Annotated in this window: 50 protein-coding genes, 1 tRNA gene and 1 other RNA gene (1 of these 52 running past the window's edge); 33 read left to right on the top strand and 19 right to left on the bottom strand. The window is 57.5% G+C overall.

Going from position 1 to position 57,495, the window contains the following annotated elements; genetic code table 11:
* The 4 genes in view from B3M52_RS13490 to B3M52_RS13475 are tightly spaced (at most 53 nt apart) and all read left to right on the top strand, a layout consistent with a single transcriptional unit that may run on beyond the window.
* Positions 1–1,132 carry the 3' portion of an ATP-grasp domain-containing protein gene (locus B3M52_RS13490; protein WP_007153140.1) on the top strand. It extends 101 nt beyond the left edge of the window, so the window shows 1,132 of its 1,233 coding nt (coding positions 102–1,233); the start codon falls outside the window, past its left edge; it ends in the stop codon at positions 1,130–1,132.
* 53 nt (positions 1,133–1,185) lie between these two features.
* Entirely contained in the window at positions 1,186–3,210 is a 2,025-nt protein-coding gene (locus tag B3M52_RS13485; protein ID WP_075194306.1) for a hypothetical protein, read from the top strand.
* A gap of 28 nt (positions 3,211–3,238) precedes the next feature.
* On the top strand, positions 3,239–4,909 hold the full coding sequence (locus tag B3M52_RS13480) for an acetolactate synthase large subunit (RefSeq protein WP_075194484.1): 1,671 nt from the start codon (positions 3,239–3,241) through the stop codon (positions 4,907–4,909).
* A 50-nt stretch (positions 4,910–4,959) separates the two neighbouring features.
* Positions 4,960–5,829 carry a hypothetical protein gene (locus B3M52_RS13475; protein ID WP_075194307.1) on the top strand — a complete coding sequence of 290 codons (870 nt, stop codon included), beginning with the start codon at positions 4,960–4,962 and terminating at the stop codon, positions 5,827–5,829.
* A gap of 132 nt (positions 5,830–5,961) precedes the next feature.
* On the opposite strand, the gene B3M52_RS13470 is transcribed toward B3M52_RS13475, so the two are convergent.
* On the bottom strand, positions 5,962–6,558 hold the full coding sequence (locus B3M52_RS13470) for an exopolysaccharide biosynthesis protein (protein WP_075194308.1): 597 nt from the start codon (positions 6,556–6,558) through the stop codon (positions 5,962–5,964).
* Positions 6,559–6,739: 181 nt separating this feature from the next.
* Here B3M52_RS13470 and B3M52_RS13465 point away from each other — a divergent pair, with 181 nt between their 5' ends.
* A complete protein-coding gene (locus B3M52_RS13465) occupies positions 6,740–7,249 on the top strand; it encodes an MgtC/SapB family protein (RefSeq protein WP_036212145.1) in 510 nt (169 codons plus the stop codon).
* Between the two features lie 24 nt (positions 7,250–7,273).
* Here B3M52_RS13465 and ssrA read toward each other — a convergent pair.
* The 3 genes from ssrA to smpB form a co-directional block, all read right to left on the bottom strand.
* Positions 7,274–7,638, bottom strand: a transfer-messenger RNA (tmRNA) gene (gene ssrA / locus B3M52_RS13460).
* 85 nt (positions 7,639–7,723) lie between these two features.
* Positions 7,724–9,142 (bottom strand): wax ester/triacylglycerol synthase family O-acyltransferase, encoded by a 1,419-nt coding sequence (locus tag B3M52_RS13455; protein WP_075194309.1) that lies wholly within the window; start codon positions 9,140–9,142, stop codon positions 7,724–7,726.
* Between the two features lie 163 nt (positions 9,143–9,305).
* Positions 9,306–9,785 (bottom strand): SsrA-binding protein SmpB, encoded by a 480-nt coding sequence (gene smpB / locus B3M52_RS13450; RefSeq protein ID WP_007153125.1) that lies wholly within the window; start codon positions 9,783–9,785, stop codon positions 9,306–9,308.
* A gap of 179 nt (positions 9,786–9,964) precedes the next feature.
* Here smpB and B3M52_RS13445 point away from each other — a divergent pair, with 179 nt between their 5' ends.
* The 3 genes from B3M52_RS13445 (at position 9,965) to B3M52_RS13435 (ending at position 12,387) form a co-directional block, all read left to right on the top strand.
* A complete protein-coding gene (locus B3M52_RS13445; RefSeq protein WP_075194310.1) occupies positions 9,965–11,581 on the top strand; it encodes a sodium-dependent transporter in 1,617 nt (538 codons plus the stop codon).
* 81 nt (positions 11,582–11,662) lie between these two features.
* The gene (locus B3M52_RS13440) at positions 11,663–12,103 is read left to right on the top strand and encodes a type II toxin-antitoxin system RatA family toxin (RefSeq protein WP_036212167.1); all 441 of its coding nucleotides are present in this window, start codon (positions 11,663–11,665) and stop codon (positions 12,101–12,103) included.
* Between the two features lie 2 nt (positions 12,104–12,105).
* Positions 12,106–12,387: an RnfH family protein gene (locus B3M52_RS13435; protein WP_036212170.1), complete on the top strand. Its 282-nt coding sequence runs from the start codon at positions 12,106–12,108 to the stop codon at positions 12,385–12,387.
* Between the two features lie 14 nt (positions 12,388–12,401).
* Here B3M52_RS13435 and B3M52_RS13430 read toward each other — a convergent pair whose 3' ends face one another.
* Positions 12,402–12,728: an outer membrane protein assembly factor BamE gene (locus B3M52_RS13430; protein ID WP_007153121.1), complete on the bottom strand. Its 327-nt coding sequence runs from the start codon at positions 12,726–12,728 to the stop codon at positions 12,402–12,404.
* 122 nt (positions 12,729–12,850) lie between these two features.
* Here B3M52_RS13430 and fur point away from each other — a divergent pair, with 122 nt between their 5' ends.
* Positions 12,851–13,261, top strand: a complete 411-nt coding sequence (fur, locus tag B3M52_RS13425) for a ferric iron uptake transcriptional regulator (RefSeq protein WP_007153120.1) — start codon at positions 12,851–12,853, stop codon at positions 13,259–13,261.
* A 105-nt stretch (positions 13,262–13,366) separates the two neighbouring features.
* On the opposite strand, the gene recN is transcribed toward fur, so the two are convergent.
* Complete coding sequence (recN, locus tag B3M52_RS13420) at positions 13,367–15,046, bottom strand: DNA repair protein RecN (RefSeq protein ID WP_041333796.1); 1,680 nt, start codon at positions 15,044–15,046, stop codon at positions 13,367–13,369.
* A gap of 246 nt (positions 15,047–15,292) precedes the next feature.
* Here recN and grpE point away from each other — a divergent pair, with 246 nt between their 5' ends.
* From grpE to greA, 7 genes are all read left to right on the top strand, one after another.
* Entirely contained in the window at positions 15,293–15,898 is a 606-nt protein-coding gene (grpE, locus tag B3M52_RS13415) for a nucleotide exchange factor GrpE (RefSeq protein ID WP_036212177.1), read from the top strand.
* A gap of 110 nt (positions 15,899–16,008) precedes the next feature.
* Positions 16,009–17,934: a molecular chaperone DnaK gene (dnaK, locus tag B3M52_RS13410; protein ID WP_036212180.1), complete on the top strand. Its 1,926-nt coding sequence runs from the start codon at positions 16,009–16,011 to the stop codon at positions 17,932–17,934.
* Positions 17,935–18,012: 78 nt separating this feature from the next.
* The gene (gene dnaJ, locus B3M52_RS13405; protein ID WP_041333797.1) at positions 18,013–19,143 is read left to right on the top strand and encodes a molecular chaperone DnaJ; all 1,131 of its coding nucleotides are present in this window, start codon (positions 18,013–18,015) and stop codon (positions 19,141–19,143) included.
* 11 nt (positions 19,144–19,154) lie between these two features.
* Entirely contained in the window at positions 19,155–19,955 is an 801-nt protein-coding gene (gene dapB / locus B3M52_RS13400; protein ID WP_075194311.1) for a 4-hydroxy-tetrahydrodipicolinate reductase, read from the top strand.
* 201 nt (positions 19,956–20,156) lie between these two features.
* Complete coding sequence (carA, locus tag B3M52_RS13395; protein WP_083637121.1) at positions 20,157–21,281, top strand: glutamine-hydrolyzing carbamoyl-phosphate synthase small subunit; 1,125 nt, start codon at positions 20,157–20,159, stop codon at positions 21,279–21,281.
* A complete protein-coding gene (gene carB / locus B3M52_RS13390) occupies positions 21,281–24,496 on the top strand; it encodes a carbamoyl-phosphate synthase large subunit (protein WP_075194313.1) in 3,216 nt (1,071 codons plus the stop codon). Before carA ends, carB begins: the two co-directional genes overlap by 1 nt.
* Before the next feature lie 4 nt (positions 24,497–24,500).
* Entirely contained in the window at positions 24,501–24,980 is a 480-nt protein-coding gene (gene greA / locus B3M52_RS13385) for a transcription elongation factor GreA (protein WP_075194314.1), read from the top strand.
* A 90-nt stretch (positions 24,981–25,070) separates the two neighbouring features.
* On the opposite strand, the gene yhbY is transcribed toward greA, so the two are convergent.
* Positions 25,071–25,382 carry a ribosome assembly RNA-binding protein YhbY gene (yhbY, locus tag B3M52_RS13380; RefSeq protein WP_007153111.1) on the bottom strand — a complete coding sequence of 104 codons (312 nt, stop codon included), beginning with the start codon at positions 25,380–25,382 and terminating at the stop codon, positions 25,071–25,073.
* 164 nt (positions 25,383–25,546) lie between these two features.
* Between yhbY and rlmE the strand changes: the two genes are divergently transcribed.
* The 14 genes from rlmE (at position 25,547) to pnp (ending at position 40,967) form a co-directional block, all read left to right on the top strand.
* Positions 25,547–26,167: a 23S rRNA (uridine(2552)-2'-O)-methyltransferase RlmE gene (rlmE, locus tag B3M52_RS13375; RefSeq protein WP_075194315.1), complete on the top strand. Its 621-nt coding sequence runs from the start codon at positions 25,547–25,549 to the stop codon at positions 26,165–26,167.
* 153 nt (positions 26,168–26,320) lie between these two features.
* Positions 26,321–28,264, top strand: coding sequence for an ATP-dependent zinc metalloprotease FtsH (ftsH, locus tag B3M52_RS13370; RefSeq protein WP_218618561.1), 1,944 nt, complete (start codon positions 26,321–26,323; stop codon positions 28,262–28,264).
* Between the two features lie 93 nt (positions 28,265–28,357).
* Positions 28,358–29,191, top strand: coding sequence for a dihydropteroate synthase (gene folP, locus B3M52_RS13365; protein WP_036212198.1), 834 nt, complete (start codon positions 28,358–28,360; stop codon positions 29,189–29,191).
* On the top strand, positions 29,188–30,531 hold the full coding sequence (gene glmM / locus B3M52_RS13360; protein ID WP_075194316.1) for a phosphoglucosamine mutase: 1,344 nt from the start codon (positions 29,188–29,190) through the stop codon (positions 30,529–30,531). Before folP ends, glmM begins: the two co-directional genes overlap by 4 nt.
* Positions 30,532–30,606: 75 nt before the next feature.
* Positions 30,607–31,365: a triose-phosphate isomerase gene (gene tpiA / locus B3M52_RS13355; RefSeq protein WP_075194317.1), complete on the top strand. Its 759-nt coding sequence runs from the start codon at positions 30,607–30,609 to the stop codon at positions 31,363–31,365.
* A gap of 49 nt (positions 31,366–31,414) precedes the next feature.
* On the top strand, positions 31,415–31,795 hold the full coding sequence (secG, locus tag B3M52_RS13350; RefSeq protein WP_036212204.1) for a preprotein translocase subunit SecG: 381 nt from the start codon (positions 31,415–31,417) through the stop codon (positions 31,793–31,795).
* Positions 31,796–31,802: 7 nt separating this feature from the next.
* A tRNA-Leu gene (locus B3M52_RS13345) sits at positions 31,803–31,887 on the top strand.
* Positions 31,888–32,217: 330 nt separating this feature from the next.
* Positions 32,218–32,679 (top strand): ribosome maturation factor RimP, encoded by a 462-nt coding sequence (gene rimP / locus B3M52_RS13340; protein ID WP_036212208.1) that lies wholly within the window; start codon positions 32,218–32,220, stop codon positions 32,677–32,679.
* Positions 32,680–32,721: 42 nt separating this feature from the next.
* Positions 32,722–34,215 (top strand): transcription termination factor NusA, encoded by a 1,494-nt coding sequence (nusA, locus tag B3M52_RS13335; protein ID WP_036212210.1) that lies wholly within the window; start codon positions 32,722–32,724, stop codon positions 34,213–34,215.
* Positions 34,216–34,232: 17 nt separating this feature from the next.
* Positions 34,233–36,794: a translation initiation factor IF-2 gene (gene infB, locus B3M52_RS13330; protein WP_075194318.1), complete on the top strand. Its 2,562-nt coding sequence runs from the start codon at positions 34,233–34,235 to the stop codon at positions 36,792–36,794.
* A gap of 25 nt (positions 36,795–36,819) precedes the next feature.
* A complete protein-coding gene (gene rbfA, locus B3M52_RS13325; RefSeq protein WP_036207858.1) occupies positions 36,820–37,257 on the top strand; it encodes a 30S ribosome-binding factor RbfA in 438 nt (145 codons plus the stop codon).
* Positions 37,254–38,174: a tRNA pseudouridine(55) synthase TruB gene (truB, locus tag B3M52_RS13320; protein ID WP_075194319.1), complete on the top strand. Its 921-nt coding sequence runs from the start codon at positions 37,254–37,256 to the stop codon at positions 38,172–38,174. The genes rbfA and truB overlap by 4 nt, the downstream gene beginning before the upstream one ends.
* 91 nt (positions 38,175–38,265) lie before the next feature.
* Positions 38,266–38,535, top strand: a complete 270-nt coding sequence (rpsO, locus tag B3M52_RS13315) for a 30S ribosomal protein S15 (RefSeq protein WP_007153099.1) — start codon at positions 38,266–38,268, stop codon at positions 38,533–38,535.
* 308 nt (positions 38,536–38,843) lie between these two features.
* Complete coding sequence (gene pnp, locus B3M52_RS13310) at positions 38,844–40,967, top strand: polyribonucleotide nucleotidyltransferase (protein ID WP_075194320.1); 2,124 nt, start codon at positions 38,844–38,846, stop codon at positions 40,965–40,967.
* A 199-nt stretch (positions 40,968–41,166) separates the two neighbouring features.
* On the opposite strand, the gene B3M52_RS13305 is transcribed toward pnp, so the two are convergent.
* The 3 genes from B3M52_RS13305 to B3M52_RS13295 form a co-directional block, all read right to left on the bottom strand.
* Positions 41,167–42,036: an alpha/beta hydrolase gene (locus tag B3M52_RS13305; RefSeq protein ID WP_075194321.1), complete on the bottom strand. Its 870-nt coding sequence runs from the start codon at positions 42,034–42,036 to the stop codon at positions 41,167–41,169.
* Complete coding sequence (locus tag B3M52_RS13300; RefSeq protein ID WP_075194322.1) at positions 42,006–43,871, bottom strand: DUF4105 domain-containing protein; 1,866 nt, start codon at positions 43,869–43,871, stop codon at positions 42,006–42,008. The genes B3M52_RS13305 and B3M52_RS13300 overlap by 31 nt, the downstream gene beginning before the upstream one ends.
* Positions 43,872–43,969: 98 nt before the next feature.
* Positions 43,970–44,434: a DUF3015 domain-containing protein gene (locus B3M52_RS13295; protein ID WP_007153094.1), complete on the bottom strand. Its 465-nt coding sequence runs from the start codon at positions 44,432–44,434 to the stop codon at positions 43,970–43,972.
* 327 nt (positions 44,435–44,761) lie between these two features.
* On the opposite strand from B3M52_RS13295, the gene B3M52_RS13290 reads away from it, so the two are divergent.
* Positions 44,762–45,202 (top strand): hypothetical protein, encoded by a 441-nt coding sequence (locus tag B3M52_RS13290; protein ID WP_036208584.1) that lies wholly within the window; start codon positions 44,762–44,764, stop codon positions 45,200–45,202.
* Positions 45,203–45,305: 103 nt separating this feature from the next.
* On the opposite strand, the gene B3M52_RS13285 is transcribed toward B3M52_RS13290, so the two are convergent.
* From B3M52_RS13285 to B3M52_RS13260, 6 genes are all read right to left on the bottom strand, one after another.
* Entirely contained in the window at positions 45,306–46,007 is a 702-nt protein-coding gene (locus tag B3M52_RS13285; RefSeq protein ID WP_007153092.1) for an ABC transporter ATP-binding protein, read from the bottom strand.
* Positions 46,008–46,016: 9 nt separating this feature from the next.
* Positions 46,017–46,772: a high-affinity branched-chain amino acid ABC transporter ATP-binding protein LivG gene (gene livG / locus B3M52_RS13280; RefSeq protein WP_036208587.1), complete on the bottom strand. Its 756-nt coding sequence runs from the start codon at positions 46,770–46,772 to the stop codon at positions 46,017–46,019.
* A 6-nt stretch (positions 46,773–46,778) separates the two neighbouring features.
* The gene (locus B3M52_RS13275) at positions 46,779–48,050 is read right to left on the bottom strand and encodes a high-affinity branched-chain amino acid ABC transporter permease LivM (protein ID WP_075194323.1); all 1,272 of its coding nucleotides are present in this window, start codon (positions 48,048–48,050) and stop codon (positions 46,779–46,781) included.
* Positions 48,050–48,973, bottom strand: a complete 924-nt coding sequence (livH, locus tag B3M52_RS13270) for a high-affinity branched-chain amino acid ABC transporter permease LivH (RefSeq protein WP_036208593.1) — start codon at positions 48,971–48,973, stop codon at positions 48,050–48,052. Before livH ends, B3M52_RS13275 begins: the two co-directional genes overlap by 1 nt.
* A 161-nt stretch (positions 48,974–49,134) precedes the next feature.
* Complete coding sequence (locus tag B3M52_RS13265) at positions 49,135–50,247, bottom strand: branched-chain amino acid ABC transporter substrate-binding protein (protein WP_036208596.1); 1,113 nt, start codon at positions 50,245–50,247, stop codon at positions 49,135–49,137.
* A gap of 164 nt (positions 50,248–50,411) precedes the next feature.
* Positions 50,412–51,257: a TPR end-of-group domain-containing protein gene (locus B3M52_RS13260; RefSeq protein WP_265091857.1), complete on the bottom strand. Its 846-nt coding sequence runs from the start codon at positions 51,255–51,257 to the stop codon at positions 50,412–50,414.
* 311 nt (positions 51,258–51,568) lie between these two features.
* Here B3M52_RS13260 and B3M52_RS13255 point away from each other — a divergent pair, with 311 nt between their 5' ends.
* The gene (locus tag B3M52_RS13255) at positions 51,569–52,069 is read left to right on the top strand and encodes a MarR family winged helix-turn-helix transcriptional regulator (protein ID WP_036208599.1); all 501 of its coding nucleotides are present in this window, start codon (positions 51,569–51,571) and stop codon (positions 52,067–52,069) included.
* A gap of 23 nt (positions 52,070–52,092) precedes the next feature.
* Here the strand turns inward: B3M52_RS13255 and B3M52_RS13250 are convergent, their stop codons facing one another.
* The 3 genes from B3M52_RS13250 to lon all read right to left on the bottom strand — a co-directional run bounded on the left by B3M52_RS13250 (position 52,093) and on the right by lon (position 56,337).
* Positions 52,093–52,374, bottom strand: a complete 282-nt coding sequence (locus B3M52_RS13250; protein WP_052479669.1) for a c-type cytochrome — start codon at positions 52,372–52,374, stop codon at positions 52,093–52,095.
* Between the two features lie 104 nt (positions 52,375–52,478).
* Entirely contained in the window at positions 52,479–53,744 is a 1,266-nt protein-coding gene (locus B3M52_RS13245; protein WP_036208602.1) for a PQQ-dependent sugar dehydrogenase, read from the bottom strand.
* A 142-nt stretch (positions 53,745–53,886) separates the two neighbouring features.
* Positions 53,887–56,337, bottom strand: a complete 2,451-nt coding sequence (gene lon, locus B3M52_RS13240; RefSeq protein ID WP_286749674.1) for an endopeptidase La — start codon at positions 56,335–56,337, stop codon at positions 53,887–53,889.
* Positions 56,338–56,549: 212 nt separating this feature from the next.
* On the opposite strand from lon, the gene trxA reads away from it, so the two are divergent.
* Positions 56,550–57,419: a thioredoxin gene (gene trxA / locus B3M52_RS13235; protein ID WP_041333808.1), complete on the top strand. Its 870-nt coding sequence runs from the start codon at positions 56,550–56,552 to the stop codon at positions 57,417–57,419.
* Positions 57,420–57,495 lie beyond the last annotated feature (76 nt).

The raw sequence follows: 57,495 nt of genomic DNA, 5'->3' as shown, positions 1-57,495 counted from the left end.
GGTGGTTGCGCCGGATTGGGCGGAGGCTTACTGCAAGGAACATGATATTCCCTATGTACCTTGGAACTTCGAGCGCCTGAACGACCGGTCAGTTGAGATTGCTCAGACACTCAAAGAGATGGGCGTTAATGTGGCTATCCCATTGTTTGAGGAAACCGTGGAATGGGCCGGCGCTATCAACTCGGTTCTGATGGATCAGCCAAAGCTGTTCGGCCAGTCCATGTTGTTACGGGACAAGGCCCTGATGAAGCGCCGCGCGCAGCTGGGCGGCATTCGCGTTGGGATCTTCGAGGAAGCCCATGACCGAGACGACGTTATCCGTTTCCTCAAGCGCGTCAACCAGACCCTCTTGAAGTTGGACGGTGACCCCAACGATCCGATTCACCTCAAAGCATTCGACAAAGCCGGTTGTCTGGGCCACCGGGTGATTCGTACCCCGGACGAAGTGGACACCATTCCCGAGGAAGAATTCCCGGTGCTGATGGAATCCCATCTGGACGGTTGGGAATTTGCCGTCGAAGCCTGGATTCACAACGGCAAAATCGCATTCCTGAACATCTCGGAGTATGTGACCCTGGGTTACTCGGTGTTTGTGCCGGCCACGCCGGACCTGGAGAAGTACCGGGAACAGATCACCCGCGAGATCGAAAAGCTGATCAAAACGTTCGATATCGAGTTCGGGTTTATTCACCCAGAGTACTTCGTGACCAGCGACAGTACCATGTACTTCGGAGAGGTGGCGTATCGGCCGCCAGGCTTCAAGGTGTTCGAGCTGCTTGAGCGTGCCTACGGCTTTAACGCCTATCAGGCACTGATCATGACCTTTGACCCGAAAACCACGGCAGAAGAGGTAAAGGCGTTCTTCCCCAAAGAGGTGGTGGATGCCAAGGGCTATGCCGGCTGTTTCGGCGTTTATCCGCGCCGCCGGGTGGTCAGCCAATTGGAAATGCCGGAAGAGACCGAGAACCACGATTACTTCGAGTCCCACGAGCTCACGCCGCCGTTGGAAGAAACAGTTACCAAGCGTACTGCCTTTGGCACACATTGGGGCCTGGTTTACTTCTTCGGTGAAGACCCTTATGTAATGCGGGATTTACTGAAACATCAGGAAGAACTGGATTTCTATGTATAATTCCGTAAGGAATTAACAACAATGGGTCTGATTCAGACTCTGAGGAACACAGTTTGAGCAACTCCGACGCTGGAAACCCGGCACCTGTCGTCAATTTCGATAAGCTGGTTCAGCGACTGGACGATGCCATCGCGGCTCTCGATGAGAGCCGCGATTTTGCCAAACTTGGCAAGTTACCCCGGTTGTTCGACATCGTGCGACGGGTGCTTCTGCAGCCGGAGGGCTGCCTTGCAATTGAACAGCGAGCCGAACGGCTTGAGAAAGCCGGCGTGTTCCTGGGAACAGACTGGGCAGACCCCTCCATTCTATTGCCATCGTTGACCACCTTTTCCTTGCAAAGCCCACAGGCCGATACGGTCATCATCGAAGGGCTCAGCGAACTGCGTTTGCTGGCGGTCGCGCGCGGTGAATACCTGCATGAGTCGATGTCGGCGGAACAGGCGCATCACTACCTGACCCAGGTATTGGCCATCAACCTGAACATGCTGTTTGGTGAAGCAGGCGAAGCCGAGCGGGAGCAGGGCAAGCTGGCACTGGTCAGCCGCGCGGTGGTACAGCATGTTGCCACCCAGATCGGCTATGAGCATGTCATCGATCAACTGATTGAAGAGATCTGGCGCATATTGCAGCAACGACCGATCCAGGTCAGCAGCGTACGGCAGATGATTACCCAGATTGCACTGTGCCGCATTGATCCCAATGTGGATCTCGGTGGTGCGGGTCAGGGTGCGGAGCGTCTGATTTCGAGCCTTTACGGGCCAACACAGGCGTGCCGCGAAGATCCTGGCATTCCTGTTTACCAGGAACGGCTGCAGTCCATGGACGCCGTGGCCCTGCAAAGTGAGGCGACCGGTTTTGCCCGTTCCATGCACGACACCGGATTGGTGTCGCCGTATCACGCCACGTTTGTCCGCCACATCCTGGAGAGTCAGGATGCGCTATTGACTGAAGCCCTGGGCCTGTCCAGTACCGGCCGCGATTGCCTGCTCTGCTACAAGGATCTGGTGCATGAGTTGATCAATGAAGGCGTCTATCCGGAAACAGCCCAAGGTCTTTATGGCCTTGCGTTGATGCTGGAGCGAGGCATTCTCTATCAACCGCCACTTGCACCCGCGCTGTGGCGCCAGGCCAGGCTCTCCATCTGCCCGCACGCCCGGGAGCGTATCCGATTGGCATATGGTTACCAGCCACAGCCGAAGGCATGGCTGTTGCAGGGTGTGCTCAACATGCTGGGCCAGCCCCTTGGCGTGGGGCAGGGAAACAACCCTACCTGCCAATCTGCACGGGCGCTGTCCATGTGGGCCTACAACGATCCGGACTATCTGTTGCAGATGGTGGCCTGGGCCGCCCGCGACAACGAAATCATCATGCATTTCGAGGGTCGCCCGGTATCTTCCTCCGGCAGCCAGGGTGGCGTGGCCTCCGAAGTAACGCTCGACCTGGATCCGGTTTCGCTGGTGGTAGTACCGCACCTTGACCGGATTTATGCGGAAATGGGGCGCCTGTGTACGGACCGCCAGGGCGACCCCCACCAGTGGGTTAACCCCGAGTTCCATGGTTGGTCCGCCGGCCGTGGATTCCGCATAAACGTGGATGTTGCAACCGGTCACCTGGAAGACCTGGACACCTTCCTGCGACATTTCTATGCCAGCTACCACCCTTACTATAATGGCAACCAGCCGCTGATCCATCCGCAACCGGCTGGCGTAGCGGTTACCGACAGTGCCGCAAGATTCATCGGCTGGCACGCGATTACCATCCTCCGTGTGACTCTGGACCCGGAAGAGGTCATGCGGGTGTATTTCTTCAACCCCAACAACGACAGTGGTCAGAATTGGGGCGACGATGTGGTGGTCAGTACCTCCAGGAAAGGGGAGCGGTTCGGTGAGGCATCCTTGCCCTTTGAACAGTTCGCCTCGCGGCTGTACATTTTTCACTTCGACCCCCTTGAACGCGGTGAACCCGCAGACGTGGGCGAGGAGGAATTGGAGCGGGTGATCAGCCGCGTTCACCGCAGTTGGGGCCGAGACCGGTTGCCGGCTGAGGCATTGCAGGCCGAACCTCCGCAGGAAAAGTAGACCCAACCAAGCCAGAACGGGAGAGATGATGACCGCTGAGGCCACTACCCGCCGCAACGGCGCCGAGCTGTTTGTTCGTGCCCTGGAAAACGAAGGTGTTCGGTACATCTTCGCGGTACCGGGTGAAGAAAACCTGGATCTCCTTGAGGCCCTGCGCGAATCCAGCATTGAGCTGGTGCTCAATCGTCACGAGCAGGCAGCCGGCTTTATGGCCGCGACCTACGGGCGCCTGACAGGCCGTGTGGGCGTTTGCCTGTCGACCCTCGGCCCTGGGGCCACCAACCTGGTAACCGCCGCTGCCTATGCCCAGCTCGGCGGCATGCCAATGATGATGATTTCCGGGCAGAAGCCCATTAAATCGTCCAAACAGGGGCTGTTCCAGATCCTGGATGTGGTGGACCTGATGCGGCCACTTACCAAGTACACCCGCCAGATCAGCAACGCCAACACCATCCCCGCCAAGGTGAGAGAAGCCTTCCGGTTGGCTTCGGAAGAGCGCCCCGGTGCGGTTCATCTCGAATTACCGGAAGACATCGCCTCCGAGGTGGCAGAGAGCGATACCCATATCTTCCAGCCCAGTGATGCCCGTCGGCCCACTGCCAGTACCAAGAGCCTGGACACTGCCTGTGACATGATCAGCAAAGCCAGGTATCCGCTGATCATGATTGGCGCCGGTGCTAATCGCAAACGGGTTTCCCAGGCCCTGATCCACCTGGTGAACGTGACTGGCATTCCCTTCTTCACCACCCAGATGGGCAAGGGCGTGGTGGATGAGCGCCACCCCCGTTACCTGGGTAATGCGGCGCTCTCGGCCGGCGATTTTGTGCACTGCGCCATTGATCACGCTGACCTGGTGATCAACGTCGGGCACGATGTGGTTGAGAAACCGCCGTTTTTCATGCATCCCGGCGGCAAACAGGTTATCCATGTGAACTTCAGCGCTGCTGACGTGGACCCGGTTTACTTCCCCCAGCACGAGGTGGTGGGCGACATTGCCAACAGCGTGGAGTACCTGGCCGAGAAATGCGGCCAGTGCTCTTCACACGACTTCAGCCGGTTTATGGAAGTGAAAGCTTCCGTGGACAGCCATATGGCCGACAAGGCGGACGATGGCCGTTTCCCGGTTATTCCCCAGCGAATCGTCAACGACGTACGCCAGGTCATGCCCGACGACGGCATCATCGCGCTGGACAATGGCATGTACAAACTCTGGTTTGCCCGCAATTATCCGGCCTACGATAACAACACTGTGCTGCTCGACAATGCCCTGGCTTCCATGGGCGCCGGCCTGCCCAGTGCCATGATGGCGGCCATGCTCTATCCACACCTCAAGGTGATGGCGGTGTGCGGCGACGGTGGCTTCATGATGAATAGCCAGGAGCTGGAAACCGCTGTGCGGCTGAAGCTGAACCTGGTGATACTGATCATCAACGACAATGCCTACGGCATGATCAAATGGAAGCAGGCCCAGGAAGGCTTTCAGAACTTCGGGCTGGATTACAACAACCCGGACTTCGTCAAATACGCCGATGCCTATGGTGCCACTGGCCATAGAATCACCCGTACCGAAGACCTGCGGCCGACGCTGAAAAACGCACTGACCTCGGGGGGTGTGCACCTGATCGATGTGCCCGTGGACTACAGCGAAAACCGCCGTGTGTTTGATGAAGAATTGGTAAATCTGACCTGTAACCTCTAATGCCTGTAGTATTATTCGCCCAGTATTGAACATTGATTGAGGATGGGCGAATGAGTTACTCGTGGTTCAGAGTGGTGGCACTAGCGCTGGCGGCCGTGGTGGTCGCTGGATGCAGCAAGCCGGAAACGCCCCAGGAAGTGGCCGCTGAATTCTGGCAGGCCCTGTCCGAGAAAGACGCGGATACCGTTGCCGATCTATCGACGCTTGCCGCCCCCTCTGCCTTCGATGGCTACGCCCGGGACTGGTCTGGCACCGTGCCTGATTTCGGTCGGGTGGTCATCGACGATCGCGAAGCTACGATCGTAACCCGCCTGCCCGCTGAGAACGGCGTCCCCGGCGAGCGCCGGGAAGTGAATACCTACCTTGTGGAACAGAGTGGCGACTGGCTGGTGGATTACGACCGCACCGGCGAGGCGATCATGAATCCGTCTCCGTTTGCAGGTTTGATCGGAGAAATGAACCGGCTGGGCGAGCGCTTGACGGCCAGTTTCGGACAGTCCTCCGACGATCTCTCTCGCCAGATGGACGCCATTGCCCGCGAATTCGAGGCGTATTCCGATCAGGCCCAGCGCCGGGCAGAGCAGGCCATGGAAGAGTACGGCCAAGCCCTGCATGGGCTGATGGAAGAGTTGGAGGAATCCATCGAAGAGGCGTTGGAAGACAACCAGCGGGCGCCTGAGAGAGATCGAAGTGTCTTACAGCGAACCGCGGCGGACCTCAATCGAAGCAGCGACAGGCTGGATGAGCCGGATTTCGACGCCTTTGCCGACAGTTCTCGTGCGTTAGCTGAGGCGGGAGCGCGTATCTCGCGCCTGAGTGACGATACCTTCAAAAGCTACAAGCGCACGTGGGACGCCAAACTGGACGAAATCACTGAGCGTACCCGCGTATTTTTTGAAGAGCTTCATGGGCGTGGGTGATAACCCGGCGTCATAGAACTGTCATATTGATCTGGTGTACTGAAGATGTGTTAGTCCCTGAAAGCGACTAAAGGAGCTCCTGCTCCACTGCATCTTTGGGCCAACGGACGGCTCCTTTTTACGCCTCTAGTATTACCCCGCCAGCCCGGTAACCACAAACCAGCCGGTCACCAGCGTGAGCGACGTTGCTACAATTGCCAACAACCCGTCCCTCGCTACGATTGCCAGCCCGAAGGCCGTCAACGCAGCGCCGCCACCATTGGCGCTGAAGGGCACCACCTCCATCGCCGGCATGGCCAGAGCCACCAGCATGCAGATAATGGCCATCACATAGAGCCCTGGCCCGTCCGCCAGAAACACCAGGCGCGGCCCTGTCCAACGATCCAGAAAACGAGCCGGTTTTTGCAGCCAGTCCAGTCCCTTCAAGAGCTTGTCCTGGGGCACGGAACGCTGGGAAATCCAGGACGGCATCCAGATGGTGCGTCTGTGGAACAACAGTTGCCCCAGCGTCAGCAGAACCACCAGCCCCAGAATGGTTGGAACGCCGGGAATGTCACCGATCAACGGCGCCAGGGTGATCAGCCCTGCTACGAGCACCACGGGCCCGAACGAACGTTCCCCCACGCCATTCATGATATCGTTCACCGACACTCGCCCGGCTCCGGCCGCCGACTCGCGAATCTGCTCCAGCAGTTGTTGCATGTTGGTAGGATCGCCATTATTGCGCATAGATAGGGCTCTTCCTCGAATCAGGGTAACGTCTGCCAAATCCGGCCTTTAAAACCTACCATTCTCGATAATCGGAAAACAGCGATTGCGACCGAACCGCAGCGGAAATGATTGAAGCCTTTGCAGACCAGGACTAATCTCGATCCAGCGATAACAAAAACTTCAGAACCCGGAAATCCCCATGGCAGACTTGCTCAACGTTGACTGGATGCTCACCCTCAACCACCTGCTGTTGATGGCCATTGCCTACCTGCTGGCGTTCCCCATCGGTTTCGACCGGGAAGAGCAGGGGCCCAGGATCGGCCTGAGAACCTTCCCGCTGGTGGCCGTGGTTTCATGTGGCTTCATGCTTGTTGGTCGAGCCGTCATCGACTCCCCGGGCGAACAGGGCCGCGTACTGCAAGGCATTGTCACCGGCATCGGTTTCATTGGCGGCGGCGCCATCCTCAAGGACGACAGCCGCGTAATCGGCACCGCCACCGCCGCGAGTATCTGGAACTGTGGCGCGATCGGTGTGGCTGTTGCGTACCACCACCTTGAGATTGCCATAGCCCTGAGTGCCCTGAACTTCTTCACGCTGCGCTACATGGGAAGGCTGGTGCGGTCGGTGACCGGTGAGCCTGTGGTTGAAGATGGGCAGACAACCAAGCCTGTGGAAGTTCGGGAGTCTGATAACGAAAAAAGCCCCTGAAATCAGGGGCTTTTTTCGGTTGGTTGGTGGAGACGGCGGGAATTGAACCCGCGTCCGCCAGTACTCAGCCTTGAGGTCTACATGTTTAGCGTCTCTCTATTGATTTAAGTTCAAGCGACCCGAGAGCCAGGGTGCAAGAACCGAGTTCTTTAGATCTTAGCCGTTAGCCAGTGAACTCTGGAAAACGGAGCATCCCGTAAGCGATGACGTCCTGAGATGTTGCTTCCGGGCTACGGGCGACCCGGTCAGGACGACTAGCAGCTTACGCTGCTAGTGCGTAGTTTTCGTCGTTTGCGACTATTGCGTTGCAGCTTTGGATTAACGAGATTGGCTGCCATCTCGACATGCACCCAAGGGTTCGCCACCGGCGTCGAAGCCATGTCGTCCCCTTACCGACAGTATATGTGGCTGCTTCCGCCAACTTCAAGGTTTTCCTGGTTTTGTTTTGTGGTGTCGGGTGGTCAGTTGTACCTATCAACTGGCGGCCCGGGCGGTGTTCTGTTCGCTGTTGTGCAGCGCGGCGTCCAGGAGTTCGGCAAAGCTGTCGCGGAAATGCCCCATCACACTGGCCGGGTCGGCCTTGATGTTCTTGTCGATGGTGATGCCGAATTGCACCGTGCCGGCGTAGCTGAATATGCTCAAACCGATGCCGATATTGCCGCTTTGGGGCACCCAGAACATGGGCTGGGTGAGCTTTGCTCCCGCCAAATATACAGGTTCTTTTGGGCCCGGCACGTTAGTGAGTACCGCAGAGGCCTTATTGCTGAGCATGGAGAGCGCCCGCCGCTCAAGGACATCCGGGCCGCGCCCGAACAGGTCCAGCAGGCTGTAGGTTACCTGAGCCTGATAGGAGCGTTTGAGGCGGTTCATGTTTTCCTGAACCTGGCGGAACCGCATGATCGGATCGGTCTCCTCCACGGGCAGGGTGACCAGCACTAGCCCGAACTGGTTGCCCAGGGTTTCGATCGGCTGTCGCATCGGGCGCAGGTTAAACGGTACGGCAACGCGAACACCGCATTCCGGCGTGGCCTCGCCGGTGGCTAAAAAATGCCGTTGCAACGCGCCGGCGGCGGCACACAGCAGCACATCGTTGGCGGTGCCGCGCAGGGCTCTGGCGCACACCTTCACTTCGGCGAGACTCAGCGGGTCGGCCCAGGCGACATGCTTGCGACCGCTCAGGGGTATTTTCAGGCAGGTGTCTGGTTCCGCCGGGGAGAGGCCCAGCTTGAGCAGGTCGACGGCGATGTTGCCCGCGGTAGTGGCCAGTTTGAACGGGTAGCCCGGCTCGTTGCGGATGGACTTCAGAAACAGGCCTGCCTGGTCGATGGCGGTTTGTCCATTATGCAAAGCCCGGCTGGCGAGCTGTCGTAGACCTTGAGGTGCATGGGTCTTGGATTGGCTGGATGTCGATACCCGGCTGAGTCTCGGTTCCGGCGAGTTGTCGGTCAGCGAAAGCAGCACACGCACCAGTGAAATGCCGTCAGCAATGCAGTGATGGATGCGAACCAGCAGGGCACAGCCACCCTGATAGTTCTCGATATAGTGGATTTGCCAGAGCGGGCGCCGGAAATCCAGCGAGGTGCTGGTCAGGTCGCTGGTCAGTGTTTGCAGCTCCTGTTTGCCTCCATCGCCGGGAAGGGCAAGAACGTGAATATGGTTGTCGATATGAAAGAGTGGGTCGTCCTGCCAGTACGTGCGGTCGCCTTCGGTGACGACGCGCTGTCGAAAGCGCCGGAAGGTGAGAAAGCGTTCGTCGAGCGTTCGCTTGAGGCGCTTGAGGGCAATGGGCTGATCAAACACCAGCACCGCTGAAATCATCATGGGGTTCTCGGGGCATTCCATGCGTAGCCACGAGCGATCTACTGCAGACATGGGTGTTTGTCGGCGTGTCATCACTTGCTCCCTTTGGTTCCCGTCTGTCCCTGGGTGGCCGCTGTCCGTATGCGGATTGGGGTAAGGGATCGAGTATAGGCTGATCAGAGAGGGGCTAAAAGAGGATGCAGATGCGACATAAAATGCGGGGAGAAGTCGCCGGGCCTGGGGCCCGGCCAGCGGATCAGACGTTGGTTTCGCGGAGGATGCGTTGTTTCTGGCGGTTCCAGTCCCGTTCTTTCTCGGTGGCACGCTTGTCGAAGAGCTTCTTGCCTTTCACCAGGGCAATTTCGCATTTCACCTTGTTCTTCTTCCAGTACATGGCCAGCGGAATGCAGGTATGGCCTGCCTGGTTAACCTTGCCGACGATCTTGGCAATTTCCTTGGCGTGCAGCAGCAGTTTGCGGGTCCGGGTCGGGTCCGCGATAACGTGGGTTGAGGCGGCGGTGAGCGGGATGATGTGGGATCCCAGCAGCCAGGCCTCTCCGTCCTTAAGCAGCACGTAGGCATCGGTGAGCTGCGCCTTGCCGGCACGGATGGATTTTACTTCCCATCCGAGCAGGGCCAGGCCCGCCTCAAAGCGTTCCTCGATGTGGTACTCATGTTTTGCCTTTTTGTTCAAGGCAATGGTGGCGCTCGGTGCGCCGGGTTTCTTCTTGCTCATGAATCGTTGATCCGGAGTCGGACAGAAAATTTACCGTGCGTAATCGTGCCGGAAAAGCGCGCATTGTAGCCCAGTAGTACCAGACTGGTCACGAAATCGGCGCGATTGACTGAGTCGATGGTCGTATGGGTTGTGATTCCTCCGCTACAATGTGCGCTGAGATGTCGTCAGGGAATGGAATGCCTACTCCATACGAAACACCAATCGGGTCGTGGACCCGGCCAACCACTTTTTTCTGGGCCGCGACCGGGGCAACCTTTGGCCTCGCGAACGTGTGGCAGTTTCCCTACCTGGCCGGCCAGCATGGCGGCGGGTTGTTCATATTGCTGTACCTGGCGTGCCTGTTGCTGGTCACGCTGCCGTTGATGGTCACCGAATCCGCGATGGGAAGATACGCCCGCCATGGATTGGTGCTGGCGATGGATGGTTTCGTTCGCAGCGCGCGACGGTCCCGGGCGTGGATGTGGGCTGGTCGTCTGGGGGTGTTGGCGGCTTTTCTGGTGCTTTCCTTTACGGCTGTTTTCGGTGCCATCGCTCTGGCCTACGTATTCTACGGAGCCATGGGCCGGTTTATTGGCGCCGGCGAGGCTGAAGCCGCAGGTATCCTCTCCGCGTTGGTGTCGGACTCGCGGGACTATCGCGTGTTCATGGGCTGGCACGGATTCTTCCTGTTGCTGGTGGTGTGGGTGTCGATGCAGGGCGTGGTGGACGGTGTCGAGCGTGCAGTACGGGTGGTGGCACCGGCGATGATGCTGATTCTGCTGGCGCTCTGCGGTTTGGCCGCCTGGAGTGGGGATTTCCGCAGTGCGTCGGACTTCATGCTGGATTTCCGCCCCGCCGACGTGACCCTGGACAGTTTGCGGGCGGCGTTGTTTCACGCGTTTTTCACTCTTGGGCTCGGAATGGGCGTGTGGACCCTGTTCGGTGCCTATACACCCGCGGACACTCGCCTTAAGCGTTCCGTGCTGGCTGTGGTGTTGATGGACACCCTGATCGCCATCGGGGCCGGGTTGGCGATTTATTCGTTGGCGCCCGATGGCCATTCCATGGAAGGTGAGCGCGGGTTCGGGCTGCTTTTCCTGTCGCTGCCGGTGGCCCTGGCGGATCTGCCGGGCAGTCAGTTTCTGGTGGCGGCCGTGTTCCTGGTCATCGTGATGATTGTGTGGACGACGTCTCTTTCATTGCTTGAGCCGGTGGTCGGTTGGTTTCAGGAGTGGACAGGCGCACCAAGGGGCTTGTCCGCCTTTCTGATGGGCAGCTCAGTCTGGCTGGCGGGGCTTGGGTCGTTGCTGTCCTTCAATCTATGGTCCGACGAGCGTTTCGCCGGGGGCACCTTGTTCCGCTGGCTTGAGCTGATCACGGGTGGCCTGCTGATTCCGCTGGTGAGTATCCTGATATCTGTCTTCGCGGGCTGGTACCTGACCCGAAATCTGACCTTCACCATACTGGGAAAGGCACCACGCCTGATTGGCCGTATATGGTTCTGGGTGATGCGCTTGATCTTGCCGCTGGTGGTGGCGTATATCGGCCTGCAGTACACCGCCACGTCGCTGGTGGCGTTGTGCGACAGCGGTAGCAACGGATTGTGGTGCGAACCTACCGTAGAGTTGGCGCCAAGCTCAATGACGCCAACTGCCCCCGATGCGAATGATCCCAACAATGAAGCGGGTGATGCCGGTGGGGGTGGCGAGCCAGAGACCAATCCGGGCGAGCCAGGCGAGAAGAGCGGTAAGAACGGCCCGGCTGGGCAGGAAAGTGACCCCAACAACGGTGATATCCTTTATCATAGCGTCTGATATTGGCGTCCCGATTAAAGGGGCTCCCCCTTTGCAGGGTCTTCAACTCAAGAGTATTCGCAAGCAGGACGTCCGGTTCCAATGCCCCATCAGATCGACAAGACCGCGCTGGTTATGCACTCGGCGGAACGCATGTTCCACCTGGTCAACGATGTTGCCAGCTACCCCGACTTTCTTCCCTGGTGTTCAGCCAGCCAGGTGCACGAGCAGACAGACCACGAAATCATGGCATCTATGGATATCGCCAAAGGTGGTATCCGTCACCGGCTGACCACGCGCAACCAGCTGTACCTGCCGCATACCATTGAAATGAGCCTGGTGGATGGTCCTTTCCGTAACCTTAGCGGTCGTTGGCAGTTCAAGCCCCTGCAGAATAACGCCTGCAAGGTGATTCTCACGCTGGAATTTGAGTTTTCCGGATCCTTGTCGAGGATGACGTTCGGGCCGGTCTTCAATCAGGCTGCGAATACCATGGTGGACGCGTTCTGCCGTCGCGCAGACCAGGTGTATCTCGGGGGATAACAATGATTCGAGTTGAGGTGGCCTTTGCCAGGCCAGACAGGCAGGAAATCATCAGCTTGAGTGTCGAAGAGGGCACCACGGCTGTGGAGGCTGTGAAGCGTTCCGGCATTGTTGCCATATTTCCTGAGGTCGATCCGGAAAATGGCGATATGGGAATCTTCGGTAAGGTGATCAAGAATCCGTCCGCCCACGAGTTGCGGGACGGCGACCGGGTTGAAGTTTACCGGCCGCTGCAGATCGACCCCAAGCAGGCCCGGCTTAACCGGGCAAAGAAGAAGGGTTAAGGCTTGAGGCTGGCTCAGTAGGCGGGCGTTTCTTCCAGCAGCTGGGCTTCGTAATGGGAATACTGGTCGTTATCGTAGTAGACGATGACCCGTTGTTCCTTGATATCGCCACCACTGCGCTGGAAGGTATACACATAGTACTCCCGGGACGGATCGGCGGGGTTGGTCATCAGCGGGGTGCCCAGCAAGGAGTGGACCTGGCTGCGGGACATGCCCTCGGCCAGTGATGTCAGCTCTTCGTCGGTCAGTATGTTCCCCTGTTGTACATTGATCTTGTATACGCCTGGGAAAACACAGCCAGCCATGATGAGAGTTAGAATGAGAGCTGTGAGCTTTTGCATCGCCGGGGGAAATCCTCTATCTTGAAATCGCCTGCCAGGGGCAGGTGTGACACGGTCTGACCGTTAACATGCGGCTTCATCATACCGGAAGCCGTGAGGCACACCAAAGAGTGAATCGTAACATGTCATCCGAAAACACCGAATTACGAAAAGTCGGTCTTAAAGTCACTCTGCCAAGAGTGAAGATCTTCAATATTCTGGAGAACTCCGAGGAGCATCACCTCAGCGCCGAGGATGTGTACAAAAAGCTCCTCGAACAGGGTGATGACGTGGGCCTGGCAACCGTCTACCGGGTGCTGACTCAGTTTGAGGCAGCTGGCCTGGTTCTGCGCCACAACTTTGAAGGTGGGCACGCCGTTTTTGAGATGGCCGGCGACGATCATCATGATCACATGGTCTGCACTCAGACCGGTGAGGTCATTGAGTTCGTCGATGAGGTAATCGAAGAGCGGCAGCAAAAAATTGCCAAAGAACGAGGCTATGAGATTGTCGATCACAGCCTGATTCTTTACGTCAAACCCCTCAAATCCTGATAACTCAGGATTTGTTCCGGAAAAAAGAAAAAAAGGGGGCGGGGTTTTAGCCCGCCCCAACAACTCTCAGGATCGAGAGGGGAATACGCTTACCTTTCAAACTGTTCAGTGATGCGTAGCCTGGCCTTTCGTGAACATTTCGTGGGCATGGGCAATGGTGTGTTCGGTCATATCCACACCACCGAGCATTCTTGCCACTTCGCTGACCCTGCCATTGTCGTCCAATGACTCGATCTTCGAGTAAGTGGCGTCTGATTCCGTAAACTTGCTGACGAACAGGTGCTGATGGCACTGGGCCGCTACCTGGGCAAGATGGGTGACGCACAACACCTGTCCATTACTGCCCAGGCTGCGAAGCAAGCGACCAACCACTTCGGCGGTGCCGCCACCAATGCCTACATCCACCTCGTCAAAGACCAGTGTTGGTGTGGTGGAAGTTTGCGCAACCACCACCTGAATGGCCAGGCTGATGCGTGAGAGTTCGCCACCCGAGGCTACCTTGGCTAGCGGACGTGCGGGTTGGCCCGGGTTCGCGCTGACCAGGAATTCAATGTCTTCCAGGCCGTGGGGCGCAGGCTCGTCGCCTTTGTTGCGGCTCAGGTGGGTTACGAACTGGACCGCTGGCATGCTCAGTTGGGCGAGCTCCTCCGCGATGCGCTGATCAAGGTTGGCAGCAGCCTGTTGGCGTGCGTTCGACAACTCGGTGGCCAGGGTATTGAAGTGGCTTCGCTGTTCTTCCAGTTCCGCCTCCAGCTTCTCAACGCTGCCCTCGCCGTCGTCCAGCGATGCCAGTTCGGCACTCAGGCTCTGGTGGAATTCCGGGAGAGTCTCCGGTGTGATGCGGTGCTTGCGGGCCATCTGGTAAATGGCACTCAGGCGCTCTTCCACTTCGGCCAGTCGGGCTGGGTCGGCGTCGTAATCTTCCACAAAGTGGCGCAGGTTGTCGCCAGCCTCGGTGATCTGAATCTGGGCTTCATTCAGCATCTGGATGGTTTCCGTCAGTGCCGGTACCTCCACCGGCAACTGCTCCAGTTGCTGTAAAGCCTGGCGCACCAGATCCGCTGCGCTATTCTCATCTTCCGTGCATAGCAGGGTAGCCTGATGGCTGTTGTGTAGCACCGTGTCGGCATGGCTGAGCCGTTCCTGTTCTTTCTCCAGCTCTGCCTGCTCTCCGTCTTCCAGCGCCAGGCGATCCAGTTCTTCCACCTGGTAGCGCAGTAGCTGCAGGCGGGCTTCTGTCTCATCGGCATTCTGCTGGCGTTCGGTCAGCCGCTGGCGGGTTTTGTGCCAGGCTTTCCATGCATCCCTGGTTTGCTCTCCCAACGCTTCTGCGCCAGCGAACTCGTCCAGCAGTTTGCGGTGAGTCTCCTTGCGCAGCAGGGACTGGTGCTGGTGCTGGCTGTGGATGTCCATCAGGGCGCTGCCCAGATCTTTCAGGTGGGCAAGGGGGCAGGGCTGGCCGTTGATGTAGGCGCGAGAGCGGCCATCCTTGCTGATCACTCGGCGCAGGATGCATTCGTTGTCATCGTCGAGCTCATGGTTTTCCAGCCATTGCCGGGCTTCGGCAATGCGGGACACGTCGAAAGTAGCGGTAATATCGGCGCGTTTGGCGCCATGGCGTACGGCGCCAGCGTCGGCGCGCCCGCCCATGGCAAGGCCAAGGGCGTCCAGGACAATGGATTTGCCGGCACCGGTCTCTCCGGTCAGCGCCGTCATACCCTTTCCAAACTGAAGTTCGACCCGCTCGGCAATGGCGTAATTGGAAACAGTGAGCTGTGTGAGCATGCAGAGGTCCTCCGCTCAATTCCTGAATACTGTGATTACATACAGTGACTGTGAATATATACAGGGTTTTTCCTGTTTGCAAACATCGGCTGGCGAATTTGTGAATGAATGAGGTGCGCAACGGTTGAAACATCCGATACGGGCCCCATATCCGTTCGCAAACATGTTTTTTTCGGCCCATGGCGGTCGGAAACCAAACGTTAACCGGCCGGTCGTCTGGCCGCCGACGATCAAGCAGGAGTAGTCATGAGCGCTGACGAGAATCGTAACGAACAGGTGGAAGAAGAGTTGAAAGACACTGCGGAAGCCGCTCCCGAGGAAGAAACGGCGACGGAAGACAGTGCCGAAGCCGCTCCGGAAAGCGAAGTTGAGGCCCTGAAGGCCCAGGCGCAGGAGTTTCAGGAGCAGATGTTGCGTTCCCAGGCGGAGATGCAGAATGTTCGCCGTCGCGCTGAGATCGATGTGGAGAAAGCCCACAAATTCGCGCTGGAGAAGTTTGTGAAGGAGCTTCTGCCGGTCGCTGACAGCTTGGAAAAGGCGGTTGAAAGCACTGAGGGGCATGAAAGTGCCGGCGAACTGGTGGCCTCTATTCGTGAAGGGGTCGAGATGACTCTTAATCTGTTCATGGGGAGTCTCGGCAAGTTCAATGTGGTTCAGCTTAACCCCGTGGGTGAGCCGTTTGATCCCCAGCAGCACGAGGCCATGTCCATGGTGCCGGCACCTGATGCCGAGCCCAACAGTGTGGTGGCTGTGGTCCAGAAGGGCTACACCCTGAACGATCGCCTTGTTCGTCCCGCGATGGTGGTGGTCGCCAAGGCCGAAGACGCGCCAAAAATCGACGAGCAGGCTTGAAAAGCAGATTAAAGCGCCAATATAGCCAGTAAACAGGCGGCGCACCGGGACTCCGGGGCAACTTTCAAGGCAGCCGGAACTGAATTGAACAACCGAATTGGAGTAATTGCATGAGTAAGATCATTGGTATCGACCTGGGAACCACAAACTCCTGTGTAGCCATTATGGATGGCGACAAGGTCAAGGTTATCGAAAACGCCGAGGGTGATCGCACTACCCCGTCCATCGTGGCGTATACCGAAGACGGTGAAACGCTGGTAGGTCAATCTGCCAAGCGCCAGGCGGTCACCAACCCGAACAACACCCTCTACGCCATCAAGCGTCTGATCGGTCGTCGCTTTGAAGACGACGTGGTCCAGAAAGACATCAAGATGGTGCCGTACAAGATCGCCAAGGCAGACAACGGTGATGCCTGGGTCGAAGTGAAAGGCGAGAAGATGGCGCCGCCGCAGGTGTCTGCGGAAATCATCAAGAAGATGAAGAAAACCGCAGAAGACTATCTGGGCGAGAAAGTGACCGAAGCGGTTATCACCGTGCCGGCCTACTTCAACGACAGCCAGCGTCAGGCCACCAAAGACGCCGGCAAGATCGCTGGTCTGGACGTGAAGCGGATTATCAACGAGCCAACTGCTGCTGCGTTGGCCTATGGTCTCGACAAGAAGAGCGGTGACCGTACTGTTGCTGTTTATGACCTGGGTGGTGGCACCTTCGACATCTCCATCATCGAGATCGCCGATGTGGACGGTGAGCACCAGTTCGAAGTGTTGGCCACCAACGGCGACACCTTCCTGGGTGGTGAAGACTTTGACATGAAGCTGATCGAGTATCTTGCCGATCAGTTCAAGAAAGACAGTGGCATTGACCTGCGTGGCGACTCGTTGGCGATGCAGCGACTGAAGGAAGCGGCTGAGAAGGCGAAGATTGAGCTTTCCAGCAGCCAGCAGACCGATGTGAACCTGCCTTACGTGACGGCAGACGCCAGTGGTCCCAAGCACATGAACGTGAAAGTGACTCGTGCCAAGCTGGAGTCACTGGTTGAAGAGCTGGTCGAGCGCAGTCTCGCGCCGTGCCGCACCGCGCTGGAAGATTCCGGTGCCAAGATCGGTGAAATCGACGAAGTCATCCTGGTCGGCGGTCAGACCCGCATGCCGATGGTTCAGGAAAAAGTGAAGAACTTCTTCGGTAAGGAAGCGCGTAAGGACGTGAACCCGGATGAAGCTGTAGCCATGGGTGCTGCCATCCAGGCGGCCGTGCTCTCCGGTGATGTGAAAGACGTTCTGCTGCTGGACGTTACCCCGCTGACCCTGGGTATCGAAACCATGGGTGGCGTGGCGACACCGCTGATCGACAAGAACACCACGATCCCGACCAAGAAGTCGCAGACTTTCTCCACTGCGGATGACAACCAGACTGCAGTGACCATTCACGTGGTCCAGGGTGAGCGGAAGCAGGCGACACAGAACAAGTCACTGGGTCGCTTCGACCTGGCGGACATTCCGCCGGCGCCCCGTGGTACGCCGCAGATCGAAGTCACCTTCGATATCGATGCCAACGGTATCCTGAACGTGTCGGCCAAAGACAAGGCGACCGGTAAAGAGCAGTCCATCGTCATCAAGGCGTCTTCAGGTCTGAACGACGACGAAATCGAGAAGATGGTTCAGGACGCGGAAGCCAACGCCGACGAGGATCGCAAGTTCGAAGAGCTGGTCCAGGCCCGCAACCAGGGTGACGCGATGGTCCATACCGTGCGCAAGACCCTGGCCGATGCTGGTGACAAGGTGTCCGACAGCGAGAAAGAGTCTATCGAGGCTGCGATCAAGGAGCTGGAAGAAGCCCTGGCTGGTTCTGACAAGGACGACATCGAGGCCAAGACTCAGAAGCTGACGGAAGCGTCTTCTGAAATGGCCCAGAAGATGTACGCGGATCAGGCAGAGCAGGCGCAGCAGGCCGGGGGCGAAGAGTCTGCCCAGTCCGGTTCCAGCGACGACGCCGTTGATGCCGAGTTTGAAGAAGTCAAAGACGACGACAAGCGATAAAACTTAAGATCATCAGGCAGTTGGAAAACGCGGGAGCTCTTCCGCGTTTTCCTCGTTTTACCAACAGGGTTTTAGAGCATGGCCAAGCGCGACTATTACGAGATTCTCGGGGTGTCCCGGGAAGCGGATGAAAAAGAGATCAAGCGAGCCTACCGCAAGCTTGCGATGAAGTATCATCCTGACCGGAATCCGGATGATGAGGACGCCGATCATAAGTTCAAGGAAGCCAGTGAAGCTTATGAAATACTCTCCGATTCCTCCAAGCGCGCAGCCTACGACCAGTTTGGCCACGCCGGTGTTGATGGCTCTGCCGGCGGCGGATTCGGAGGAGGCGGCGGTGGTGCCAGCTTCTCCGACATTTTTGGCGATGTGTTTGGTGATATCTTTGGTGGCGGCCGCGGTGGCCGCAATACGCGCGGGGCTGACCTGCGTTACACCCTGGAGCTGGACCTGGAAGAGGCGGTAAAAGGCAAAACCGTCCAGATCCGGATTCCTGGCCACACCGAGTGCAACACCTGTGACGGTTCCGGGGCCGAGAAGGGCTCACGGCCGGAGGCTTGTGGTACTTGTAATGGCATGGGCCAGGTGCGGATGCAGCAGGGCTTCTTCACTGTGCAGCAGGCGTGTCCTACCTGTCGTGGTTCCGGCAAGATCATCAAGAACCCGTGTAAGAAGTGTCACGGTGCCGGTCGCATCCAGGAAGAGAAAACGCTGTCCGTCAAGGTGCCGCCGGGCGTGGATACCGGTGATCGTATTCGTCTCTCCGGTGAAGGCGAGATGGGTGTTGAAGGTGGGCCTTCCGGTGACCTCTATGTGCAGGTCGCGGTTCGAGAGCATTCCATCTTTACCCGTGATGGTCGCAACCTCTATTGCGAAGTGCCTATCAGCATCGTGGATGCCAGTCTCGGTGGCGAACTTGAAGTGCCGACGCTCGATGGTCGCGTTAAGCTGAAGATTCCACCGGAGACTCAGACCGGCAAGCTGTTCCGTTTGCGGAACAAGGGCGTTAGCCCGGTTCGTGGTGGTCCGTCCGGTGATTTGCTGTGTCGCGTGGTTGTGGAAACTCCGGTTAACCTCACCAAGCGTCAGAAAGAGTTGCTGGAAGAATTCCAGAAGACCCTGGACGGTGGCGATGGCAACCAGCACGGTCCGCGAAAAACCTCCTGGTTTGAAGGTGTGAAAAGCTTCTTCGACGAAATGAAATTCTGAGGGCAGACGTGATGAGGGTAGCAGTCATCGGCGCCGCAGGGCGCATGGGCAAAGTGTTGATCGAAGCCGTTGACGGAACTGAAGGCCTGGAACTTGGCGCGGCAGTCGTCGAGCCTGGCAGCAGTCTTATCGGCGCCGACGCCGGTGAAATGACCAGCATTGGTAAGACTGGCGTCAAGATGGCTGGCAGCCTCGCCGAAGTGAAGGAGGATTTCGACGTACTCATCGACTTCACCTTCCCGGATCTGACCCTGGAAAATGCGGAATTCTGTAAAACCAACGGCAAAATGATTGTGATCGGTACCACCGGCCTGACCGACGCCGAGAAAGAACAGCTCGCCGTTGCCGCGGAAAAGGCCCCGGTAGTGTTTGCCCCCAACATGAGTGTGGGCGTCAACGTCACCCTCAACCTGCTGCGCACCGCCGCTGCAGCCCTGGGTGACGACTATGATGTGGAAATCATCGAAGCCCACCACCGCCACAAGAAAGACGCGCCGTCGGGCACGGCATTGCGAATGGGCGAAGTTGTCGCCGATGCCCTCGGTCGAGACCTTAAGGAATGTGCTGTCTACGGCCGTGAAGGCTTTACCGGGGAGCGTACCCGCAAGGAGATCGGCTTCGAAACCATTCGGGCCGGCGATGTGGTTGGTGATCATACCGTTCTGTTCGCCACTGAAGGCGAGCGCATCGAAATTACCCACAAAGCCAGCAGCCGGATGACGTTTGCCAAAGGTGCGATGCGTGCGGCATTGTGGTTGGAAGGTAAGCCGGCCGGGTTGTACGACATGCAGGATGTGTTGGGGCTGAAGTAGCGACGAGTAAGATTTCGCGTGGACACAAACTGCCATATTTCGTACAATAAGGCGGTTTAACTGCACCAAGCGTAGCTTTGACAACGCTCAACAGAAAAAGCGGGACGGAGTTCAACTCCCTCTCGCTTTTTTGCGACCTGAATTTGCGCTTGCGTTCCTGTTCGTGACGAACCTGTACGCCACTCGATGAGGATACAAGCCTTGAGTACACCTGCCATCCTTGCACTCGCAGACGGAAGCCTGTTTTACGGCACCGCCATTGGCGCTGAAGGGGAAACCAGCGGAGAGGTGGTGTTCAACACCGCCATGACCGGTTATCAGGAGATCCTGACCGACCCGTCCTACTCCCGCCAGATTGTCACCCTCACATACCCTCACATCGGCAGCACCGGTGTGAATGAAGAAGACATCGAATCTGATCGCGTCCAGGCCGCCGGCCTGATAATCCGTGATCTGCCCCTGCTGGTGAGCAACTGGCGCAGCACCGGCTCGCTACAGGACTACCTGCGCGACAACAATATCGTCGGCATTGCCGATATCGATACCCGTCGCCTGACCCGAATCCTGCGGGATAAAGGGTCCCAGAATGGCGCCGTGGTCGCCGGCGCAGACGCCACGGCCGAGCGTGCTCTGGAGCTGGCCAACGCTTTTCCGGGCCTGAAAGGCATGGATCTGGCGAAGGAAGTCACCTCGGAAAAAACCTGGACCTGGAGCCAGAGTGAGTGGGATATCGAAAGTGGCTATGGCGAGCGCACCGAATCAAAATTCAAGGTCGTCGCCTGGGACTACGGTGTGAAGCTCAACATCCTGCGCATGTTGGCCAGTCGCGGCTGTGATATCACTGTTGTGCCAGCCCAGACCCCCGCTGCCGATGTGCTGGCGATGAATCCCGATGGTATTTTCCTGTCCAACGGCCCCGGCGACCCCGAGCCATGTGACTACGCCATCAGCGCCATTCGCGATGTGTTGGAGACCGACATTCCGGTTTTCGGCATCTGTCTTGGCCACCAGTTGCTGGCCCTGGCCAGCGGGGCCAAGTCCATCAAGATGGGGCATGGCCACCATGGCGCCAACCATCCGGTACAGAACATCGCCGATGGTACCGTGATGATTACCAGTCAGAACCACGGATTTGCGGTGGACGAAACCAGCCTGCCGGACAATCTGGAGGCGACCCATAAATCCCTGTTCGACGGTTCTCTGCAGGGAATCCGCCGTACCGACAAGCCAGCCTACAGTTTTCAGGGTCACCCGGAGGCGAGCCCCGGCCCGCACGACGTAGCGCCGTTGTTTGATGAATTTATCCGCCTGATGGAGGCACGTTGATGCCAAAGCGTACCGACATTAAAAGCATTCTGATCCTGGGCGCGGGCCCCATCGTGATCGGGCAGGCGTGCGAGTTTGACTACTCTGGAGCCCAGGCCTGTAAAGCCCTGCGTGAAGAGGGGTACCGGGTTATCCTGGTGAACTCCAACCCGGCCACGATCATGACCGACCCGGTAATGGCCGATGCCACCTACATCGAGCCTATCACCTGGAAGACCGTTGCCAAGATCATCGAGAAAGAACAGCCGGATGCATTGCTGCCTACCATGGGTGGTCAGACAGCCCTGAACTGCGCTTTGGACCTCGAAAAGCACGGCGTTCTGGCTGAGCATGGTGTGGAAATGATCGGCGCCAACGCCGACACCATCGACAAAGCTGAAGACCGTGATCGTTTTGACAAGGCCATGAAGAAAATTGGCCTGGAGTGCCCTCGCGCCACGATCGCCCATTCCATGGCGGAAGCCTGGGAAGTGGCCAACGACATCGGATTTCCCTGCATCATCCGCCCGTCCTTCACCATGGGTGGTTCCGGCGGCGGTATTGCCTACAACCGCGACGAATTCGAGGAAATCTGCACCCGTGGTCTGGACCTGTCGCCGACCAACGAGTTGCTGATCGATGAGTCCCTGATCGGCTGGAAAGAGTACGAGATGGAAGTTGTCCGCGACAAAAACGACAACTGCATCATCGTCTGCGCCATTGAAAACTTTGACGCGATGGGCGTGCACACCGGTGACTCCATCACCGTCGCGCCGGCCCAGACGCTCACCGACAAGGAATACCAGATCATGCGGAACGCCTCTCTGGCGGTACTGCGTGAGATCGGTGTGGAAACTGGCGGTTCCAACGTGCAGTTCGGCGTAAACCCGGACAACGGCCGTGTCGTCGTCATCGAAATGAATCCCCGGGTGTCGCGTTCTTCGGCGCTGGCGTCCAAGGCAACGGGTTTTCCGATCGCCAAGGTGGCGGCCAAGCTGGCGGTGGGTTACACCCTTGATGAACTGCGCAATGAAATCACCGGTGGTGTTACTCCGGCCTCGTTCGAGCCCAGCATCGACTATGTGGTCACCAAGATTCCGCGCTTCACCTTCGAGAAGTTCCCCCAGGCTGATGCGCGCCTGACCACCCAGATGAAATCCGTGGGTGAGGTGATGGCCATCGGTCGTACCTTCCAGGAGTCGCTGCAGAAGGCCATGCGTGGTCTGGAAGTGGGCTCCGACGGTTTTGAAGAGAAGGTCGACCTGAGCACCACCGACGGCCAGGAAACCCTCACCCAGGAACTGAATGTGCCTGGAGCCGAGCGCCTTTGGTACATCGGCGATGCCTTCCGAGCCGGGATGACCGTGGAAGAAGTGTTCAACAACACGCATGTAGATCCATGGTATCTGGTACAGATCGAAGACCTGATCAAAGAAGAGACTGCCCTCAAATCCGCCGGCAAGGCGGATATTGATCGCGATACGCTGTTCCGCCTCAAGCGCAAAGGGTTCTCCGATGCGCGCTTGGCCAAGCTGCTCAGCATTTCTGAAGTCAGCTTGCGCAAGCTGCGCCATGACCTGGACATTCGCCCGGTCTACAAGCGGGTGGATACCTGCGCGGCTGAATTTGCCTCATCAACCGCCTACATGTATTCGTCCTATGAGGAAGAGTGTGAGGCGGGTGCCTCTGATCGCGAGAAAATCGTGGTCATTGGCGGTGGTCCCAACCGCATCGGTCAGGGTATTGAGTTTGATTATTGCTGCGTTCACGCCGCCCTCGCTATGCGCGACGATGGTTATGAAACCATCATGATCAACTGCAACCCGGAAACCGTTTCCACCGACTACGACACCTCGGATCGGCTCTACTTCGAGCCCATCACCCTGGAAGATGTGCTGGAAATCATCCACGTCGAAAAACCCAAGGGTGTGATTGTCCAGTACGGCGGCCAAACCCCGCTGAAGCTGGCCCGTGGCCTGGAAGCGGCGGGTGTGCCGATTATCGGTACCAGCCCGGATGCCATCGACCGCGCCGAAGACCGGGAGCGTTTCCAGCAGATGATCGGCCGCCTCGGCCTGATTCAGCCGGAAAATGCCACCGTGCGCAGCCACGAAGAAGGCATCCTGGCGGCTCGCGAGATTGGTTATCCGCTGGTGGTACGCCCCTCCTACGTGCTGGGTGGTCGGGCCATGGAAATCGTCTATGACGAGGATGAGCTGGTTCGCTACATGCGCAATGCCGTGCTGGTCTCCAACGACAGCCCGGTGCTGCTGGATCACTTCCTCAACGCCGCCATCGAGGTGGACATTGACGCCATCAGCGACGGCAAGGACGTGGTCATCGGTGGCATCATGCAGCACATTGAGCAAGCGGGCGTGCACTCTGGTGATTCCGCCTGTTCCCTGCCGCCCTACACCCTGCCGAAAGACGTGCAGGATGAAATGCGCGAAGCGGTACGGAAGATGGCCATTGAGCTGGATGTTATCGGCCTGATGAACGTGCAGCTGGCCTGGCAGGGTGGCGAGATCTACGTGATCGAGGTGAACCCGCGGGCGTCCCGTACCGTGCCGTTTGTGTCCAAGGCCATCGGTGTGTCACTGGCCAAGGTGGCGGCCCGTTGCATGGCTGGCAAGTCACTGGCAGAGCAGGGCTTCACTCAGGAAATTGTGCCGACTTACTATTCCGTCAAGGAATCGGTGTTCCCGTTCAACAAATTCCCGGCAGTGGATCCCATCCTGGGGCCGGAAATGAAGTCCACCGGTGAGGTGATGGGTATTGGTGACAGCTTTGACGAAGCCTTCGCCAAGGCGGCCCTGGCCTCCGGTGAGCGCCTGCCGGCCAAGGGTACGGCCTTCATGTCCGTACGGGACGTCGACAAGCCCGGTGCCGCGAAAGTGGCACAGGATCTGATTGACGCCGGTTTCAAGGTGATTGCCACCACTGGTACCGCCAAGGCTCTGAAGCAGGCCGGGCTCACCGTTGATCGGGTGAACAAGGTTCGTGAAGGGCGTCCGCACATCGTGGACGCTATTAAAAATGGTCAGGTACAGCTGATTATTAACACCACCGAAGGTCGCAAGGCGATTTCCGACTCGGCACAGATTCGCCAGTCGGCCCTGCAGACCAAGGTAACCTATACAACGACACTGGCGGGCGGCGAAGCCTTCTGCAGGGCCATCAAGTTCGGGCCCGAGCGCACTGTGCGCCGCCTCCAGGATCTACACGCAGGAAAGTAAGACTATGGCTGACAGAGTACCCATGACAAAGGCGGGCGAAATCCGCCTACGTGAGGAACTTCAGAAACTGAAGTCCGAAGATCGTCCCCGGGTGATCGCGGCTATTTCCGATGCCCGCGAACACGGCGACCTGAAAGAGAACGCGGAATACCACGCCGCTCGGGAGCAGCAGAGCTTTATCGAAGGGCGTATCCAGGAAATCGAGGGCAAGCTGTCCGCAGCCCAGGTAATCGACGTCAACAGCATCGAAAACACCGGCAAGGTGATCTTCGGCACCACCGTGCGAATGCTTAATGTCGATACCGACGAGCAGGTCAGCTACCAGATCGTTGGTGAGGATGAGGCAGATATCAAGGCCGGAAAGCTGTCCATTTCCTCGCCGATCGCGCGGGCGCTGGTGGGTAAAAGCGAGGGTGACGTGGTTGCCGTGCGTGTGCCTTCGGGAACCGTTGAGTATGAAATCGAGCAGGTAGAGCACATCTGACGTTCGTCGGGTGCTGATTCTGCAAACAAAAAGCCGGCTGCGAACAACAGCCGGCTTTTTACATTGTGCGGCCCTGGCGTGCTGACAGCGTCAGTGTTTCTGGCGCAGCAGGTTGGACAGCTTGGGGTTGGGCTTTTTCGCCCGGCGCAGGATCACGGCGATCTTGCCGATGGTCTGCACCAGCTCCGCGCCGGAGGCTTCGCACAGGGCGGCAACGGCTTCCTGGCGGGTTTCGCGGTCCTGGCTGGCAACCTTGATCTTGATCAGCTCGTGGTCGTTCAGGGCCCGCTCGAGTTCCTCCTGAAGCCCTTCGGTCAGGCCCTTGTCGCCGACAATGATAACGGGCTTCAGATTGTGGGCGATGCCCCGGTATTCCCGGCGCTGTTCCGGCGAAAGACTCATTATGTGATCTCTTTATGGGTGCGATTAATAAAACGTCAGCGGCGAAATGCTCGCCAATTCCGTATAATCGCGGGATTGTATCAGATCAATCGGCCGGTGAAATCGCCGTTACCACGTACCCATATGATTGGAGGTCCAATTGGAGCGCTTTATGGAGGTAGGTTTTGGCTCGCTCGAAAACCAGTGACCGCTGGCTGAAGGAACATTTTGATGATGTCTGGGTCAAAAAGTCTCGGGAAGACGGCTATCGTTCGCGGGCCAGTTACAAGCTGATTGAGCTCGATAACAAAGACCGCCTGTTCCGGCCCGGGCAGACAGTTGTGGATTTGGGTGCTGCGCCTGGCGGCTGGTCCCAGGTTGCGGTTGAGCGGGTTGGTGACGATGGCACGGTGGTCGCCAGCGATATTCTCGAGATGAGCCCGATTGCAGGTGTGGCGTTTGTTCAGGGCGATTTTACCGAGCAGTCAGTGCTGGACGAATTGCTGGATTTACTGGGTGAACGCCGCGCTGACGTTGTAATTTCGGATATGGCACCCAATATGAGTGGTATGGCGGCAGTGGATATTCCTAACGCCATGGGTTTGGTGGAGCTGGCGCTGGATATGGCGCAGCAAGTCCTGAAGCCCGGTGGCGTGTTTGTCGCCAAGGTATTTCAGGGAGAGGGATTTGATGCCCTGCTGGCTGAAATGCGTAAAAGTTTTGGCACCGTTGTCAGCAGGAAGCCTGACTCCTCCCGCGCAAGATCGAGGGAGATTTATCAGGTGTGCAAGGGATTTAAGGGCTGACCCCGCCCCGGAACGGAATGACCGTGGGATTGACACCCCCGCAGTGGTCGATACGGATAGGCCGATTCTGGTGGACGGGCGTACAATTGGTGTAAGGTGTCAGAAAAGGCTTTCTCCTGACGGGGCGATCCTTCAATTCACAGGTGACGATCCTTGAACGATATGGCAAAAAATCTGGTTCTCTGGCTGATTATAGCCGCCGTACTGCTGATGGTGTTTCAGAATTTCACACCCACCACCAGCGGGCAACAGGTCAATTATTCGCAGTTTGTGGAAATGGTGCAGGACGGACAGGTCCGTCAGGTCACCATTGATGGTCTGCAGGTTCAGGGTACCCGTGGTGACGGCTCCCAGTTCCAGACTGTCCGCCCACAGGTGTCCGACAATAAGCTGATGGATGATCTGCTGGCCAACAACGTGGAAGTCATCGGCAAGGAACCGGAGCGTCAAAGCCTCTGGACCCAGCTGTTGGTGGCTGCCTTCCCAATTCTTATTATCATCGCGCTGTTCGTGTTCTTTATGCGGCAGATGCAAGGCGGTGGCGGTGGCAAAGGCCCCATGTCCTTTGGCAAGAGTAAAGCCCGCCTGATGAGTGAGGATCAGATCAAAACCACCTTTGGTGACGTTGCCGGTGTCGACGAGGCCAAGGAAGACGTCAAGGAGTTGGTGGATTTCCTGCGGGACCCCAGCAAGTTCCAGCGTCTTGGTGGCAGTATCCCCAAGGGTGTACTGATGGTGGGTCAGCCGGGTACCGGTAAGACCCTGCTCGCCAAGGCGATTGCCGGTGAGGCCAAGGTGCCATTCTTCTCAATCTCCGGTTCGGACTTCGTGGAAATGTTCGTGGGCGTGGGTGCCTCCCGTGTCCGTGATATGTTCGAGCAGGCCAAGAAACAGAGCCCCTGTATCATCTTCATCGACGAGATCGATGCCGTTGGCCGCCATCGTGGCGCTGGCATGGGCGGCGGTCACGACGAGCGTGAGCAGACACTGAACCAGTTGCTGGTAGAGATGGACGGCTTCGAGGGTAACGAAGGCGTTATCGTGATTGCCGCCACCAACCGTCCGGACGTACTGGACCCGGCGTTGCTCCGCCCAGGTCGCTTTGACCGCCAGGTCGTTGTCGGGCTGCCGGACATCATCGGTCGTGAGCAGATCCTCAAGGTGCACATGAAGAAAGTGCCTCTGGCCGATGGAGTAGAGCCTGTGTTGATTGCCCGTGGCACGCCCGGCTTCTCGGGTGCTGACCTGGCGAACCTGGTGAACGAAGCTGCGTTGTTTGCGGCCCGTCGTAACCAGCGTCTGGTCTCCATGGAAGAGTTTGAGCTCGCGAAAGACAAGATCATGATGGGCGCCGAGCGCAAATCCATGGTCATGAGCGAGAAAGAGAAGCGTAATACGGCTTACCACGAGTCCGGTCATGCCATTGTCGGGCGTCTGATGCCTGAGCATGATCCGGTCTACAAAGTCAGTATTATTCCTCGCGGCCGCGCATTGGGTGTCACAATGTTCCTGCCGGAGGAAGACAAGTACAGCCACAGCAAGCGCTTCCTGATCAGTTCCATCTGCAGTCTGTTTGGTGGCCGTATTGCCGAAGAACTGACCCTTGGTTTCGATGGAGTCACCACCGGTGCTTCCAACGATATCGAGCGGGCAACCAGCCTGGCGCGTAATATGGTCACGCGTTGGGGGCTGTCTGAGAAGCTTGGCCCGCTGCAGTACGATACAGACAGCGAAGAGCCTTTCCTCGGTCGCTCTGCCGGTCAGGCGCAAACGGTCTATTCTCCGGAAACGGCGCAGCGTATCGATGAGGAAGTTCGCAACATCATCGACAGCTGTTATGAAAAGGCGAAGCAGTTGCTCGTCGATAACCGTGACAAGCTCGACCTGATGGCCGATGCCCTGATGAAGTACGAGACCATTGATCGTTACCAGATCGATGACATCATGGAAGGCCGTGATCCCCGCCCGCCGAAAGGCTGGGGTGATAGCGGCCCCTCCGGTGGTGTTCCGGCTGATGAGCCTGAGCAGGCGCCTGCTCCGAAGGGTTCCGACGATGGTCGCCAACCGGGTGTTGGTCGACCGGCCGGTGAGCACTGAGCCAGGCTGGATACTGGTCAGATATAGTTGAAGACTGAACGCCGCCCCTGACGGGGCGGCGTTTGTTTTTGCGGGTTGCAGAAAAGGTTACTTATGCAGATAAACTTTGCGGGCAGGATTCTGGATATGTCCGGCTGCCACGTCATGGGGATCCTGAATGTGACGCCGGACTCCTTTTCGGATGGAGGTCGGTACACTACCGCTGAGATTGCCCTGGCAAGGGCCCGTGAGATGGTGGCGGACGGTGCGGCTTTTATTGATGTGGGTGGTGAGTCCACACGGCCAGGCGCTACGCCGGTGTCTGTCGAGGAAGAGCTTGAGCGAGTGTGTCCGGTGGTAGAGGCGATTGCCCGTGATTTGGACGTTGTCGTTTCGGTCGATACCAGTTCGCCCGAGGTTATGGCGGAGGTGGTGAAGCTCGGTGCCGGGATGATTAACGACGTCAGGGCGCTGCAACGGGATGGCGCGCCCGAGGTGGTGGCAAGCGCTGGAGTGCCGGTGTGTGTCATGCACATTCAGGGCGAACCGGATACCATGCAGGATGATCCTCGCTACCGGAATGTGCGGCGGGAGGTCAGTTCGTTTCTTACCGAGCGAATGCGGGTGATAGAGAAAGCCGGTGTGCGGCCAGATAACATCATCCTTGATCCTGGTTTCGGTTTTGGCAAGTCTCCGCAGCACAACCTTCAGTTACTGGCCTCGCTGGAACAGCTGCAGTTGCTAGGGCACCCGATTCTGGTGGGCATGTCCCGCAAGAGCATGCTGGGCCATATCACCGGTCGTGATGTCAGTGAACGCTTGCCCGCAAGCCTCGCTGCCGCGACAATATCCGCCATGAAGGGCGCATCCATCATTCGCGTCCACGATGTCAGGGAAACAGTCGATGCCGTTAAAGTGGTGACGGCAATGGAGGAAGCTGGACGATGAGCGACAGAAAATATTTCGGCACGGACGGTATCCGGGGCCGGGTGGGCGAATTTCCAATAACCCCCGAATTTATGCTGCGCCTGGGTTGGGCTGCGGGGCAGGCCTTCAAACGGGATGGGCAGCGTAACAGTGTGCTGATTGGTAAAGACACCCGTCTTTCGGGCTATATGTTCGAATCCGCCCTTGAGGCAGGTTTGTCCGCGGCCGGAGTGGACGTGAAACTGCTTGGGCCCATGCCCACCCCTGCGATCGCCTATTTGACCCGAACCTTTCGCGCCTCCGCGGGGATTGTCATCAGTGCGTCCCACAATCCGCACCATGACAACGGTATCAAGTTTTTCTCCCCCGCTGGGACCAAGCTGGATGATGCTTTGGAAGCAGAGATCGAGAAGTGGCTGGATAAGCCCATTGAGGTCTGCGGCTCGAAAGAGTTAGGCAAGGCGTTCCGGGTTGATGACGCACCAGGCCGATACGTTGAGTTCTGTAAGAGTACGGTACCCAACGAGTTTTCACTCGAAGGACTTCATATTGTCCTGGATTGCGCTCACGGTGCTACCTACCACGTCGCCCCGAAAGTGTTCCGCGAGTTGGGGGCGAAGATTTCCGTGGTAGGGGGCGAGCCTGATGGTCTGAATATCAACCTTAATGTCGGTTCCACTCACATGGGATCATTGAGCAAGGCCGTTCTGGAGAAGCAGGCTGATCTCGGGATCGCCTTTGATGGCGACGGTGACCGGGTGCTCATGGTGGATCGTGACGGCTCGGAAGTCGATGGCGACGAGTTGCTCTACGTGATCGCCGCGCAACGTCATGCCGCCGGAACCTTGAAAGGGGGCGTTGTGGGCACCCTGATGACCAATCTGGGCGTTGAGTTGGCGCTCAGGGAGCAGGGTATTGATTTCGAGCGTGCCAAAGTCGGCGACCGGTATGTCATGGAGCGACTCATCGACCGGGGCTGGCTGCTTGGCGGTGAAGGTTCCGGCCATATGGTCATCCGCGATTGCACCAGCACTGGTGACGGTATTGTGTCTGCGCTCCAGGTATTGTTGGCCATTCGTCGCGCAGGTAGCTCCCTGGCAGACCTTCGCCAGGGTATGAGCAAGTTGCCTCAGAAGATGATCAATGTGCGGGTCGACCAGCGTTTTGATCCTCTCGGGCGTGACGATATTGTCAGGGCCGTGGAGTCGGCGGAGGCCAGGCTGGGTGGCGGTGGTCGCGTGTTGCTGAGGGCGTCGGGCACAGAGCCTCTGATCCGGGTAATGACGGAAGGGCAGGATGAGGCACAAATCGTGAAAATTGCCGAGGAACTGGCTGTTGTGGTTGAGAATTCCCGGGCATGATTTTGTGCTTAGGGGCAGTTGTCTGCTGTAAAAGACTGCTGTATAGTTCGCCCTCCCTTGAATCAGGGATTTTTTATGCGCCGTAAGATTGTCGCCGGCAACTGGAAAATGAACGGGTCGAAAGACTTGGTAAGCAATCTGGTTGGTCAAGTCCGGTCCGAATTAGCATCGTTTGATAATGGTGTGGAGGCTGTTATTATTCCTCCCGCCCTGTATGTTGGCGATGTTGCTGAGCAGGCTGGCGATAAGCTGGCTGTTGGTGTTCAGAATGTAGCGTGCTGGGATTCAGGCGCCTACACCGGGGAAATCTCCGCGGCGATGGCAAAAGATTGCGGCTGTGGTTTTACCTTGGTCGGGCATTCGGAGCGCAGGCAGCTCTTCGGCGAAACCGATGAGCAGGTTGCCACCAAGGTCGGGCAGGCCCTGACGTCAGGGTTGGTCGCTGTTGTTTGCGTTGGCGAGACCCTCGAAGAACGTGATGCGGGCAAGGCTGAAAGTGTCGTGTCGCGACAGGTTCGCAAAGCCCTCGTCGACGTTGGCAGTGAGTCATGGCAGCAGGTTGTGATTGCCTATGAGCCAGTTTGGGCCATAGGAACGGGTAAAACCGCAACCGCTGATGATGCTCAGACCATGCATGCCGCTATCCGCGATGTGTTGAAGTCCCTTGGGGCTCCGGCGGATGAGATATCGCTGCTTTACGGCGGCAGTGTAAAAGCGGATAATGCCGCGGCGCTTTTTGCTCAGCCGGACATCGATGGCGGGTTGATTGGTGGCGCGTCATTGGATGCAAACGATTTTGTAAGTATTTGCCGGGCGGTGCCAGGCAAGTCTTGAGCGTTAAAGGTTCGCGAAAGCCATTAGCAAGAGTCATTAGAGAGTCATTATGGATTGGGTCGAAACACTGGTTGTCGTTCTGCACGTGCTCATTGCGGTGGCGCTGGTGACGCTGGTCCTGCTCCAGCAGGGTAAGGGTGCCAATGCCGGTGCTGCATTTGGTGGTGGCGCCTCCCAGACCGTGTTTGGCAGCGAGGGCAGCAGTAGCTTTCTGACCCGTGCCACAACTTTGCTGGCTATCGTATTTTTTGTAACGAGTTTTTCGCTGGCTGTATTTGCCAAGCAGCGTGCCGAAGTGGCAGGTGAGGCGGGTATTCCTGTAGTCCAGGAGTCACCGGCCGAATCGGATGCCGGGCAGGCTGAGGGTGAATCAGCGACAGAAGGCGAAGACGGGCGCGGGGATGAAAATAAACTCCCCGAGCTCGAGTAAAGGTGCTGCCCAGGTGGTGGAACTGGTAGACACGCTATCTTGAGGGGGTAGTGGCGAAAGCCGTGCCGGTTCGAGTCCGGCCCTGGGCACCATATAAGAAGAAAAACGGCTTGGATTTACCAGGCCGTTTTTTTTGGTCAGTCCTTGACCAGTAAGGCCGGCGTCTCTATACTCCGGCGGATATTGGAGCGGGCTCCGGGCACAGTTTGCCCTGCCGGTTCCAGGCAGGCCAGGTGTCTGTCAGCAGGGGGTGTTTAGATTGCTTTTCCCCTGTGAGTTCTTGCAACAAAGGGCCCCACTTTTTAGGGGCTTTTTGATTAAGGGGCCTGGCGCATCAGGCCCTGGTGCATAAAAAGGGCTGATCAACAGCCCTTTTTTTGTTTTTGGGGTCGGAAAAATCGAGTAACGGAGACGGGATAACCTTGTCAGCCAAGTTGAAGCAGCTGGAAGAATTGCTCAGGCCCATTGTGGAAGGCCTGGGTTACGAGTTTTGGGGCATTGAATTTCGCTCCCAGGGACACCATTCCCTGTTGAGAATTTTTATTGACGATGCTGAAAACGGCATCGGCATTGAAGACTGTGAGAAAGTCAGTCGCCAGGCCAGCGGCGTAATGGATGTGGAAGACCCCATTCAGACGGAGTATACCCTGGAGGTATCTTCTCCGGGCATGGACCGGCCGTTGTTCCGTCTGGAGCAATATGAGGCATTCGCAGGCCACCAGGTCCAGATCAAATTACGAATGGCATTTGAGGGGCGTCGCAAGTTTCAGGGCCTGATTAAAGGCATTGAAGGTGAAGACGTTGTCGTGGTTGTTGATGATCACGAATACCTGTTGCCATTCGATAGCATCGAGAAAGCCAACATCGTTCCGGTATTTGAGTAAGTCAGTGGACGCAAAGTTTATTTTTAAGGGCAGGGCAATCCAATGAGTAAAGAGATCTTGCTGGTGGTTGAATCCGTCTCGAACGAGAAAGGTGTCGAGAAGGACGTGATCTTCGAAGCAATCGAGCTGGCACTCGCCACCGCTGCCAAAAAACGCTACGACGACGAGGAAGCGGACATCCGCGTTTCCATCGATCGCCGCACCGGCGAATATGAAACGTTCCGTCGCTGGCTGGTGGTTGATAACGATGCGGTTCCTGCTTTGGGCACCGAGCTGACCATGCAGGAAGCGGAAGAAATCGACAAGAGTCTGCAGCCCGGCGATATCCATGAAGAGAAAGTGGAATCCGTTGCCTTCGGCCGTATTGGTGCCCAGGCAGCGAAACAGATCATATTCCAGAAAGTGCGGGAAGCCGAGCGCACCAAGATTGTCGATAGCTACCGGGATCGCGTGGGTGAGCTCGTCTCTGGCACCGTAAAGAAAGTGACACGTGACAACGTCATCGTGGATCTGGGGGCCAACGCCGAAGCCTTGCTGCCCCGTGAACACCTGATTCCCCGTGAAACGTTCCGTATGGGCGATCGTGTGCGCTCTCTGCTGCAGGAAATCCGTACCGATCATCGCGGCCCGCAGCTGATTCTGAGCCGTACCGATCCGCAGATGCTGATCGAACTGTTCCGCATTGAGGTGCCGGAAATCGCGGAGGAGCTGATTGAGATTCGTGGCGCAGCCCGGGACCCAGGCTCCCGCGCCAAGATTGCGGTCAAGACCAACGACCGCCGGATTGATCCGGTGGGTGCCTGCGTGGGCATGCGTGGTTCACGAGTACAGGCAGTTTCCAACGAGTTGGGTGGCGAGCGTGTGGATATCGTGCTGTGGGACGACAACCCCGCGCAACTGGTCATCAATGCCATGGCACCGGCGGAAGTGGCGTCCATCGTCATGGACGAGGACCGCCATACCATGGAAGTGGCAGTAGCTGAGGACAATCTGGCCCAGGCGATTGGCCGGAATGGTCAGAATGTTCGGTTGGCGACGGACCTTACCAGCTGGACGCTGAACGTCATGACAGAAGAGGAAGCAGGTGAGCGTCAGGAGCAGGAGTATAATTCTCTGCTCGAGCACTTCACCGGCAATCTGGATGTGGACGAAGAATTTGCAGGTGTCCTCATTGAGGAAGGGTTTACCTCCATTGAGGAGGTAGCGTACATCCCCATGGAAGAGATGCTTGCCATTGACGGTTTTGATGAAGAAACCGTGACCGAATTGCGTCGCCGTGCCAAGGATGCCCTGTTGAATCAGGCCCTGGCCAGTGAAGAGGCGCTAGAGGGCGCTGAGCCCGCAGAAGATCTTCTCGCAATGGACGGTATGGATCGTGGCCTGGCTTTCAAGCTGGCCGGTATGGGGATTCGTACCATGGAAGATCTTGCAGAGCAGTCGGTTGACGACTTGCTCGACATTGAAGGAATGGAAGAAGAGCGTGCCGGCCAGTTGATTATGGCAGCACGCGCCCCCTGGTTTGAAGACCAGGCTTAATCGGGAGGAGGACCAGTATGGCTGATGTAACGGTAAAACAACTGGCCGCAGATGTAGGCGCTCCCGTGGATCGTTTGCTGCGACAGATCGTGGAGGCTGGCCTGAAAGCCCGCTCCGAAGGGGATTCTGTTACCAGTGATGAGAAGCAGCAGTTGCTGACCTATCTGAAAAAGAATCACGGTGAGAGTGAGGCTGAGCCCAAGAAAATCACTCTTAAGCGCAAGACAACAACCACGCTGAAAGCGGGCCGTACCAAAACGGTCAATGTTGAGGTTCGCAAGCGCCGTACGTATATCAAACGCGCCGAGCTCGAGCCGGAAGCGGCGAAGCAGGAAGAAGCTGCCGAGCAGGCGGCTGCGGCCCCGGAAGAGGCCCCAGCGACAGTCGCGGCTGAGCAGGCACAGCCTGCGGATGCGCCGAAGCCGGAAGCGCCGGTGTCAGATTCTCCGGCTGAAGAGCCGGCTACTGACGAAAAACCGGCTGAAAAAGCTCAGCCGGAAGTGGCTGCCGAGCCGGAACCGTCACCGGTTCCCGCGCCGGAAGACATGCCGATACCGCCGCCTGAAGAAGGCGAAGGCAAGGATCGAAAGCCGAAGAAGAAGAAGGAAAAGGCCCGCGAGCGCGGTGATGAGCCCGAAGAGGGTAAGCCCAAGAAGAAGTCCGCAGGGCATCGTGGGCCGCGCAGCCGTCCGGTGGAAGAGCCTCTGATTATCAATGAAGAGGAAGAAGACACCACGCTGCGCAAGCCGCTCCGTGCGAAAAAGAAACCCAAAGAAAAGCGTCATGCTTTCGAGAGGCCGACCAAGCCAATGGTACGAGAAGTCGATATTCCCGAGACGATCACAGTGGGTGATCTTGCCCAGCGGATGGCGGTCAAGTCAGCGGACGTCATCAAGAAACTGATGGGCATGGGGGTAATGGCGACAATCAACCAGGCTCTCGATCAGGAAACCGCTGTTCTGGTGACTGAGGAACTCGGTCACAAAGCCAACACGGTGAGTGAAGATGCGTTCGAGGAAGAGGTTCTGAGTGAATTCTCCTTTGAAGGCAAGGAAAAGACCAAGCGTGCGCCGGTTGTCAGTGTGATGGGTCACGTTGACCACGGTAAGACCTCGCTGCTGGATTACATTCGCCGCACCAAGGTGGCGTCCGGCGAGTCCGGGGGTATCACCCAGCACATCGGTGCGTACCACGTTGAAACCGACCATGGCATGGTGTCCTTCCTGGATACTCCGGGCCACGCCGCCTTCACGGCGATGCGTGCGCGGGGTGCCCAGTGCACCGACATCGTTATCCTGGTGGTGGCCGCCGATGACGGCGTTATGCCGCAAACCAAGGAAGCCGTGGATCACGCACGTTCCGCCGGCGTTCCCATCGTCGTTGCCATCAACAAGATGGACAAGGAAGAGGCCGACCCGGATCGTATCAAGACCGAATTGGCGGGTATGGAAGTTATTCCGGAAGACTGGGGCGGTGACGTTCAGTTTATCCCTGTATCCGCCCATACCGGTGACGGCATTGAAGATCTGCTTGAGGCACTGCTGCTGCAGGCTGAAATCCTTGAGCTCGAGGCCTCTCCGGATGCACCTGCGAAGGGTGTGGTGGTCGAATCCAGCCTTGAGCGTGGTCGCGGTTCCGTGGCTACCGTACTGGTGCAGAACGGCACGCTCCGTCAGGGCGAGATGGTGGTGGCTGGTTCCTTCTTCGGTAAGGTTCGCGCCATGACCGACGAGGCCGGCAAGCAGGTCAAAGAAGCCGGGCCTTCCATTCCGGTGGAAATCCTGGGCCTGAATGGCACGCCGAACGCTGGTGATGAGTTCTTTGCTGTGGCTGACGAGAAGAAGGCCAAGGAACTGGCGGAATTCCGTCAGTCCCGCGAGCGGGAGCAGCGTCTGCACAGGCAGCAGGCTGCGAAGCTTGAGAACCTGTTCGAGAATATGGGCAAGGACGAGGTCAAAACCCTCAACGTGGTGCTCAAGACCGACGTTCGTGGTTCCCTGGAAGCCATCACCAAGTCGCTGCAGGATCTTGGTAACGACGAAGTACAGGTCAAGATCGTGTCGTCGGGCGTTGGTGGTATCGCAGAGACGGACATCAGTCTGGCCATGGCGACCAACGCGGTTATCTTCGGCTTCAACGTGCGTGCGGACACCGCGTCCAAGCGTCTGGTGGAGCAGGAAGGTCTGGATCTGCGCTACTACAGCATCATCTACAACCTGATTGATGATGTGAAAGCAGCTCTGACCGGCATGCTGGCGCCGGAATTCCGCGAGGATATCGTGGGCATTGCCGATGTGCGTGATGTGTTCCGTTCGCCGAAGTTTGGCCAGGTGGCTGGCTGTATGGTCACCGAGGGTAACGTTTACCGCAACAAGCCGATCCGTGTCCTGCGTGACAACGTGGTTATCTTTGAAGGCGAGCTGGAATCGCTGCGCCGCTTCAAGGATGACGTGCCGGAAGTCCGCAACGGTATGGAGTGTGGTATCGGCGTTAAGGGCTACGACGTGAAAGTCGGCGACCAGATCGAGGTATTCGATCGCGTTCGGGTTGAGCGTAAGCTTGAGTCCACCGGCGCGTGATGCGCCTGAGATTAAAGGAAACCTGATGCCAAGAGAGTTCAGCCGGATTGATCGCATCGGCGATCAGATGCAGCGGGAGCTGGCCCAGCTCATCCAGCGGGAGGTCAAAGACCCGCGGGTGGGCATGGTCACGGTGAATGCCGTCAAGGTGAGCCGTGACCTGGGTTATGCAGACGTTTACGTATCGCTGCTGACCACCGAAGAGCTGACCGAGGAGTCGCCGCAGGTGCGGGATTCCCTGACAGTGCTGAATAAAGCGGCTGGCTTCCTGAAAGGGCAGGTCGGCCGTGCCATGAAATTGCGGGTGACGCCCCAGTTGCGTTTTCATTTCGATACGTTGCTTGGGCACAGCCGTCACATGGACAATCTGATTCGGGAAGCGGTTGGCGACAAGCCAGTGGTTGACCGTGACGACGACGCCCGCAACGACGGGGCGTCTGATGATCCGGAGCAAAAGGCTTGAGTCGACGTCGTAAAGGTCGCGATGTAAACGGCATACTGGTGATCGACAAGCCGATGGACATTACGTCCAACGGCATCCTGCAGCAGGTAAAACGCCTGTTCGGGGCGGCCAAGGCCGGTCACACCGGTGCGTTGGACCCGCTGGCCACCGGCGTGTTGCCGTTGTGCTTTGGTGAAGCCACCAAGTTTTCCCAGATGATGCTGGACAGCGACAAAGCCTACATCGCCACCGCTCGCCTGGGTGTCCGCACCGAAACCGGGGACAGCGAAGGTGCCGTGGTTGCTGAGAGACCTGTGCCCCCTGGGCTCGATGCCGATGCACTGGAACCGGTGTTGGAGCGCTTTCGTGGCGATATCCAGCAGGTTCCCTCCATGTACTCCGCGCTAAAGCACAAGGGCAAACCGCTCTATGAATACGCGCGCGAAGGTATTGAGGTGGAGCGTCCGTCGCGCCCGGTGACCATATACGAGCTGACGCTGCTGGAGGTGCGCGAGACCGAGATTGATATCGCGGTAAGTTGCACGAAAGGCACCTATATTCGCTCGCTGGTGGAGGACATTGGCGAGGCATTGGGCTGCGGTGCCCATGTCACGGCACTGCGCCGCACCATGGCCTCCGGTTTCACGCTGGCGGATGCCCGTGAGGTTTCAATGCTGGAGTCCATGCGCGAAGAAGGTGAAAGTCTGGATGGCCTGCTGGTGGCCCCGGATGCTGCTCTGTCCATGTTCCCGGAGCGGGATCTGGAAGGCAGTTCGCTGGTGTCGATATTGAACGGACAACCAGTTAGAATATCGGGTCAGCCCGCGGAAGGGTTCGTTCGCCTTTATGGCAACGGGCGTTTTGTCGGGCTGGCGGAAGGATTCCCGGAGGGGGAGGCGACCAAACTGGTGCCTCGTCGTCTGGTGAAGAGTGGCTGATAGCCCTTTGAGGGTTATTGCCAGTTAGCCGGGCTGTAGAGATGCGTGGTTCGGCCGAATTCGATAGCATCGCGACAATGAGGTGAGTTTTATGGCACTTTCTGCCGACGAGAAAGCACAGATCGTTAAGGATTTTCAGCAGGGTGATGGCGATACCGGTTCTCCTGAAGTTCAGGTTGCACTGTTGAGCCACAACATCAACAAGCTGCAGGATCACTTCAAGACCAACAAGCAGGATCACCATTCCCGCCGTGGTCTGATCCGGATGGTTAACCAGCGTCGTAAACTGCTGGATTACCTGAAGCGTAAGAACGCAGACCGCTACCTGGACCTGATCCAGCGTCTGAGCCTGCGTCGCTAATCCGGTTGTACTTAACGGCCGGCGGGGCTTTGATAGTCCCGCTGGTTGTGCCTCTCTCCTGCATCGTGTCTGTCTGTGAACCCTGAAGGAACTCCCTGTCGTAACGGAAAGCTGAAATTGATAGCAGGTTGTTGAAAAGCCCGGTTTAGCCAGGTGGCTTACGCCCCGGGGTTTTGCAACAGCCTGTTAGCTTTCAGACGGGCTACCCTTCAGTTCATCACTTCAGGCGATGTTGCAGTTATAGCGGATAATTCGCAGGGGCGAGTTATCCGGGTCAACCAATTGAAATGATGAATTCAGGAGTTACCGTGGATCTTAATCCCGTTAAAAAATCGTTCGAACTCGGCGGCAAGACCGTCACCATCGAAACCGGTCGCATCGCCCGCCAGGCCACCGGCTCTGTGCTGGTCACCGTAGACGACATTTCGGTACTGGGTACCGTGGTTGCGGCCAAGGAAGCCAAGCCGGGCCAGCCGTTTTTCCCGCTGACCGTTAACTACTTCGAGAAAACCTACGCTGTGGGCAAAATCCCGGGTGGTTTCTTCAAGCGTGAAGGCCGTCCGTCCGAGAAAGAAACCCTGACGTCTCGCCTGATTGACCGTCCGATTCGTCCGCTGTTTCCCAAGGGATTCATGAACGAAACCCAGGTCATCACGACGGTCATGTCCTCCAGCAAGAACCAGGATCCGGATATTGCCGCCATGCTGGCCGCTTCCGCCGCCCTGTCCATCTCTGGTATCCCGTTCGATGGTCCTATCGGTGCATCCCGCGTCGCATACACCAATGAGCGTGGCTACTTCCTGAACCCGACCTTTGAAGAACTGGAAACCTCCCTGCTGGACATGGTGGTTGCCGGTACTGAAGACGCGGTTCTGATGGTTGAATCCGAAGCCAAGGGCCTGACAGAAGACCAGATGCTGGGCGCCGTGCTCTTCGGGCACCAGGAAATGCAGACAGCGGTTACCGCGATCAAGGAATTTGCCGCTGAAGTTGGCAAGCCTCGTTGGGAGTGGCAGCCAGAAGCAGAGAACACTGAGCTTCTGAACGCTGTAAAGGCTGACTTTTCGGCCGATATCGAGCAGGCCTATGGCATCCGTGACAAGATGGAGCGCTATGCCCGCTTGAGCGAGATCAAGTCCGCTGCCGTTGAAAAACTGGCCGGAGAAGAAGAAGGTCAGCCGGCGGAAGACGAAGTGAAGAAGTATTTCGCCAAGGTTGAGAAGACCATCGTTCGCCAGCAGGTTATCGACGGCAAGCCTCGTATCGACGGCCGCGACAACAAGACCGTTCGCCCGATCGAAGTGGAAGTTGGCGTTCTGCCCAGCACCCACGGCTCCGCCCTGTTTACCCGTGGCGAGACTCAGGCCATCGTGACCACCACGCTGGGCACCGCCCGCGACATGCAGATCATCGATGCCCTGGAAGGCGAGCGTAAAGATCCGTTCCTGTTCCATTACAACTTCCCTCCGTATTCCGTTGGCGAAGCGGGCCGTGTGGGTACACCGGGTCGTCGTGAAGTGGGCCACGGTCGTTTGGCCAAGCGTGGTGTCGCCGCGGTTATGCCGACCATGGAAGAATTCCCGTACACCATCCGTGCGGTATCCGAAATCACTGAATCCAACGGTTCCAGCTCCATGGCCTCGGTCTGTGGTTCCAGTCTGGCACTGATGGATGCAGGTGTTCCCATCAAGGCGCCGGTTGCCGGCATCGCCATGGGTCTGGTCAAGGAAGGCGACCAGTTCGCGGTTCTGACCGATATCCTGGGTGATGAGGATCACCTCGGCGATATGGACTTTAAAGTTGCGGGTACCTCTGAGGGTATCACTGCTCTGCAGATGGACATCAAGATTCAGGGCATCACCGACGAGATCATGGAAATTGCGCTGGATCAGGCCAATGCAGCACGTCTGCACATCCTGGGTGAGATGGCCAAGGTTATCTCTGCGCCGCGCAAAGAGCTTTCCAGCCGCGCGCCGAGCATCACGACCATCAAGATCAACCCGGAAAAGATCCGCGACGTTATCGGCAAGGGCGGTTCCACTATCCGCTCCATCTGTGACGAGACCGGTGCTTCCATCGATCTGGATGACGATGGCAACGTGAAGATCTATGCCGACAATCAGGATGCGGCCAATGCTGCGATGAAGCGGGTGATGGAAATCACTGCGGAAATCGAAGTAGGCGCTATCTACAGCGGTCGCGTTGAGCGCATCGTGGACTTCGGTGCCTTTGTTAACATCCTGCCTGGCAAGGATGGTCTGGTGCACATTTCCCAGATCTCCGAGCGTCGCATCGAGAACGTGACTGACGAGCTGAGCGAAGGTCAGGAAGTTCTGGTGAAAGTTCTGGATGTGGACAACCGTGGCCGCGTGAAGCTGTCCATGAAGGAAGTGAAGGAAGGTGAGCAGCCGACGGATCTGTCCGCGCTGTAAGCTCTGCTTCTAATAAAAAGCCCGCCACTCCCTGGAGTCTGGCGGGCTTTTTCATTTTCAGGCCTTCAATTTTGTGAAGCGCCCGTCGCAGACAGGCTTTCAAAACACGCCACGTAAATACGTCCCTGTGGGGCTCGGTCGCGCCATCCCTGGCGCTCCACGGTTTTGCAAGCCTGTCTGCGACGGACGCCCAGGCTTTTTACTCGCCCTCCATAAATTTCAGAACTTCATCCTGATACCCCGGAATCACAAATGTCGAGGCGTGGGGAGTATCCGTCTGCAAGAACGTTTTGGGTTCTTCTGCTTCCTCGTACAAACGCTCCCCGTGGTGAAATGGGATAATCCCGTCCCGAACACTGTGAATCACCATCACTGGAACCGGGCTGATATCACCAATGCTTTCGTAAGCCTCGTATTCGTCAGTGATCGTCCAACTCAATGGAACCTGCAGTGGCCAGGTGAGCCAGAAGTCGCCGAGTTTTTCACGGGCAATGGCGCGGAAGCCGGAGAAGGTGCCGTCTAGAATCACGCCGTCCAGGGGTGGTTGCTCGTCCCGCTTTACCCATTCACTGGCCAGGGCGGTTCCCAGTGCGCCACCCAGGCTCTGACCTAGAAGGAACAGGGGCTGGCTCTGTACGTCCGGCTGGTCGACCAGCCATCGCAGGCCGGTCTCTGCGTCGTGCAGGGTGCCTTCTATGTCCGGTGCGCCAGTGGAGCGCCCATATCCCCGGTAGTCGATCAGGAAGACGTTGTAGCGTCTCTCAGGCAGCCAGGCGACGTTCATGATGTGGCTGCTGATGTTCTGGGCGTTGCCGTGGAGGAAGTAGACCGTACCCTTGGGCTCGGACTTTGCGGGGAGCCACCAGCCGTGGAGGGTTTCGCCGTCGGGGGTTTCCACGAACACATCTTCGAATTCCAGGTTCAGGCGGTCGGGAGTGATGTAGGTGACCTGGTCCGGATAGAAGAACACGCTGCTGCAGCCGGTCTGCAGCAGCAAGGTAAACGCGGCGGCGAGGCCGGCCAGTGTTCTCAGAATTGTCAGAAGTAGGCGTGGAGTCCGAGTTGCCATGTGCTGCGGTACCTGTCGTAGTGGTCTTCACGGCTGAATTTTCCGAACAGGCTGAAGTCCCGTTCGAGGTGCCAGTTGCCTTCCAGGTAGGCCTGATCCTGTCGGTGTTGGCTGCTGACGATCCAGGCTTTGGTTTTTACGCCGCCCAGAAGGCTGAACTGGTTGTTCTGATGCAGTATACCCAGGTCGGCGCCGGGGGCGGCGTCGTAGCCGCGTCGCAGGTCGTCGTCGATTTCCAGGTCGGCAGTGGCCATGGCGAAGGCTTGGGTGCCGGGTGCCAGCTGCCAGCTGCCACCGGCGCCGCCCTCCAGATAGGGGGTGAATACGCGGTTGGTTTCGGTGTCAGTGCGGCGGCCGCCGAAGCCGACTTGCCAGGATAGTGGCGAGAAGAACTGGTTGCGCGGCGAGAGTGAGCGGATTTCCACGCCGGTCAGCTGTTCAATCTGTACTTCGTTGTTGTCCGTGTACAGGCGGGCATCCAGTCGTAGGAACTGGAGCTGTGCTCCGCCACGGTAGCCTGCGGGTGGATCAAGTATGTCGTGATAGGCGGGGCGTAACGTGAGTTCGCTGAAGTTGCGGTCACCCATGCGCCCGCCGCTGACGCTGGCGCGAAAGGTGTCATGGCCCTGGTCGTCCCGGATGGCAGGCTCAGGGGGGCTGTCCTTTATCGCGACTCCGCGGATCTTGCTGCGTTCCCTTAGCAGGTCATGGGAGAGTGGGGCTGCATGTTCCCTGGGCCAGCCCTCGGCTTCGCTTTGGTAACGAACATAGTCGTAGGTGGCGTCCAGCACCCGCGCACGCGGTTCATCACTCAATGCCTGTACCTCGGGTGCATCGGCATCCACATAGCCGTTGGCGATGGCGGCGGCGAGTGTCTGATGGTCGTCGGGCAGAGCGTCGATGCGGTGGCTGACGTTGGTCGCCGCAGAAGGTCGGTAGTAGACGGAGTCGACGAGTCCCTTGTCGACAACCCATCGCACCGTGTCCGAGGGAATGGCATGGGTGCCGACTTCCCCCAGCAGATCGGTACCGGGCCGGGCGACGTCGATCAGGGCCAGCAGGCGGTAGGCGCAGTTCTCGTCAAAAAAGTAGTAATCGAAATTGCGCTCGCGTATCTCCCAGGTATGGGCGAGCATCATGTCCACTTCCGACTGGGTGAGGTTGAGTGTGTACTCCCACAGGTCCCGGTGCTCAATGTCGGAATAGAGGCGAATTTTTTCGTAGTAGGGCTGGATGGAGGTAATGCCCGGGTAGCCACCAAAAATGCCCTTATAGGCGAACAGAATTTCGCTATCGTGGGCGGCCGCATCGGCGGCGTAAGAGATGGTGTTGGCCAGGATCAGGTTCGTTTCCTCGTCTTCCCTGGGCGGGTCCAGTCGCAGGAACGTATGGCCAAACATGGACGACGGGCTGTTCAGGTAGGACGCGGCAAATACCAGTGTCACGGTTTCGGTATTCAACTCGTCGGTCCACTCCTCGAAAGCGGGGCAATTTACGGGTTGCCCGGGCAGGTCCAGTTGCGCCCTTAGCCAGCGGTCCCGTGCCGGGAAGCGGCAGCGCGCGTGCTCATTCCCGCCTCCGGGCTGGGTGATGGCCGCGAGTGTGGCTTCCAGTTCCGCCTTTGGTGAGGTTTTGCCGTTATCGCTGAGGTAGAAGGCATCGTCGTCCGCCTGACCGGTGTAGCCGTCGCCGAAGCGGTCGGGTTGGTAATGGAGCAGGGTCAACCACGCAGGATTCTGATGTAGGTTTCCGGTGTCGGGGAGCGATGTTGCAAATGCATTGAAACAGGATGCCAGCCATATAGGGGCCAGCGCGAACTGAAGCAAAGTGCGCATGGATGGTCAGTCAATTCCGGGTTAGGCGACGGGTGGATGGTGAGACATTCGTTGCGCCGTCCATGGCGCGCAAACTCCTTTTTCTTCGCGCCCGAAGATCAGGCGGCTACGTACTTGCTCAGCGTATCGTTCTGCTCCAGCAGGGCTACGATGGCATCGACAGCCTCGCCAGAGGTGGTGTCGGACGATGGGAAGATGGTTGCGAAATTATCCTGCAGAACTTTGCGGAAAGAGTCGCGATCCGCTTCGTCCACACCCAGCAGTACGGCCAGGGTGTCCAGGTTTTCGCCGGAGCCACGGGACATGTCGCGGGCAACTTTATCGATGTTGCTGTCCATGTACATGGCCATGGATTGCACGGACTGGTTGGTCTGACAACCCAGGGTACCGGTGGTCATGCCAAACGTCTGGTTACCGAAAGTACCGTTGGTGGTTGCCGCCAGAACGTGGGGGGCGATGCCTGACTGTCCTTTCCAGATCATTGCACCAACGCCGCAACCAGGCTGAGCGAAGGCTAGGGTAGAAGCACCCATGAGCAGTGCACCTGCGATGAGTTTTTTCATTATCCACTCCTTGTTTGATTTAGCTGTCGTCGCAAACGCGCCATGCCCACCTGAAAGGGTCCCGGAGCCGGCGCGCTAACGGCCCTGACTGATTTCCCGTGGAGACAGGTCGACCGTTGACTCTGAGTATAGTTGAAATATCAGGAAGGCAAATTACAAAGGCGCTGAGTGATTGATTTGGCCCGCAAAGTCAAAAATGTGATCATGTGTTCATATTTCTAAATCGGCTAAAAAATGTTCTTTTGTAATGATCTTGTTATATAGAACTTGTTTGGGTATAGTGCGCGCGGCCATGAAGGCTTGTACACAACACATGGAGATTGAGTTTTGAAAAAAGTTCTTGTCGCATCATCACTGATTCTTGCTGGCGCACTGACTGGCTGTTCCTCACTGAACACCAGCGCTCCCTCCCTGCCGCTGTCTGGCTCCGTTGCTACCGACGTTAAGGCTGACATCGAAGTAGGCGAGAAGATCACCGGTCAATCCTCTGCAACCAAGGTTCTGTTCTTTACCCTGGGCGCTGAAACTGAATACGCTGATGGCGTTGCCTACTCTGCCGGTGGTAACGGTGGAAGTGCACTGCCTTTCGCTCTGCCGAACCCGGTTGAAGCTGTTAAGGCGGCTGCTGCCTACAACGCCATTCAGGAATCCGGTGCTGACGTGATTGTCGCTCCGCGTTACACCGTCAAGAAAGACGATTACGTGGTATTTGGAACCATCAACGTATCCGTTGAAGGTTACAAGGGCACCATCAAAAGCGTTAAGTAAGCGATTGCTTGATGCCAGGTGTTACAAAAAAGCCGGAACATGACACCATGTTCCGGCTTTTTTGCGTTTAGGTACGCCGTTCTAGCGGTGGGTGGCTATCTCATCAACCACCGAGGTAGGCATTCTGAACGTCCGGGTTGGCCAGCAGGTTTTTCCCGGTATCGTGCAGGCGGATACGTCCGGTTTCCAGCACGTAGCCTCGGTCCGCCAGGTTCAGGGCCTGATGCGCATTCTGTTCCACCAGGAACACGGTAATCCCTTCCTCGCGCAGCTTTCCGATGATCTCGAAGATCTGTTTGATCACCAGTGGAGCCAGCCCGAGGGAGGGCTCGTCCAGGATGATCATGTTCGGTTTGCTCATCAGCGCCCGCCCGATGGCCAGCATCTGCTGCTCGCCGCCCGACATGGTGCCGGCACGCTGATGTTCCCGCTCCTTCAGGCGCGGGAACAGTTCGTAGACGTGGTCCTGGCTTTTGCGGATTTCCGACTTGGTGTTGAAAAAACCGCCCATGTGGAGGTTCTCTTCAACGGTCAGGCCGGAAAACACGCGCCGGCCTTCGGGCACGATAGCAATGCCCGAGCGCATGATGTTCGATGTGAGATCACGGGTGATGTCCCGACCCTGGAGAATCACCCGGCCAGAGGTGGCCTGGGGATTCCCGCAGACGGTCATCAGCAGCGTGGTCTTGCCGGCGCCATTGGCACCGATCAGCGACACGATCTCACCTTTTTTCACTTCGACAGAGACACCGTGAAGTGCCTCGATCTTGCCGTAATGGGTATGGACGTCTTCTAGTACAAGCATGGTTATTCCTCAGGCCTCACCCAGATAGGCTTTGATGACATCATCGTTGCGGCGAATCTCATCCGGTGTGCCGCTGGCCAGGGGGCGCCCCTGGTTGATCACATTGATGCGGTCAGAGATATCCATCACCAGGCTCATGTCGTGCTCAATCAGCACCACAGACACGTTGTAGTCTTCCTTCAGACTGATAATCAGCTGGTTCAGGTCTTTGGTTTCGGCCGGGTTCAGGCCTGCAGCGGGTTCATCCAGCATCAGTAGCTTGGGCTCGGTCACCATGCAGCGGGCGATCTCAAGACGGCGCTGCTGGCCGTAGGCCAGGTTGCCGGCTTCCCGGTTCGCCATATCCGTCAGTCCCACCCGGTCCAGCCAATAGGCGGCGCGGTCCAGCGACTTTTGCTCTTTCTCCCGATAGTTCGGGGTATTCAGTATGCCGGAGAGCAGATTGGTGTTGAGGTGGCGATGTTGCGCCACCAGCAGGTTCTCCACCACCGTCATACGGCTGAACAGACGCACGTGCTGAAAGGTTCTGACCAGGCCAAGGCGGGAAATCTTGAAGTCCGGCTTACCCTGGATTTCACCTCCCTGGAACAGGATCTTGCCACCAGTGGGCTTGTAGAAACCGCTCATGCAGTTAAACACGGTGGTTTTGCCGGCTCCGTTGGGGCCGATGATAGCCACAATCTCATGTTCCTGTACGTCCAGCGACACCTGATCCACCGCCAGGAGCCCGCCAAAGCGCATCGACAGATTCTGTACTTCAAGCATTATCCGTCACTCCTGCTTTTTCAGTTCAATGTGGATGCGTCGCATGGGCAGCAAGCCCTGCGGGCGCCAGACCATCATCAACACCATGGCCGCGCCGAAGATCAACATCCGGTACTCGGAGAACTCCCGTGCCAGTTCCGGCAGTATGGTGACCGCGATCGCAGCGAGGATGACTCCCATCTGGGAGCCCATGCCGCCCAGTACCACAATCGCCAGAATGATGGCCGATTCCAGGAACACAAAGGATTCCGGGCTGATAAAGCCCTGCTTGGAGGCGAACACCGTACCGGCAAAACCGGCGAAGAAAGCACCGATGGTAAAGGCGGAAAGCTTCACCGCAGTTCGGTTCAACCCCAGGGATTTGGCCGCAATCTCGTCTTCGCGGAGGGCTTCCCAGGCACGGCCTACCGGCATCCGCATCAAGCGGCGAATAGCGATAGCGGTAATGACGGCCAGTACCAAAGCGATCAGGTACAGGAAAATCACCTTGTGCTCACCGCTGTAGGCGATGCCGAAGGTTTCATGGAACGACGTATTGCCTTCCTCCTTCACCCGGCGGCCGAATTCCATGCCAAACAGAGTAGGGTCGGGAATGCCGCCGATGCCATTGGGGCCGCCCGTCAGGTTGGTCATGTTGTTCAGCAGGATGCGGATGATTTCCCCAAAACCGAGTGTGACGATGGCCAGGTAATCCCCTCGCAGTCGCAACACCGGAAAGCCGAGAACCAACCCGAACAGGGCCGCAAGCAGAGCACCGATCGGCAGGGCAAACCAGAATGAAACGCCGTAATACTGAGACAGCAGGGCAAAGGTGTATGCACCGACGGCGTAGAAAGCGACGTAGCCCAGGTCCAGCAGGCCGGCGAGGCCGACAACCACATTCAGGCCCAGGGCCAGCATGACGTAGATGAGCACCAGGGTAGCCAGATCCACCGCGCCACGGGAGGCGATAAAGGGCCAGATAAGGGCGCCTATGATCATCAGCGTGAGCAGTGCCGATTCCAGTTTCAGCCGCTTGCTCTGCTCCATGGGCTTGCGGTTGGCCAGCGGGTTTGCTGCGGGCAGCTGCCGCAGTGAGCCCATCAGATTGTCCCGGAACAGCTGGAACAGGAAGACAATAACCGCTGCGAGCAGTACGCCGATGACGGTAGACGTTTTGGCCCCTTCAAGGGTAACCGTAGTGCCTTCGCTGGCCAGGTTGAATCCCAGAATGGGGTACGAAATGATCAGGGTGACAATGGCGCAAAACAGCGCGTGTTTCAGGTTATGAGCAGCCATCAGATCTTTTCAACCTCCGGTTTGCCAAGCAGGCCGGTGGGTTTGAACAGCAGGATCAGGATCAGCAGTCCGAAGGAGACAACGTCCTTGTATTCGCCACTGAGGTAGCCGGAGGTCATGCTCTCGGCAACCCCGAGAATAAGCCCCCCAAGCATGGCGCCCGGAATGCTTCCGATGCCCCCCAAGACGGCGGCCGTAAACGCCTTCAGTCCCGCAATGAAGCCAAACAGCGGATCGATGGAGCCGTAGTACATTCCCAGCAGAAGGCCTGCGACCGCGGCCAATGCAGCACCAATGACGAATGTGGCTGAAATGATGCGGTTGGTGTCTATGCCCAGCAGGTTGGCCATTCCAAGGTCTTGGGAAACGGCCCGGCAGGCGCGGCCGATGCGGGAGCGGGATATGAACAGGGAGAGTATTGTCATGCAGATCAGTGTGGTGATGAAGATGGTGACTTGCATGTAGGAAATCGAGGTCTGGAACGAATCTTCGGCACCGAACCGGAATCCGCCTTCAATCAGCGCAGGAAAACCGATGTTGCGTGATCCCTGGGCCAGGTGGACGTAGTTCTGGAGGAAGATGGACATGCCGATGGCGGAGATCAGCGGAATCAGGCGGTGCTTTCCTCGCACAGGGCGGTAGGCCACCCGTTCCACGGCCCAGCCCATGGAGCTGGAAACGATCATTGCGCAGACCAGCGCCACGATCAGTATCAGTGGCAGCCAGGCGATACCCAGTGCGGCAAGGCCGGTAATGGCGATCAGGGCCGTGTAGGCGCCGATCATGTAAATTTCACCATGGGCAAAGTTGATCATGCCGATGATGCCGTAAACCATCGTGTAACCGATGGCGATCAGGGCGTAGGTGCTCCCGATCGTCAGCCCGTTAATGAGCTGCTGAATAAAATACAGGAGGTCTTGCATCTGTGTGGGACTCCGATAGCCTGCCCCTTCCTCTGCACACAGGCACAGCCCGGGGTACCGGGGGGACTGAATACAGGATCAACAGGGGCCTAGAAAAACACCTTCTCCCGGATCGCGGTGAGAAGGTGCTCTCATAATTACCGTTTGTTAACGATTGCGGCTTAGTTTACCGGAGTTTTGCTGCCATCTGAATGCCATTCGTAAACAACAAACTCAAACGATTCCATATCGCCTTTGTTGTCGTACTCAACGGTACCGATTGGCGTCTGGAATGTGCCTGCGCGCAGCGCTTCGGCCACATCGAATGGGTCCGTTGATTCGGCGGCTTCAATGCCATCGGCAATCAGCTGTACAGCGGTGTAGGAGGTCAGTACGAAAGGACCGGAGGGATCTTCGCCTTTCTCTTCAAAGGCCTGAACCAGTTCCTGGTTTTCGTCTTTTTCATCGAAGCTCGGCGGGAGTGTAACCAGCAGCCCTTCGGCTGCCTCGCCGGCGATGGTGTTGATGTCTTTGTTGCCCACGCCTTCCGGGCCCATGAACGTGGCGTCCAGGTCAGCCTGTTGCGCCTGGCGCAGGATCAAACCGAGTTCCGGATGGTAGCCGCCATAATAGACGTAGTCCACATCAGCCTGCCTGAGCTTGGTCACCAGCGATGAAAAGTCCTTGGCACCAGCGGTAATGCCCTCAAACATGGCCACTTCAACACCGGCTTCTTCGAGGGTGTCACGAACGGCGGTCGCAATGCCTTCACCGTACTGTTGCTTGTCGTGAACAACGGCAACACGCTCGGGCTTCTGGCTGATCAGGTAATTGGCGGCAACCGGACCCTGCATGCTGTCCAGACCGATAGTACGGAAGACCAGTTCGTAGCCACGCTCGGTAATGTCCGGGCTGGTTGAAGCTGGCGTCACCATCAGGATGCCTTCGTCCTCGTAGATGTCGGAAGCGGGCTGGGTGGAGCTGGAGCAGAGGTGCCCGACCACGAAGCGCACGCCTTCGTTGACCATGTTGTTGGCAACTGAGACGGCCTGCTTGGGATCACACACGTCGTCCTGTTCGACGGCTACAAGTTTCTCTCCCATAACACCGCCATTGGCATTGATCTGTTCGATCGCCATGCGGGCACCGGAGAACTGCATATCACCGTACTGGGCGACAGGGCCGGTCATCGGCCCTGCGATGCCGATTTTGATTTCGGCAGCGGCTTGGCCGGCGCCCATCACGGCAATGGATGTTGCAACAGCGGATACGAGTTTCTTGACTGGTGTTCTCATTGGGGCTGTCCTGTTTTGTGTCAGGGTTTTTCTTATGTTCTCAGCGATGTAAACAAACACCACACCTGCCACCTTGTCAAGCAGGCAATGCCAGTGAATGTGACGGAACGCTGACGGTTGTTTTTCCAATCATAGGCGAGCAAAGAGCGTGCCGGCCTGTCGTGTCAGGCGTCAGACTGCTCCCCGTCGTCCGTGAAAATCAGTTTCCGGAAACTGTCGTGATCCCTTAACTGTTCAAAGCTGGGGTCAACGGAGGCGTCGTCCTTGTATGCTTCAGAGATATTAATCGCCTTTTGCAGCGTCGTCACGGCATCGTCCCAACGACCGATCTCGGCGTAGGCGCAGGCCAGCTGATAGTGCGCATGGCCGTTTTCAGGGGCCAGTTTCAGGGCGCGCTGGCAAAGACTGATCGCCCACAGTGGCTCCTGCATTTCCAGCACCGCATCGGCCTTGTAACTCAGTGCCTCCACGTCGTCAGGCCGAAGATCCAGGATCGTATCGTAGGCAGAAATCTTATTCTGCTGGGAGGTTTCCTGGCTGGCTTTCAGCCAAAGGGAGTGCACTTCGTTGGTGCGTTCGATCTCGGCCTGGTTCTGATGAATGATGTCGGATTTCTGCCTTAACTGGTCCTCGATGAATTCCAGGCGCTTTTCATATTCAACGACCAGTTCATTGACCCGCTTCTCGGCAAGGCTGGTGAGCTGGTTGCGCATGTCGCGAATCGAATTCCAGCCAATGACCACGAGAATGGAGGTGGCGCCAGCGATCAGGTAGAAGAAGTAGGTAACGGTATCGGTGGCGTACGACATGGTTTTGTCGGCCACCGAGAGTTCCTTGTCGACAACCTTCTCGATCAGCTCGGCGCGGGTGTTCATCATTTCCTTGCGCAGTGCTTTGGTTTCCTCCAATAGATACAGCTCAACAAACGGCGTGTACATGGGTTCTTCCGCGGTATCGATTCGCTGCTGGACATCCTCGGCGGTCAGGTTCTCGCCGGGCTCCTGAGCCATGGTGGCAGAACTGAATAGCAGTGCGATCAGGCATGAAGCGAGGGCGGTTGTCAGGCGCTTCCCGGAAGAGCTTTGCAGGATAAGATTATGTACTCGGGTGTTCATTGGGCCGTGTCCGTTGTGCGGAAATTCAACAAGGGGGTGACCTTAGCATAGTGGTTGGCGGAAGAATGCGAAAATTCGTAAAAGGACTGGCAGGTCAGTGGAATACACAGCGATGGGTGTGGTGACTACTGCTTGCAATCTTGGGAACAAAGACCTCTAATGCTTAGTGTTATAAACAATTCGGCAAATCGAAGCGGAGTGTTGCGTTGAACAATTACGAAGAGGTTTTGGTGGCGTTGCGTCGGGTGATTCGAGCGACTGACCTGCATTCCAAACGCCTTAGCAAGCACGCGGGGCTGACCGGCCCGCAATTGCTGATTATGCGCAGCATCCGTGACCTGGGCGAGGTCACCATCGGAACCATCGCCGACAAGGTGAGCCTGAGCCAGGCAACCGTGACCACGATTCTTGACCGGCTGGAGCATCGTAAACTGGTTTACCGTGTTCGCAGCACCCAGGACAAACGCAAGGTTCATGCGCATCTGACGAGTGAGGGCGCGGAAATCCTATCGCGGGCACCGAACCCGCTTCAGGAAGACTTCACACGGAAGTTCCAGAGCCTGGCAGAATGGGAGCAGACCATGATTCTGGCTTCATTGCAGCGGGTGGCCAATATGATGGACGCGGATAATATCGATGCAGCCCCGATGCTCACCGTAGGGTCGGTGCTGAAGGATGATGGCTGGAAGGCCGATGACAAGTCCTGAGACGATGGCACCGGCTTCAAGGATCATTCCGGCATTTTTGCATTAATCTCAATGGATTGGTACCAGGCTGCCAGATCAGAAATCTGTTGATCAGTCAGGTTCCTGGCAACCAAGGACATCATCTCGTGTTCACGCTTGCCACTGCGAAACGCTTTCAGTTGTTTCTCAATATACATCTGGCTTTCGCCCGCCAGATTTGGCGCAATCGGGATCTTGGCTATTCCGTCCAGACCATGGCAGGTCTTGCACTGGGCAGCGAGTTTCCGCCCCTCTGCGGGGTCCGCGCCTTGGGCCGCGGGGCTCATTGCGAGAAAAGATGTCAGAACCGCTATTGTTGAAAACGTTGCTCTGACTTTTCTTGTCGCATGATGTCTCCTGGGAGCTGGGGGCTCCCTCCCCGCAGTTGGCATCATGAGCCGGAACCTGTGTAAGCGATTCTGTATACTGCCCCGGCCAAATCATCCGAAACCAGTAATGAGCCATCCTTCAGCTGTGCCACATCCACCGGCCGGCCCAGGTACTCACCATTTTCATCCAGCCACCCCTCGGCGAAAGGCACGGTTTCTCCATTAACATTTCCTTCGGCGTCCACCGGCGTGAACATGACCCTTGCTCCGACTGGAACGGTCCTGTTCCAGGAGCCATGTTGCGCGGAGAAAATCCCACCCCGATATTGCTTCGGAAACATTTTTCCGGTGTAAAACATCATGCCCAGGTTGGCCGCATGTGCGGTAGTTTCGGAGACTGGGAACACTACCTCTACCGGCACTTCCTCGCCCTTGTATTCGTTGGTGCGAACATCACCGCCTCCGTACCAGGGATGGCCAAAATGCTGGCCCATGGCGGTCTGGCGATTGATTTCTCCAGGTGGGATGTCGTCGCCCATGCCGTCGACCTGATTGTCCGTAAACCACAGATCGCCGGTGGTGGGGTTAAAGTCCTGCCCTACAGAGTTGCGGACACCACGTGTGTAGATTTCACGATCGCTGCCATCCTGATTTACCCGGATGATCCCGCCAATGCCCCATTCACTGAACGTCTCCAGGTGCTCCTTGGGTGCAACATTGTAGGGTTGGCCCAGCGAGATGTAGAGCTTCCCGTCCGGGCCAACGTCGCAGACCCGGGCAGTGTGGTTGTAACTGACGAACTGTTCAGGGATTAATTCGCCCCCCGGGATTACCTCTGAAGCGACAACATCGCCGCCTTCAAAGAAGAATTCCGCTGCCGGATACGCCAGTACCCGGTTCTGCTCCGCAATGTAGAGTACGCCCGTAGGCGAAAAACAGGGGCCGTTGGGTACGGATTTGGCCAGCGACGGTGCGAAGTTCTTTACCTCATCGGCCACTCGGTCTTTGTCCCGGTCAGTCATTGCCCAGACTTCGGTTTTACGGGTTCCAACAAAGGTGACGACACCCTGGGGGCCAACCGCCATGTGCCGCGCATCGGGCACCAGAGCGTAAAGGCTGATTTCAAAGCCCTCAGGGAGTTTTATTTTCTGCAGAGTCTTGCGAATAGCATCGGCGCTGTCGCTTTTCTGGTCGATCACAGTGAACTCGGCTTTCCCGGTAGTCTGGAAATTGCCAAGCTTCTTGAGACTATCGTCAGATTGGCTGTAGGCGAAGGGGATGAAAGCAAGGCCCGCGGCCACGCACAGGATCGAGTTTTTCTTGTTCATTGTTTTACCACTCTCTTTAACTCAGGAGTCGGAAACCGGTGACCTGGCGCCACCGGAGATTGCTTTTCGTCCATATCAAAGCGAGTAAAGTCAAGGGCTGAACAAGCGTCAAGGCAGTCTTGCAGTGGTCAGACCAGTAATATCAATGGACGCTCGATCCCTTGCGGGGTTTGTTCCCGAAACATACCTGAAACACGTCGTTGTATTGCTTGGCGAAATTCACCGTCAGCCCTTCCTTCAGGTAGTCGGGCAGCTCCTCATAATCCCCCCGGTTCGCCTCCGGTAAAATCAGGTTGCTGATTTTCTGGCGTCTGGCGGCGATGACTTTCTCGCGGATACCGCCAACCGGGAGCACCTGGCCGGTGAGGGTCAGTTCGCCAGTCATGGCGAGGTTCTGCTGTGGTGACTCGCGACGGGCGATGGAAAGCAGCGCGGTGGCCATGGTGACGCCGGCGCTGGGGCCGTCCTTGGGGGTGGCGCCTTCGGGGACGTGCAGGTGCACGAAGGATTTGTCGAAGAAGGTGGGGTCACCTTTGAATCGCTTGAGGTTTGAAGAGACAAAACTGTAGGCGATTTCGGCGGACTCTTTCATCACGTCACCCAGTTGCCCGGTGAGTTTGAAGCCACGCTGACTGCTGTGTATGCGTGAGGCTTCGATGCTCAGGGTGGCGCCGCCCATGGCGGTCCAGGCCAGGCCGGTGACCACACCGGTGCCTTTCAGGGATTTCTCTTTGCGGAAGGCTGGCTGTCCCAGGTAGGTTTGCAGGTCGGAGACGCCAACCTTTACGGGCTCGTCCGGCTTTTCCAGCAACCTCACAATGCCCTTGCGGATGACTTTGTGCAGCAATTTCTCCAGGCTGCGGACGCCCGCTTCACGGGCGTAGCCTTCGATGATCTGCTTGATGGCGGCGTCGGTGATGTTCATCTGCTTTTTCAGCAGGCCGGCTCGTTTCAGTAACCGGGGCATCAGATGATGCTTGGCGATGGCAAGCTTTTCTTCGGTGATGTAGCCGGACAGCCGGATGACGTCCATGCGGTCGAGCAGGGGGCGGGGAATGGTGTCGAGCTGGTTGGCGGTGCAAATGAACAGGACCTTGGACAGGTCCATGCGCACGTCCAGGTAATGATCCAGGAATTCCCGGTTCTGTTCCGGGTCCAGTGTTTCCAGCAGGGCAGAGGCTGGGTCGCCCTGGAAGGAGGCACCGATCTTGTCAATCTCGTCCAGCATGATCACCGGGTTGGACACCTTCGAGTCTTTCAATGCCTGCACGAATTTGCCAGGCATGGCGCCGATATAGGTGCGGCGGTGGCCCTTGATTTCAGCTTCGTCACGCATGCCGCCCACGCTGAATCGATAGAACTCACGGCCGAGGGCGTCGGCGACGGAATGGCCGATGGAGGTTTTGCCCACGCCAGGCGGGCCGACCAGCAAGAGAATGGAACCGCTGACTTCGCCCTTGAAGGTGCCTTCGGCCAGGAACTCGACGATACGGTCTTTCACGTCGTCGAGACCATCGTGGTCACGGTCCAGAATGCGGCGGGCTCCGGCCAGATCGAAATGGTCCTCCGACGTCATGCCCCAGGGCACCTGGGTCAGCCAGTCCAGATAATTGCGGGTAACGCCGTATTCCGGTGAGCCCTGCTCCAGCACCTGCAGTTTCTGAAGTTCGTCGTCAAAACGTTCCTGAACCTGTTCCGGCGGGTTCAGGCTTGCCATGCGCTCGCGGAAGCGCTCGGCATCGGCGGTTTTGTCGTCCTTCGCCATGCCCAGTTCGCGTTGGATGACCTTGAGTTGTTCTTTCAGGAAGAACTCACGCTGGTGCTTTTGCACCTTCTCGTTCACTTCCTCGCTGATTTCACTTTGCAGGCGGGCCACCTCCTGTTCTTTCGCCATTAACAGAAGTACTTTCTCCATGCGCCTGAGCAGCGGCACGGTATCGAGTACTTCCTGCAGTTCCTGGCCAGGAGCGCTGGTCATGGAGGCGCCAAAATCCGCCAGGGGAGAGCTGTCATCCGGCCCGAATCGGGAGAGGTATTGCTTCACTTCCTCGCCGTATAGCGGGTTGGTGCGCAGCAGTTCCTTGATGGAGCTGATGATGGCAAGGGTATAGGCTTTCAATTCGTCTGCGGCTTCTTCCGGTTCGTCCGGGTATTCCACTTCCACCAGGTAGGGTGGCCGGCGCCGAAGCCATTGAGTAATGCGAAAGCGTTGCAGGCCCTGGGCAATGAACTGGACTTTGCCACTTTCCCCCTGGGCGTGATGGACGCGTACGGCGCAGCCTACGGTTTCCAGTTCCTCGCTACCGGGAATGCCTTGCTCGGGGTCGCTGTCTTCCACAAAGCATATACCCAGTACCTTGTGGTCGGTTTCGCCTACACGCTTGAGGGTTTCCTGCCAGGGGTTCTGGTTAACCACAATCGGCTGCACCTGGGCGGGGAAGAACGGCCTGTTCGACACCGGTAACACGTACATGCGGCGAGGCATCTGCTGTTTCGGCAGCACCAGGCTTTTGCTGTTCTCGTCCTTGCCGATGTACTCGGTCAGATCTTCTTCGGCAGCATCAAAAGAGTCGTTGCGGTTGTCGTCGTTCATGCCGTACACGCATCCTCCAGGAAATTTGATCCGGGCTGTCGCCCCGGCCCTATTGCCTATGTAACGGCAAAGGGGATTATTTCAAGGCAGGTGGCGGTAATTGCCGTTATCGTGCAGAGCCTGCGGCAAAACCTTGAATTTCGACTCTCAGCCCCCAATACCAACAACAATCCGTTAATGACATTTCAGGAAATCACTTTCAGGTGCCATCCATGAGCAACTCGCCGTACGTTTTCGAAGCCACCATGGACAACTTCCAGCAGGATGTGATGGAAGCGTCCTCCAAAACGCCCATATTGATTGATGTCTGGGCGGAGTGGTGCGCCCCCTGTAAGCAGTTGATGCCGTTGCTGGAAAAGCTGGCGGAAGAGTATAAGGGCGGCTTCATGCTGGCCAAGGTGAACGCCGACGAGCAGCAGCAACTGACCGGCAGCCTGGGTGTGCGCAGCCTACCCACCGTGATCCTTGTGAAGGATGGCCAGGCAGTGGACGGCTTTAATGGTGCCTTGCAGGAGAGCGAGATCCGCAAGGTCCTCGACAAGCACATTGACATGCCGGAAGACGAAGAGGCTCCTTACGATAAGGCTCACCGACTTTGGGAAGAAGGTGATGTGGAAGCTGCGTTGGCCGTGTTAACCGAGATGAACCGTAACAACCCGGATGATCTGAAGGTACTGATCGACCTCGCGCAACTGAAGGCGGAGCTGGGTGATCTGGAAACCGCCGAGCAGGTGCTGGAAAGCCTGCCGCCGGAAGAAAAGATGCAGCACCAGGCCAAGCAGTTGGCGGCACGTATAAAGTTCCTCAAAGCGTCCGCTGAACTACCTCCGGTCCATGAGCTGGAAGATGCGCTGGATAAGGATCCGAAAGACCCGAATGCCCTGCACCTGCTGGCGTTGCATCATATTCTGCAGGAAAACAACGCCGAAGCGATGGAATTGCTGATTCGCCTGATGCGGGTGGACAGTAAGTACAAGGATGAAGTGGCGAAAACCACGCTGATTGAGCTGTTCGATAAACTGGGTAACAACAATGCAGATGTGCGTACCTATCGGCGCAAACTGTATACGCTGATGCATTGATGTGCAGTGAAAGGCATTTCTGGAAGGAGGGGCCCACCTAGGGCCCCTTTTTTTGGTGCGCCAGGCATGGCGCGTA

This window comes from Marinobacter sp. UBA2688 (assembly GCF_002352785.1).
In the GTDB taxonomy this organism is placed as follows: Bacteria; Pseudomonadota; Gammaproteobacteria; order Pseudomonadales; family Oleiphilaceae; genus Marinobacter; species Marinobacter salarius.
The sequence above is the reverse complement of the archived record's forward strand: the minus strand, read 5'-3'. Positions and strand labels throughout refer to the sequence as shown.

Bases quoted from the DNA above. Each gene is read 5' to 3' on its own strand.
- B3M52_RS13480 (WP_075194484.1), top strand. From the start codon at position 3,239: ATGACCGCTGAGGCCACTACCCGCCGCAACGGCGCCGAGCTGTTTGTT.
- B3M52_RS13475 (WP_075194307.1), top strand. From the start codon at position 4,960: ATGAGTTACTCGTGGTTCAGAGTGGTGGCACTAGCGCTGGCGGCCGTG.
- B3M52_RS13470 (WP_075194308.1), bottom strand. From the start codon at position 6,558: ATGCGCAATAATGGCGATCCTACCAACATGCAACAACTGCTGGAGCAG.
- B3M52_RS13465 (WP_036212145.1), top strand. From the start codon at position 6,740: ATGGCAGACTTGCTCAACGTTGACTGGATGCTCACCCTCAACCACCTG.
- B3M52_RS13455 (WP_075194309.1), bottom strand. From the start codon at position 9,142: ATGACACGCCGACAAACACCCATGTCTGCAGTAGATCGCTCGTGGCTA.
- smpB (WP_007153125.1), bottom strand. From the start codon at position 9,785: ATGAGCAAGAAGAAACCCGGCGCACCGAGCGCCACCATTGCCTTGAAC.
- B3M52_RS13445 (WP_075194310.1), top strand. From the start codon at position 9,965: ATGCCTACTCCATACGAAACACCAATCGGGTCGTGGACCCGGCCAACC.
- B3M52_RS13440 (WP_036212167.1), top strand. From the start codon at position 11,663: ATGCCCCATCAGATCGACAAGACCGCGCTGGTTATGCACTCGGCGGAA.
- B3M52_RS13435 (WP_036212170.1), top strand. From the start codon at position 12,106: ATGATTCGAGTTGAGGTGGCCTTTGCCAGGCCAGACAGGCAGGAAATC.
- B3M52_RS13430 (WP_007153121.1), bottom strand. From the start codon at position 12,728: ATGCAAAAGCTCACAGCTCTCATTCTAACTCTCATCATGGCTGGCTGT.
- fur (WP_007153120.1), top strand. From the start codon at position 12,851: ATGTCATCCGAAAACACCGAATTACGAAAAGTCGGTCTTAAAGTCACT.
- recN (WP_041333796.1), bottom strand. From the start codon at position 15,046: ATGCTCACACAGCTCACTGTTTCCAATTACGCCATTGCCGAGCGGGTC.
- grpE (WP_036212177.1), top strand. From the start codon at position 15,293: ATGAGCGCTGACGAGAATCGTAACGAACAGGTGGAAGAAGAGTTGAAA.
- dnaK (WP_036212180.1), top strand. From the start codon at position 16,009: ATGAGTAAGATCATTGGTATCGACCTGGGAACCACAAACTCCTGTGTA.
- dnaJ (WP_041333797.1), top strand. From the start codon at position 18,013: ATGGCCAAGCGCGACTATTACGAGATTCTCGGGGTGTCCCGGGAAGCG.
- dapB (WP_075194311.1), top strand. From the start codon at position 19,155: ATGAGGGTAGCAGTCATCGGCGCCGCAGGGCGCATGGGCAAAGTGTTG.
- carB (WP_075194313.1), top strand. From the start codon at position 21,281: ATGCCAAAGCGTACCGACATTAAAAGCATTCTGATCCTGGGCGCGGGC.
- greA (WP_075194314.1), top strand. From the start codon at position 24,501: ATGGCTGACAGAGTACCCATGACAAAGGCGGGCGAAATCCGCCTACGT.
- yhbY (WP_007153111.1), bottom strand. From the start codon at position 25,382: ATGAGTCTTTCGCCGGAACAGCGCCGGGAATACCGGGGCATCGCCCAC.
- folP (WP_036212198.1), top strand. From the start codon at position 28,358: ATGCAGATAAACTTTGCGGGCAGGATTCTGGATATGTCCGGCTGCCAC.
- glmM (WP_075194316.1), top strand. From the start codon at position 29,188: ATGAGCGACAGAAAATATTTCGGCACGGACGGTATCCGGGGCCGGGTG.
- tpiA (WP_075194317.1), top strand. From the start codon at position 30,607: ATGCGCCGTAAGATTGTCGCCGGCAACTGGAAAATGAACGGGTCGAAA.
- secG (WP_036212204.1), top strand. From the start codon at position 31,415: ATGGATTGGGTCGAAACACTGGTTGTCGTTCTGCACGTGCTCATTGCG.
- nusA (WP_036212210.1), top strand. From the start codon at position 32,722: ATGAGTAAAGAGATCTTGCTGGTGGTTGAATCCGTCTCGAACGAGAAA.
- infB (WP_075194318.1), top strand. From the start codon at position 34,233: ATGGCTGATGTAACGGTAAAACAACTGGCCGCAGATGTAGGCGCTCCC.
- rbfA (WP_036207858.1), top strand. From the start codon at position 36,820: ATGCCAAGAGAGTTCAGCCGGATTGATCGCATCGGCGATCAGATGCAG.
- rpsO (WP_007153099.1), top strand. From the start codon at position 38,266: ATGGCACTTTCTGCCGACGAGAAAGCACAGATCGTTAAGGATTTTCAG.
- B3M52_RS13305 (WP_075194321.1), bottom strand. From the start codon at position 42,036: ATGGCAACTCGGACTCCACGCCTACTTCTGACAATTCTGAGAACACTG.
- B3M52_RS13300 (WP_075194322.1), bottom strand. From the start codon at position 43,871: ATGCGCACTTTGCTTCAGTTCGCGCTGGCCCCTATATGGCTGGCATCC.
- B3M52_RS13295 (WP_007153094.1), bottom strand. From the start codon at position 44,434: ATGAAAAAACTCATCGCAGGTGCACTGCTCATGGGTGCTTCTACCCTA.
- B3M52_RS13285 (WP_007153092.1), bottom strand. From the start codon at position 46,007: ATGCTTGTACTAGAAGACGTCCATACCCATTACGGCAAGATCGAGGCA.
- livG (WP_036208587.1), bottom strand. From the start codon at position 46,772: ATGCTTGAAGTACAGAATCTGTCGATGCGCTTTGGCGGGCTCCTGGCG.
- B3M52_RS13275 (WP_075194323.1), bottom strand. From the start codon at position 48,050: ATGGCTGCTCATAACCTGAAACACGCGCTGTTTTGCGCCATTGTCACC.
- livH (WP_036208593.1), bottom strand. From the start codon at position 48,973: ATGCAAGACCTCCTGTATTTTATTCAGCAGCTCATTAACGGGCTGACG.
- B3M52_RS13265 (WP_036208596.1), bottom strand. From the start codon at position 50,247: ATGAGAACACCAGTCAAGAAACTCGTATCCGCTGTTGCAACATCCATT.
- B3M52_RS13260 (WP_265091857.1), bottom strand. From the start codon at position 51,257: ATGGCTCAGGAGCCCGGCGAGAACCTGACCGCCGAGGATGTCCAGCAG.
- B3M52_RS13250 (WP_052479669.1), bottom strand. From the start codon at position 52,374: ATGAGCCCCGCGGCCCAAGGCGCGGACCCCGCAGAGGGGCGGAAACTC.
- B3M52_RS13245 (WP_036208602.1), bottom strand. From the start codon at position 53,744: ATGAACAAGAAAAACTCGATCCTGTGCGTGGCCGCGGGCCTTGCTTTC.
- lon (WP_286749674.1), bottom strand. From the start codon at position 56,337: ATGAACGACGACAACCGCAACGACTCTTTTGATGCTGCCGAAGAAGAT.
- trxA (WP_041333808.1), top strand. From the start codon at position 56,550: ATGAGCAACTCGCCGTACGTTTTCGAAGCCACCATGGACAACTTCCAG.